At 71.2% G+C, this 56,291-nt stretch carries 49 protein-coding genes and 8 pseudogenes (1 of these 57 running past the window's edge); 33 read left to right on the top strand and 24 right to left on the bottom strand.

What is annotated here, in order from left to right:
* Both ACLB9X_RS08575 and ACLB9X_RS08570 read left to right on the top strand, forming a co-directional pair.
* Positions 1–3,445, top strand: the 3' portion of a protein-coding gene (locus tag ACLB9X_RS08575; protein ID WP_410359655.1) for an HAD-IC family P-type ATPase. The gene continues 1,133 nt to the left of window position 1, outside the view; 3,445 of the gene's 4,578 nt are visible here — the last part of the coding sequence; the start codon falls outside the window, past its left edge; its stop codon occupies positions 3,443–3,445.
* Positions 3,446–3,525: 80 nt separating this feature from the next.
* The gene (locus tag ACLB9X_RS08570) at positions 3,526–3,837 is read left to right on the top strand and encodes a DUF4873 domain-containing protein (protein WP_410359654.1); all 312 of its coding nucleotides are present in this window, start codon (positions 3,526–3,528) and stop codon (positions 3,835–3,837) included.
* Positions 3,838–3,909: 72 nt separating this feature from the next.
* Here ACLB9X_RS08570 and ACLB9X_RS08565 read toward each other — a convergent pair whose 3' ends face one another.
* Positions 3,910–5,091 carry a hypothetical protein gene (locus ACLB9X_RS08565; protein ID WP_410359653.1) on the bottom strand — a complete coding sequence of 394 codons (1,182 nt, stop codon included), beginning with the start codon at positions 5,089–5,091 and terminating at the stop codon, positions 3,910–3,912.
* A 478-nt stretch (positions 5,092–5,569) separates the two neighbouring features.
* Between ACLB9X_RS08565 and ACLB9X_RS08560 the strand changes: the two genes are divergently transcribed.
* Complete coding sequence (locus tag ACLB9X_RS08560) at positions 5,570–5,863, top strand: CU044_2847 family protein (protein ID WP_410359652.1); 294 nt, start codon at positions 5,570–5,572, stop codon at positions 5,861–5,863.
* 84 nt (positions 5,864–5,947) lie between these two features.
* Complete coding sequence (locus ACLB9X_RS08555) at positions 5,948–7,063, top strand: AI-2E family transporter (RefSeq protein WP_410359651.1); 1,116 nt, start codon at positions 5,948–5,950, stop codon at positions 7,061–7,063.
* Between the two features lie 71 nt (positions 7,064–7,134).
* On the opposite strand, the gene ACLB9X_RS08550 is transcribed toward ACLB9X_RS08555, so the two are convergent.
* Complete coding sequence (locus ACLB9X_RS08550) at positions 7,135–7,740, bottom strand: Hsp20/alpha crystallin family protein (protein WP_410359650.1); 606 nt, start codon at positions 7,738–7,740, stop codon at positions 7,135–7,137.
* Between the two features lie 292 nt (positions 7,741–8,032).
* Between ACLB9X_RS08550 and ACLB9X_RS08545 the strand changes: the two genes are divergently transcribed.
* Positions 8,033–9,205 (top strand): polysaccharide pyruvyl transferase family protein, encoded by a 1,173-nt coding sequence (locus ACLB9X_RS08545; RefSeq protein WP_410359649.1) that lies wholly within the window; start codon positions 8,033–8,035, stop codon positions 9,203–9,205.
* 35 nt (positions 9,206–9,240) lie between these two features.
* Positions 9,241–10,650 (top strand): FAD-dependent oxidoreductase, encoded by a 1,410-nt coding sequence (locus tag ACLB9X_RS08540; protein ID WP_410359648.1) that lies wholly within the window; start codon positions 9,241–9,243, stop codon positions 10,648–10,650.
* Between the two features lie 31 nt (positions 10,651–10,681).
* Here ACLB9X_RS08540 and ACLB9X_RS08535 read toward each other — a convergent pair whose 3' ends face one another.
* Both ACLB9X_RS08535 and ACLB9X_RS08530 read right to left on the bottom strand, forming a co-directional pair.
* Positions 10,682–11,572: a DMT family transporter gene (locus ACLB9X_RS08535; RefSeq protein ID WP_410359647.1), complete on the bottom strand. Its 891-nt coding sequence runs from the start codon at positions 11,570–11,572 to the stop codon at positions 10,682–10,684.
* Positions 11,573–11,881: 309 nt separating this feature from the next.
* A complete protein-coding gene (locus ACLB9X_RS08530) occupies positions 11,882–12,688 on the bottom strand; it encodes an alpha/beta fold hydrolase (RefSeq protein ID WP_410359646.1) in 807 nt (268 codons plus the stop codon).
* A gap of 596 nt (positions 12,689–13,284) precedes the next feature.
* Here ACLB9X_RS08530 and ACLB9X_RS08525 point away from each other — a divergent pair.
* The 9 genes and pseudogenes from ACLB9X_RS08525 to ACLB9X_RS08485 all read left to right on the top strand — a co-directional run bounded on the left by ACLB9X_RS08525 (position 13,285) and on the right by ACLB9X_RS08485 (position 21,628).
* Positions 13,285–14,973, top strand: coding sequence for a multicopper oxidase family protein (locus tag ACLB9X_RS08525; RefSeq protein WP_410359645.1), 1,689 nt, complete (start codon positions 13,285–13,287; stop codon positions 14,971–14,973).
* A gap of 83 nt (positions 14,974–15,056) precedes the next feature.
* Positions 15,057–16,247: an MFS transporter gene (locus ACLB9X_RS08520; protein WP_410359644.1), complete on the top strand. Its 1,191-nt coding sequence runs from the start codon at positions 15,057–15,059 to the stop codon at positions 16,245–16,247.
* A 184-nt stretch (positions 16,248–16,431) separates the two neighbouring features.
* A pseudogene (locus ACLB9X_RS08515) lies at positions 16,432–16,974 on the top strand (acyl-CoA dehydrogenase family protein); the annotation flags it as partial.
* 74 nt (positions 16,975–17,048) lie between these two features.
* Positions 17,049–17,588: an acyl-CoA dehydrogenase family protein gene (locus ACLB9X_RS08510; protein WP_410359643.1), complete on the top strand. Its 540-nt coding sequence runs from the start codon at positions 17,049–17,051 to the stop codon at positions 17,586–17,588.
* Positions 17,588–17,854 (top strand): annotated as a pseudogene (locus ACLB9X_RS08505) (thiamine pyrophosphate-binding protein); the annotation flags it as partial. The gene ACLB9X_RS08510 and the pseudogene ACLB9X_RS08505, both read left to right, overlap by 1 nt.
* A gap of 223 nt (positions 17,855–18,077) precedes the next feature.
* Positions 18,078–19,190: a thiamine pyrophosphate-binding protein gene (locus ACLB9X_RS08500; protein ID WP_410359642.1), complete on the top strand. Its 1,113-nt coding sequence runs from the start codon at positions 18,078–18,080 to the stop codon at positions 19,188–19,190.
* Positions 19,187–20,368, top strand: a complete 1,182-nt coding sequence (locus tag ACLB9X_RS08495) for a Glu/Leu/Phe/Val dehydrogenase dimerization domain-containing protein (protein WP_410360074.1) — start codon at positions 19,187–19,189, stop codon at positions 20,366–20,368. Before ACLB9X_RS08500 ends, ACLB9X_RS08495 begins: the two co-directional genes overlap by 4 nt.
* Positions 20,369–20,525: 157 nt before the next feature.
* Positions 20,526–21,065 carry a hypothetical protein gene (locus tag ACLB9X_RS08490; RefSeq protein ID WP_410360073.1) on the top strand — a complete coding sequence of 180 codons (540 nt, stop codon included), beginning with the start codon at positions 20,526–20,528 and terminating at the stop codon, positions 21,063–21,065.
* On the top strand, positions 21,050–21,628 hold the full coding sequence (locus ACLB9X_RS08485) for an SDR family oxidoreductase (RefSeq protein WP_410359641.1): 579 nt from the start codon (positions 21,050–21,052) through the stop codon (positions 21,626–21,628). Before ACLB9X_RS08490 ends, ACLB9X_RS08485 begins: the two co-directional genes overlap by 16 nt.
* Positions 21,629–21,703: 75 nt before the next feature.
* Here ACLB9X_RS08485 and ACLB9X_RS08480 read toward each other — a convergent pair whose 3' ends face one another.
* The gene (locus tag ACLB9X_RS08480; RefSeq protein WP_410360072.1) at positions 21,704–22,756 is read right to left on the bottom strand and encodes an APC family permease; all 1,053 of its coding nucleotides are present in this window, start codon (positions 22,754–22,756) and stop codon (positions 21,704–21,706) included.
* Entirely contained in the window at positions 22,638–23,135 is a 498-nt protein-coding gene (locus ACLB9X_RS08475; RefSeq protein WP_410360071.1) for an amino acid permease, read from the bottom strand. The genes ACLB9X_RS08480 and ACLB9X_RS08475 overlap by 119 nt, the downstream gene beginning before the upstream one ends.
* Between ACLB9X_RS08475 and ACLB9X_RS08470 the strand changes: the two are divergent.
* The 5 genes and pseudogenes from ACLB9X_RS08470 to ACLB9X_RS08450 form a co-directional block, all read left to right on the top strand.
* Positions 23,035–23,760: pseudogene (locus tag ACLB9X_RS08470) on the top strand (FAD-dependent oxidoreductase); the annotation flags it as partial. The gene ACLB9X_RS08475 and the pseudogene ACLB9X_RS08470 overlap by 101 nt on opposite strands.
* A gap of 89 nt (positions 23,761–23,849) precedes the next feature.
* Entirely contained in the window at positions 23,850–24,827 is a 978-nt protein-coding gene (locus ACLB9X_RS08465; protein WP_410359640.1) for a flavin monoamine oxidase family protein, read from the top strand.
* Positions 24,828–24,867: 40 nt separating this feature from the next.
* Positions 24,868–25,740, top strand: a complete 873-nt coding sequence (locus ACLB9X_RS08460; RefSeq protein ID WP_410359639.1) for a TetR family transcriptional regulator C-terminal domain-containing protein — start codon at positions 24,868–24,870, stop codon at positions 25,738–25,740.
* A 305-nt stretch (positions 25,741–26,045) separates the two neighbouring features.
* Positions 26,046–26,444, top strand: a complete 399-nt coding sequence (locus ACLB9X_RS08455; RefSeq protein ID WP_410359638.1) for an STAS domain-containing protein — start codon at positions 26,046–26,048, stop codon at positions 26,442–26,444.
* A gap of 369 nt (positions 26,445–26,813) precedes the next feature.
* Entirely contained in the window at positions 26,814–27,710 is an 897-nt protein-coding gene (locus ACLB9X_RS08450; protein ID WP_410359637.1) for an esterase/lipase family protein, read from the top strand.
* Positions 27,711–27,869: 159 nt separating this feature from the next.
* On the opposite strand, the gene ACLB9X_RS08445 is transcribed toward ACLB9X_RS08450, so the two are convergent.
* Both ACLB9X_RS08445 and ACLB9X_RS08440 read right to left on the bottom strand, forming a co-directional pair.
* Positions 27,870–28,805, bottom strand: a complete 936-nt coding sequence (locus ACLB9X_RS08445) for a Ku protein (RefSeq protein ID WP_410359636.1) — start codon at positions 28,803–28,805, stop codon at positions 27,870–27,872.
* 313 nt (positions 28,806–29,118) lie between these two features.
* On the bottom strand, positions 29,119–29,700 hold the full coding sequence (locus tag ACLB9X_RS08440; protein WP_410359635.1) for a TetR/AcrR family transcriptional regulator: 582 nt from the start codon (positions 29,698–29,700) through the stop codon (positions 29,119–29,121).
* Between the two features lie 251 nt (positions 29,701–29,951).
* On the opposite strand from ACLB9X_RS08440, the gene ACLB9X_RS08435 reads away from it, so the two are divergent.
* On the top strand, positions 29,952–30,320 hold the full coding sequence (locus ACLB9X_RS08435; protein WP_410359634.1) for an NAD(P)-dependent oxidoreductase: 369 nt from the start codon (positions 29,952–29,954) through the stop codon (positions 30,318–30,320).
* On the top strand, positions 30,320–30,577 hold the full coding sequence (locus ACLB9X_RS08430; RefSeq protein ID WP_410359633.1) for an NAD(P)-dependent oxidoreductase: 258 nt from the start codon (positions 30,320–30,322) through the stop codon (positions 30,575–30,577). The genes ACLB9X_RS08435 and ACLB9X_RS08430 overlap by 1 nt, the downstream gene beginning before the upstream one ends.
* A 203-nt stretch (positions 30,578–30,780) precedes the next feature.
* Here the strand turns inward: ACLB9X_RS08430 and katG are convergent, their stop codons facing one another.
* The 3 genes and pseudogenes from katG to ACLB9X_RS08415 form a co-directional block, all read right to left on the bottom strand.
* Positions 30,781–32,970: a catalase/peroxidase HPI gene (gene katG / locus ACLB9X_RS08425; RefSeq protein WP_410359632.1), complete on the bottom strand. Its 2,190-nt coding sequence runs from the start codon at positions 32,968–32,970 to the stop codon at positions 30,781–30,783.
* 696 nt (positions 32,971–33,666) lie between these two features.
* Complete coding sequence (locus ACLB9X_RS08420) at positions 33,667–33,846, bottom strand: hypothetical protein (RefSeq protein ID WP_410359631.1); 180 nt, start codon at positions 33,844–33,846, stop codon at positions 33,667–33,669.
* Positions 33,847–34,026: 180 nt separating this feature from the next.
* Positions 34,027–34,326, bottom strand: a pseudogene (locus tag ACLB9X_RS08415) (Rrf2 family transcriptional regulator); the annotation flags it as partial.
* Between ACLB9X_RS08415 and ACLB9X_RS08410 the strand changes: the two are divergent.
* The 3 genes and pseudogenes from ACLB9X_RS08410 to ptsP all read left to right on the top strand — a co-directional run bounded on the left by ACLB9X_RS08410 (position 34,301) and on the right by ptsP (position 37,219).
* Positions 34,301–34,812 (top strand): annotated as a pseudogene (locus tag ACLB9X_RS08410) (hypothetical protein). The pseudogenes ACLB9X_RS08415 and ACLB9X_RS08410 sit on opposite strands and share 26 nt — an antisense overlap.
* A gap of 425 nt (positions 34,813–35,237) precedes the next feature.
* Entirely contained in the window at positions 35,238–35,516 is a 279-nt protein-coding gene (locus ACLB9X_RS08405; protein WP_410359630.1) for an HPr family phosphocarrier protein, read from the top strand.
* A 29-nt stretch (positions 35,517–35,545) separates the two neighbouring features.
* Positions 35,546–37,219, top strand: coding sequence for a phosphoenolpyruvate--protein phosphotransferase (gene ptsP, locus ACLB9X_RS08400; protein WP_410360070.1), 1,674 nt, complete (start codon positions 35,546–35,548; stop codon positions 37,217–37,219).
* A 78-nt stretch (positions 37,220–37,297) separates the two neighbouring features.
* Here ptsP and ACLB9X_RS08395 read toward each other — a convergent pair whose 3' ends face one another.
* Both ACLB9X_RS08395 and ACLB9X_RS08390 read right to left on the bottom strand, forming a co-directional pair.
* Positions 37,298–38,419, bottom strand: coding sequence for an amidinotransferase (locus ACLB9X_RS08395; protein WP_410359629.1), 1,122 nt, complete (start codon positions 38,417–38,419; stop codon positions 37,298–37,300).
* A 249-nt stretch (positions 38,420–38,668) separates the two neighbouring features.
* Positions 38,669–39,625, bottom strand: coding sequence for a phosphotransferase family protein (locus ACLB9X_RS08390; protein WP_410359628.1), 957 nt, complete (start codon positions 39,623–39,625; stop codon positions 38,669–38,671).
* A gap of 136 nt (positions 39,626–39,761) precedes the next feature.
* Here ACLB9X_RS08390 and ACLB9X_RS08385 point away from each other — a divergent pair, with 136 nt between their 5' ends.
* Both ACLB9X_RS08385 and ACLB9X_RS08380 read left to right on the top strand, forming a co-directional pair.
* A complete protein-coding gene (locus ACLB9X_RS08385) occupies positions 39,762–40,163 on the top strand; it encodes an ACT domain-containing protein (RefSeq protein ID WP_410359627.1) in 402 nt (133 codons plus the stop codon).
* Between the two features lie 94 nt (positions 40,164–40,257).
* Positions 40,258–40,911: a TOPRIM nucleotidyl transferase/hydrolase domain-containing protein gene (locus ACLB9X_RS08380; RefSeq protein WP_410359626.1), complete on the top strand. Its 654-nt coding sequence runs from the start codon at positions 40,258–40,260 to the stop codon at positions 40,909–40,911.
* 99 nt (positions 40,912–41,010) lie between these two features.
* Here the strand turns inward: ACLB9X_RS08380 and ACLB9X_RS08375 are convergent.
* From ACLB9X_RS08375 to ACLB9X_RS08350, 6 genes and pseudogenes are all read right to left on the bottom strand, one after another.
* A pseudogene (locus ACLB9X_RS08375) lies at positions 41,011–41,595 on the bottom strand (MFS transporter); the annotation flags it as partial.
* A gap of 307 nt (positions 41,596–41,902) precedes the next feature.
* Entirely contained in the window at positions 41,903–43,576 is a 1,674-nt protein-coding gene (locus ACLB9X_RS08370; protein ID WP_410359625.1) for a hypothetical protein, read from the bottom strand.
* Between the two features lie 210 nt (positions 43,577–43,786).
* A pseudogene (locus ACLB9X_RS08365) lies at positions 43,787–44,558 on the bottom strand (SDR family NAD(P)-dependent oxidoreductase).
* Positions 44,559–44,623: 65 nt separating this feature from the next.
* A complete protein-coding gene (locus ACLB9X_RS08360; protein WP_410359624.1) occupies positions 44,624–45,157 on the bottom strand; it encodes a DinB family protein in 534 nt (177 codons plus the stop codon).
* 158 nt (positions 45,158–45,315) lie between these two features.
* Entirely contained in the window at positions 45,316–45,660 is a 345-nt protein-coding gene (locus ACLB9X_RS08355) for a hypothetical protein (RefSeq protein WP_410359622.1), read from the bottom strand.
* A gap of 66 nt (positions 45,661–45,726) precedes the next feature.
* Positions 45,727–46,617, bottom strand: a complete 891-nt coding sequence (locus ACLB9X_RS08350) for a LysR family transcriptional regulator (protein ID WP_410359621.1) — start codon at positions 46,615–46,617, stop codon at positions 45,727–45,729.
* Positions 46,618–47,115: 498 nt separating this feature from the next.
* Here ACLB9X_RS08350 and ACLB9X_RS08345 point away from each other — a divergent pair, with 498 nt between their 5' ends.
* Positions 47,116–47,316: an NAD(P)-binding protein gene (locus tag ACLB9X_RS08345; RefSeq protein WP_410359620.1), complete on the top strand. Its 201-nt coding sequence runs from the start codon at positions 47,116–47,118 to the stop codon at positions 47,314–47,316.
* 78 nt (positions 47,317–47,394) lie between these two features.
* Positions 47,395–48,264 (top strand): flavin monoamine oxidase family protein, encoded by an 870-nt coding sequence (locus tag ACLB9X_RS08340; protein ID WP_410359619.1) that lies wholly within the window; start codon positions 47,395–47,397, stop codon positions 48,262–48,264.
* 127 nt (positions 48,265–48,391) lie between these two features.
* Here ACLB9X_RS08340 and ACLB9X_RS08335 read toward each other — a convergent pair whose 3' ends face one another.
* From ACLB9X_RS08335 to ACLB9X_RS08325, 3 genes are all read right to left on the bottom strand, one after another.
* Positions 48,392–49,108, bottom strand: a complete 717-nt coding sequence (locus ACLB9X_RS08335) for a peptidoglycan recognition protein (RefSeq protein ID WP_410359618.1) — start codon at positions 49,106–49,108, stop codon at positions 48,392–48,394.
* A gap of 66 nt (positions 49,109–49,174) precedes the next feature.
* The gene (glpK, locus tag ACLB9X_RS08330) at positions 49,175–50,689 is read right to left on the bottom strand and encodes a glycerol kinase GlpK (RefSeq protein WP_410359617.1); all 1,515 of its coding nucleotides are present in this window, start codon (positions 50,687–50,689) and stop codon (positions 49,175–49,177) included.
* 40 nt (positions 50,690–50,729) lie between these two features.
* Positions 50,730–51,497, bottom strand: a complete 768-nt coding sequence (locus ACLB9X_RS08325) for an IclR family transcriptional regulator (protein WP_410359616.1) — start codon at positions 51,495–51,497, stop codon at positions 50,730–50,732.
* 143 nt (positions 51,498–51,640) lie between these two features.
* Between ACLB9X_RS08325 and ACLB9X_RS08320 the strand changes: the two genes are divergently transcribed.
* Complete coding sequence (locus ACLB9X_RS08320; protein WP_410359615.1) at positions 51,641–52,069, top strand: ATP-binding protein; 429 nt, start codon at positions 51,641–51,643, stop codon at positions 52,067–52,069.
* Positions 52,070–52,186: 117 nt separating this feature from the next.
* Here the strand turns inward: ACLB9X_RS08320 and ACLB9X_RS08315 are convergent, their stop codons facing one another.
* Together ACLB9X_RS08315 and ACLB9X_RS08310 are read right to left on the bottom strand one after the other, a co-directional pair.
* Positions 52,187–52,699, bottom strand: a complete 513-nt coding sequence (locus ACLB9X_RS08315; RefSeq protein ID WP_410359614.1) for an N-acetyltransferase family protein — start codon at positions 52,697–52,699, stop codon at positions 52,187–52,189.
* A gap of 243 nt (positions 52,700–52,942) precedes the next feature.
* Entirely contained in the window at positions 52,943–53,602 is a 660-nt protein-coding gene (locus ACLB9X_RS08310; protein WP_410359613.1) for an NADPH-dependent FMN reductase, read from the bottom strand.
* A gap of 315 nt (positions 53,603–53,917) precedes the next feature.
* Here ACLB9X_RS08310 and ACLB9X_RS08305 point away from each other — a divergent pair, with 315 nt between their 5' ends.
* The 3 genes and pseudogenes from ACLB9X_RS08305 to ACLB9X_RS08295 all read left to right on the top strand — a co-directional run bounded on the left by ACLB9X_RS08305 (position 53,918) and on the right by ACLB9X_RS08295 (position 56,165).
* Complete coding sequence (locus ACLB9X_RS08305; RefSeq protein ID WP_410359612.1) at positions 53,918–54,301, top strand: hypothetical protein; 384 nt, start codon at positions 53,918–53,920, stop codon at positions 54,299–54,301.
* 53 nt (positions 54,302–54,354) lie between these two features.
* Positions 54,355–55,484: pseudogene (locus ACLB9X_RS08300) on the top strand (IS630 family transposase).
* Positions 55,485–55,505: 21 nt separating this feature from the next.
* Complete coding sequence (locus tag ACLB9X_RS08295; RefSeq protein ID WP_410359611.1) at positions 55,506–56,165, top strand: class I SAM-dependent methyltransferase; 660 nt, start codon at positions 55,506–55,508, stop codon at positions 56,163–56,165.
* Positions 56,166–56,291: the final 126 nt, after the last annotated feature.

Genomic DNA, 56,291 nt, shown 5'->3' with positions numbered 1-56,291 from the left:
ACAGGTGTGCGAGCGGCTGTTCGCGCTGTTCGACCCGGAGCAGCCCCTGCGCGTGACCGAAACGGAAGGATGGGTGCTGGGCCCGCTGCCCGAACTGGACCTGGCCGGCCCCGGCGGGCAGCAGGCCGAGGACCGGCTGCGCAGCCGCGACAGCGAGAAGGTGCTCGGCCTGGCCAAGAGCAGGCGCCTGTTCGCGGTCGCGGGCCTGGCCACCCCGTCCGCCCCGGGGGCCGAGGCGGTCGCGGCGGCCGCCCGTCGCGCGGGCGCCCGTGTGGTCGTGGCCTCCGACCGTGCCCGCCCCGGGTACCCGTTCGCCGACACCGTCGTACCGACGGGCAGCCGCCTGCCCGCGTCCGTACGCACCCTGCAGGCCGACGGGGCCGTGGTACTGCTCATCTCCGGCAACCGGCGGGCGCTCGGCGCGGCCGACTGCGCGGTCGGCGTCCACGGCGAAGACGAGCACACACCGTGGGGAGCCCACTTCCTGGTCGGGACGGACCTCGAAGCGGCAGGCCTGATCGTGGACGCGGTCGGCACGGCAGCCGTGGTGGACCGCGACAGCCACCATCTGGCCGCCGGCGCCAGCGGCGTCGGCGCGGTGGCCGCGCTGCAGTCCGCCGGCCCGCCGGCCACCGCACGGACGATGGCCGTGAGCAACACCGCGGGAAGCGTGGCCTTCTTCCTCGGCGTCTGGCGCGCCCGGCAGCTGCTCGCCCGCCCCATGACCCCGCCCGTGACCACCGTCCCCTGGCACCTGATGCCGGCCGACCGCGTACTGGAACGTCTGCGCACCCGCCCCGAGGGGCTGTCCGCGGACGAGGCCGGCGCACGCCGCGTCGACTCCCCGACGGGCGAGCCGCCGAAGCTGACCCTGCCGCACGCCTTCGTCGAAGAACTGGCCAACCCGCTGACCCCCGTCCTCGCGGCCGGGGCCGCATTGGCCACGGCGGTGGGCTCGCGCACCGACGCCGCGCTGGTCGCCGCGATCACCGGTACGTCCGCGCTGGTGGGCGGCGTCCAGCGGGTGCACACGGAGCGCGCTCTCGCGGAACTCTTCGCCCGTTCCGCCATCGGCGCCCGGGTACGCCGAGGCGGCCGCGAACGGCTGGTCACCGCCGGAGACCTGGTGCCCGGCGACATCGTCGTGCTGCTGCCCGAGGACGTCGTGCCCGCCGACTGCCGGCTCCTGGAAGCCGAAGGCCTCGAAGTCGACGAGTCCTCGCTCACCGGCGAGTCCCTCGCCGTGGGCAAGGACCCCGCACCCGTGGTGTCCGCCCGCCTCACCGGCCGCCGCTCCATGCTGTACGAGGGCACCACGATCTCGGCCGGCCGGGCGGTCGCCGTCGTGGTCGCCGTCGGATCCGCCACCGAGGTCGGCCGCAGCCTGGCCACGGCCCGGCAGGCCGCACCCGAGACGGGCGTGGAGGCCCGGCTGACATCGCTCACCCGGTCCAGCGTGCCCATCGCCCTGGGCTCCGCCGCGGCGGTGGCCCTGTCGGGCCTCCTGCACGGACGACCGCTGACCGAGAACCTCGCATCGGCGGTCAACCTCGCCGTCGCCTCCGTCCCCGAAGGCCTGCCCTTCCTCGTCAACGCCGCCCAACTGGCGGCCGCCCGGCGCCTCGCCGACGCCGGTGCCCTGGTCCGCAACCCCCGCACCATCGAGGCGCTCGGCCGCGCCCAGGTGCTCTGCTTCGACAAGACGGGCACCCTCACCGAGGGAAAGCTGCAGCTCGCCGACGTCAGCGACGGCGACGGCGCCCTGTCCGTCGACGCGCTGGACACCCGCCGCAAGGAAGTCCTCGCCGCCGCGCTGCGCGCCACGCCGCCCGCCCGTCAGGCCGAACCGATGGCCCACCAGACCGACCGGGCCGTGACCGCCGGAGCCGGCCGGGCGAAGGTCCCGGCCCACCTCGGCGCCCCCCGCTGGCGGCGCAGCGACACGCTGCCCTTCGAGCCCGCCCGTGCTTACCACGCGACGACCGGGCACACGGCACACGGCACGCTGCTGAGCGTGAAGGGCGCACCGGAGAACGTCCTGACCCGCTGCGCCGGCCGCCGGCAGCCCGATGGCGACGTCACCCCCCTCGACGACGCGGCCGCCCGGGAGCTGACCGCCGCCGCCGAGCGGCTCGCCGGTGCGGGCCGCCGCGTCCTCGCGGTGGCCGAACGCCGCATGGAGTCCGGTGAGGACCTCACCGACGAGACCGTACGCGACCTGGTCTTCCTCGGATTCGTCACCCTCGCCGACCCCGTGCGCACCAGCGCGGCCCCCGCCACGGCCCGCCTGCACGGGGCCGGCGTGCAGACCGTCATGCTGACCGGCGACCACCCCGCCACCGCCGACGCCATCGCCTCCGCCATCAGCGACGTCACGGAACCCAAGGTCTGTACGGGCCCGGACATCGACGAACTCGACGACGACGCCCTGGACGAGCTCCTGCCCCATGTGGACGTCATCGCCCGCTGCAGCCCCCACCACAAGGTCCGCATCGTCCAGGCGTACCAGCGCCTCGGCCGCGTCGTCGCCATGACCGGCGACGGGGCCAACGACGCCCCCGCCATCCGCCTCGCCGACATCGGTATCGCTCTCGGGCGCCGTGGCACACCCGCCGCGACCGCCGCCGCCGACCTCGTCGTCAGCGACGACCGCCTCGAGACCATCGTCGCCGCCCTCATGGAGGGCCGGGCGATGTGGGCCTCGGTCCGCGCCGCGCTCGGCATCCTCATCGGCGGTAACCTCGGGGAGGTCACCTTCAGCGTCCTCATCTCCGCCCTCACCGGCACCACCCCCCTCAACGCCCGCCAGATCATGCTGGTCAACCTCCTCACCGACCTCGCCCCCTCCCTCGCCATCGCCGTACGCGAACCAGCCGGCCAGACCGCCGAACGGCTCCTCAAAGAGGGCCCGCACCGCTCCCTCGGCACGGCGCTCACCCACGAGATGCTGCTGCGCGGCGCCATCACCGCGACGGGCGCGGCCCTGGCCTGGGGCGCGGCGCGCCTGACCGGCCGCGCACGGCGGGCCGGCACCGTGGCTCTCGCCGCCGTCGTCGGCACCCAGCTCGCCCAGACCCTCCTCACCGGCGGCACGGACCGCAACGTCCTGGCGGCCGGGCTCGGTTCCGCGGCCGTCCTCGTCGGCATCATCCAGACTCCCGGCATCAGCCAGTTCTTCGGCTGCACCCCGCTCGGCCCCGTCGCCTGGGGCATCACCCTCGCGGCGATCACCGCGGCATCTCTCCTGGGCAGCGTCCTGTCCCCGCTCATCTCGTCGATGACCGCGCAGGCCGCGGCCGACCGGCGGACCGAGAGCGACGGGCCTGCCTCCGCCGCCACGGAGCCGGCGAGTGGCCCCGAGACCCGACCGGACCCGCGGCGGACAGCCGACGGGCGGCCACGCGTCCGCCCCCCGAAGCCGGCGCCGCGACCGGGCACCGGCTGACACCGAGGGAGCACTCCGGCCCACGCCAACACGTTCCGCAGCGTGAGGCGGGGCGGCGCGCGCGGGCGCACACTGGGCGTATGGACGTCTACCGAGGCGACGTCACGGTGATCGCGGACGGCACGGAGTATCCGGCGCAAGCCGACCTGCGTTCGTGGGTGGAGCAGCGCCACGTGGCGGCGTTCGGCCCGACCGAGGCGTGGATCGAGGGCGCACACGACTGGAACGGCAGACTCGAGGTCGGCGACGAAGAGGTCGCCGACCTGGTGACGCACGCGGCCGCGCGCCGGCTGCGGATGCCGGACGGCCGCGTCGGCGACTTCGACGTGAGCCGCCGCGCCTTCGACGCCGGGCTCCTGGTCATCGAGGGCAACGGGGATCCGCCGTTCTGACCGTGCGGCACACCGGACTTGCGGACCGCGCGGCACGCTGTCGCGGCGTGCGCCACGGCCGCGACGGGCCCGTCACTTCTGAGGCTGCTGCCTCGACGCGTCCTTGAAGCGTCCCAGCGCCTTGGTCAGTGCGCTCCGCGCGGAGTTCTCGGGCTTGCGGGGCGCGGCCGGGCGCGGAAGCGGCAGACTGTCGGATCCGGTCGCCTCGGCCAGCGCGGCCTGGGCGAGTTCGGCGGCTTCCCGGTACAGGTCGCGGGACGCGGTCATGGCGTCGAGCGCCTCGGCGTACTTGGTGACGAGTTGGCGGGTGTAGGCCAGCTCCTCCTCCAGGGTGAGCAGATGCCATCGGCGGCGCAGACCGTCGAGGGCCTGTTCCGCGTCGGCGGTCAGGGTCCGCGGCAGACCGGCGAAGGCCGTGATCTTCTCGACGAGTTCCGTCGGCTCGGAGCCGTTCAGGAAGACACTGCGGACGGCGAAGCGTTCGGCGTCGAACTCCGGGCTCGCCGATGCCGTGGGCAGGATCGCCGCCCCGCCCCGGGGCACCCGTACCCGCAGGTCCTTCACCGCGTAGTTGACGATGTGGAACTGCTCCGGCGCGGCACGGTGCTCCACGACCCGATGGCGCAGGCTCGGCGGCAGGAAGGGCGTCAGCGGCAGGCGGCCGCGCGCGTCGGGGGTCATCGCCTCGTGGACGACGACATGGATGTTCCAGCTGGTGCGGGCGCAGTCCTTGAGGAGGTGGCGCATCTCCTTGTCGTCGGCCGGCAGCGGAGTGGTCGTCCGCAGGCGTGGGCCGGGTACGGCGTCGTGGTCCCAGGCGATGCGGTCGTCGTCGGGCCAGAACATGGTGGCGGGGGAGGGCCACCGCTGGTCCCAGCTCCCTTCCGCCTCGGCGGCCAGCGTCCAGGCGACCGCCTGTCCGTCACGCTGTCGCCCCGGCACGTCGTAGGTCGTCAGCTGGGCACGCACGGTGATGTCGCCGGCCACGCGCCAGCGGGCCTCGAAGAGGCGGCGCGCGGCGGAATCGGGTGCTGTCGCGCCGTCGGCGGTGTCGAGCGCGGGGGGCAGGCCGCCCGGCCCGCCCGCCATGGCGGCGGAGGGGTCGAGGTCGAGGAAGTCGTCGATGACCCCGGCGGCCTTGAGCGCGATCAGGTTGCGCCGGACGTCCTGTTCGGGCGAGGGCCCGAGGTGACGTCCGTGTCCCAGCCACGTCGTGTCGGGGGCGATGGTCACGGAGCTACTGGTCTTTGGCATGGAGGCGTTCTCTGGGGCGGTCGAGGACGGGCTCCAGTATGGTCCCGCATGCCCGGCGAAGGACACGACGAGGCCGACAACAGCCGGAAATGTCCTGAGTGGCGCGGTGCGGGCGGGCGCGTGAGGGTCACGGCGCGGACCCGTCCGAGAGGCGCCGGCCGGTGCGTACGGCGGGACCTGATCTCGTCAACTCGCCGGAATTACGGGCGCGTTCGCCTCTATGATCTTCCCCGAGCCTCCGCCTCGTTCCTGCCCAGACCCGCGGAGCTCGCCACCCGAGTGAGGGAGGAGCTCCATGGTGAGCACCACTGTCGTTCCGGCCCGCGTTCCGCGCCGCCGGCCGGACCGCGGCACCGCGCACGTCCCCTGCGCCGCCACCGCCGGCACGGCGCTGCGATGAGCGAACGGAACGTGCGCACCGTCGAGGTCCCACTGGGCGACGGCAGCGAGGACAGTCGTACGGGTCCAGATCCGCGAGGTGGACGAGTCGCTCGTGCGCGTCGGGCGTGGCGGCCGGGCCGTCGCGCGGGCCGAGCAGACCCTCGGGCAGATGCTGGACGCGGTGCGTCCCGTGGCGGACAGCTTCGTGGGGCGGTTCCGCGGCCTCGCGCACGCGCCGGACGAGATCGCCCTGGAGTTCGAGGTCTCCCTGTCGGCGGAGGCGGGCGTCGTCATCGCGTCCACCGCGACCGCGGCCAACTTCTCCGTGCGGCTCACCTGGAACAGGAGCGACCAGCCGGGCCCGACGGGCGACCGGGACGGCAGAACCTAGGCCGTACCGCCTCGGGTGGGGGATTGCTGCTCGCTGCGGTCACGGGCGCCGGTATGTGACGGGAGTACCCATAAGGTGACCTTCATGTCTGCCAGGTTGAGTTCGACGAGAACCCGCGCTGCGCTCCGGACTTCGGCGCGTGTCTCCGGTGAGTTGCTGATGATCCTCGTGACGGCCGCGGCGGTCCTGTGGCTGCTGGGCCGGATGTGGCCGGTCGTCTGGCCGCTCGTCGTGGGCCTGTTCCTCACCACGCTGACGTGGCCCTTGGCTCGTTTCCTGCGCCGGTGCGGGTGGCACCCCGCCCTCGCGGCGTCGGCGGTGACCGTGCTGTTCCTGCTCTTCGCCGCGGGCATCGTGGCGCTGATCGCGGTGCCGGTGGCGTCCCAGTCCGGGGAGTTGACTGACGGCGTGGTCGAAGGCATCCAGAGGCTGCGCGAGTGGGCCGCGGGGCCGCCGTTGAACGTCGGCGACGACCAGATCAGCCGTGGCCTCGACACCGCGGTCGCCCGCATACAGGACAGTGTCGGGAGCATGGTCACCGCTGTCGCCACCGGAGTCGGCACCGTGTTCAACGGTGTGGTCACCGCCGTCCTCGCGCTCTTCCTGATGTTCTTCTTCCTCAAGGACGGACCGCGGTTCCTGCCGTGGCTGACCCGTCAGCTTCCGGGCCGGCTCGCCACCGACATCCCGACCGTGGCCGAGCGCGGCTGGGAGACCCTCGGCGCGTTCGTGCGTTCGCAGGCATTCGTCGGCCTGCTCGACGCCGTCCTCATCGGCATCGGCCTGTGGATTCTGGGAGTTCCCCTGGTCCTCCCACTGGCGGTGCTGACCTTCGTATCGGCGTTCGTGCCGATCGTGGGCGCCCTGTTCGCCGGCCTGGTCGCGGTGCTCATCGCGCTGGTCTCGAACGGCCTGACGGACGCACTGCTCGTGCTGGCCGTCATCGTCGTGGTGCAGCAGCTCGAGGGCAACGTGTTCCAGCCCATGATCCAGAGCCGCGGGCTCGGCCTGCACGCGGCCGTGATCCTGCTGGCGGTGACGCTGGGAGGCAGTCTGGCCGGAGTCGTGGGCAGCCTGCTCGCGGTCCCGGTCGCCGCGCTGCTCGCGATGGTCTGGAACTACGTCCGCGAGCAGCTCAGCGACCCGCCCCAGGAGCCGGAGACGGACGAACCGGCCGCGGGCGCCGCCGTCCTGACGTAGCCGCCCCGGCCGAGACCCGGGGAGGCGTCACTCCCTGCCGTACGCCGCATCCGGCCCAGGGACGGAGGTGCTCACTCCGGGATTCCTCCCATCTCGTCGGTGACGAAACCCTCCCGGCCGGGCAGCCCCGTCGGCGGTGGCGGTGTCTGGTCGGGCTGCTCCGCGGTCTGGCTCGGCTGCCGGCCGAGCTGCGTGGGCCCGCCCGTCCGGGCAGTGTCGCGTCCGCCGCCGATCTCGATCCGCCGGCGTTTCTCGTGTTCCCTCTCCGCCTTCGGGATCCGGACGGTGAGCACGCCGTCCGTCAGGTCGGCCTCGATCCTGTCGCTGTCCGTCCCCGCCGGCAGACTCGTGCGGTAGGCGAACCTCCCGGTCCGCCGGCTCAGCACCTTGCCGCGCCGCTCCTCGCTGAGCTCGCCGGTGATCGAGAGCTCGTCGCCTTCGACCTCGATGTCGATGCTCTCCGCGGGGACGCCGGGCAGCTCCGCCCGCACGACGTACGCGTTCTCTGCTTCCTCCTCCTCGGCCGTCGGCATCCACACACCGCTCGCCGCGGTCGGAGCCGCGGCCTGTTCCAGGAGCCGTCCCATCCGGCTCCACATGTCCTCGAACTCGCTGAACGGGTCCCATGCCCGGCGCAGCTCCGCGGAGCCGCCTCCATGTCGTATCGGCAGGGCCATGACCGCCTCCCACGTGCGATGCGATCTCGTGCGACAAGCGGGTAACCGGCACCCAGAGGGCTAAACGACGGCCGGGCGGCCGCACGCGGACCGCGTCCGCCCCGGCCGCGGGCTCGATCCCCACGCGCGCCGAGCGAACTGGTGCAGGACCATGCAAATGGGTACAGGATGGCAAAGGCTCGGGAAGCATCGGCTCGGTTCCAGGTCAGCACCCCGGTGGGGCGGGACAGGACGCCGGCTTCCACCGCCTGAGCCGCGGAACATCTCTGGTGAGACTCGCGAGGGGCCGATCATGGGAGACCTGGGCAGCGTGACCGTAGGGGTGCTGGGATCCTACGGCGGACGGAACGTGGGCGACGAGGCGATCCTCACCGCCATGCTGGACCGCATCCGGGCGGGCCGTCCGGACGCTCACCTCGTCGTGTTCTCCCGCAATCCGGACCAGAGCCGCAGCACCTACCCGGACGTCGAGGTGGTGGGCTGGGAAGGCGTGTGCCGGGAGCGCATCTCCGAGCACCTGCGCCGGCTCAGTGTGCTCGTGCTCGGCGGCGGCGGAATCCTGTACAACACCGAGGCGCGCCGCTATCTGCGGCTGGTCCGCACCGCGCAGGACCTCGGCGTTCCCGTCTTCACCTATGCCGTCGGAGCCGGTCCGCTCACCGACGATTCCGACTGCGCCTGGGTCCGGGCGACACTCGCCGACGCGGCCGAGGTGACCGTCCGCGACGAGGAGTCGAAGCTGGTACTGGAGGAGGCGGGGCTGACCCGGCCCATCTCCGTCACCGCCGACCCGGCACTGCTGCTGGAACCCGGTGACGGCGGCGACGAACTGCTCCGCGCGGAGGCGGTGCCCCGCGGGCGGCACCTGGTCGGGATGAGTGTGCGCGAGCCCGGCCGCGCGGCCGAGCACCTCGACGAGGAGGGCTATCACCAGCTCCTCGGGAACGTGGCCGACTTCCTCGTCCACCGCCTGGACGCCCACGTCGTCTTCGTCCCGATGGAACGCGACGACATCCGGCACGCGCACGGCGTCGTCTCCCACATGACCCATGCCGAACGCTGCCAGGTGCTGCACGGGAGCTACCGGCCTCAGCAGGTCCTCGACATGGTGGGGCAGCTGGACCTCGCCATCGGCATGAGACTGCACTTCCTGATCTTCGCGGCGCTCTCCGGGATCCCCCTGCTGCCCCTTCCCTACGCCGGGAAGGTGTTCGACTTCGCCCAGCAGATCGGCGCGCCCGCCCTGCGCGGGGTGGTCAGGGAGGCCGCGGGGCCGCTGCTCGCGGAAGTGGACCGGCTGTGGGACGAGCGGCCCGCGCGCGTCGCACACATCGCCAACCGAACGGCATTGATGAAGCTGCGGGCGGCCGAGACCGCCGACCGGCTCCTCGCCTATCTCGACCACATCGCACCCCGGCCGCTCGCCCACCAGGCCGAACCGGCAGCCGCGGTCGGCGCCGGCTGACCCGCACCACGAGCCCCTGATCCCCAGGAGGAACCGTGACGTACCTGATGCCGCCCCGCGTCCCCCGGCACGTGGAGCTGCCCCCGCGTCAGGCCCTGCACGCCGGCTCCACCCAGGTCCTGGTGATCGGCGGCGGACCCGCCGGGATCGGCGCAGCTCTCGGTGCCTCCAACGCAGGGGCCCAGGTCATCCTCGTCGAGCGGTACGGATTCCTCGGCGGGAACGCCACCGCGGCCCTGGTGATGCCGCTGATGAGCTTCCACAACGAGGTCAAGCAGGCGGTCACCGGCGACTCGGCGCGTCTGCTGCCGCCGGACCACGGCGAAGGCGAGCCGGTCGTCGGCGGGGCGCTGTGGGTGCTGTTGGAGCAGTTGGTGCGCGCGCAGGCGGCGATCCGCCCCTCCCTCGAGACCGGCTACACCGTGCCCTTCGACGCGGAACTGTTCAAGCTCGTGGCGTACGACCTTCTGGAGCAGCACGAGGTCCGCACCCTGCTCCACGCGTTCGCCTCCGGTGTCGTGGCCATGCCGGACCGCGCGCGGGCGGTGTTCGAGACCAAGTCGGGGCCGGTCGTCATCGACGCGGACGTGATCGTCGACTGCACGGGCGACGGCGACATCGCCGCGTCGGCAGGCGCCTCGTACGACATCGGCCGGCCCGAGGACGGCTGGACACAGCCGATGACGCTGATGTTCCGCATGGTCCGCTTCGACCACGAGGAATTCGCCGCGTACGCCCGCGCCCATCCGGATCAGTGGAAGGGCGTGCACGGGCTCTGGGACCTGGTCCGCGAAGCCACCGATGCCGGGGAACTCGACCTGCCGCGCGAGGACGTGCTGTTCTTCGCCACACCGAACACCGGCGAGGTGGCGGTCAACTCGACCCGCGTGACCGAAGTGCTCGGCACGAGCGTCTGGGACCTGACCCGCGCCGAGTTCGCCGCCCACCGGCAGATGGCGCAGATCTCCCGCTTCCTGCGCAGCCGCGTGCCCGGCTTCGCCGACTCGTACGTCGTGCAGAGCGGCGTCCAGGTCGGTGTCCGCGAGACGCGCCGGATCCACGGCGAATACCAGCTGACGGGCGAAGACGTGCTGAAGGCGCGGAAGTTCGACGACGTCGTCGCCCGCGGGGCGTACCCGGTCGACATCCACAACCCGAGCGGCCGCGGCACCACGCTCAGGCGGCTCCCGCGCGGCCAGTCCTACGACATCCCCCTGCGCTGCCTCTTCCCGCAGGACGTCGACCGGGTCCTCGTCGCGGGCCGCTGCATCTCCGGCGACCACGTGGCCCACTCCTCCTACCGCGTCATGCCGATCTCCGTGGCCACCGGGCAGGCCGCGGGCGTCTGCGCGGCCCTCGCGGCGGTCCAGGGAAAGCGCCCCCGCGACGTCCCGGCGGACGCGGTCCAGGCGGAACTCCACTCACAAGGCGCCAGCCTGTCGTGACGCCCGCGGGCACCGGCGGGAGCCGACAGATTCAGGGCACCGCGGCGCCCGGCTTGTCGGAGGTGGCCAGCGTCCTGGCCAGGGGCATCCTCGCCAGGGCCAGGACACCGAAGACCACCAGCGCCACCCCTGCCGCCTGCGGGAGCAGCCACCAGCCGGTGCGGACGTGTTCCTCGAACAGGAGGATGCCGAGACACAGGCTCACGGAGGCGTCGCCGAGGGTGAACGCGGGCTGGGAGGCGACCAGCGGGCCCGCCTGCATGGCGTGCTCCAGCAGGAGGAGCGCGGCCACGCCGGCGGCCGCGAAGGCGTAGGTCTGCCAGGCCGTGAGGAACGCGCCGAGGCCGTGGTCGTCCAGGATGTGCACCGCCTCCTTCATCAGGGCCGCGGTGACCGCGTAACAGATCGCGGTTGCCGTGCCGAGGCACGCCGCGCGGGTCCGGCCCTCCGGGCGGCGCAGCGCGGCGGCGGTGAGCGCGAGGACCACCGCGGCGCACACCGGGAGTGCGACGAGCCAGCGGTCCACCGGCACGTCGGTGCGGTTGCCCGACGGCGCCGCGGCCCACAGAGCGACCCCGAGACCCACGACGACAGCCCCCGACGCGACCCAGCCTGCGCGGGGGAGGCTCCCGTGCAGCAGCCGGGTCGCCAGCATCAGGGCGAGCGGCAGTTCGAGGACGAACAGCGGCTGAACGATCGTCAGCGGCCCGGTGCCCAGCGCCACCGCCTGGCAGGCGCCGGCGACGATCACCGCGGCCATGCCCGCCAGCCAGACGGGCCGGCGCAGCAGATCGAGCACGAGACCGGCACGGAAGCCCTGCGAGCGCGGGACGACGAGAGCGGCCTTGCGCTGCAGCACGGTGGCGAACGCGTTGCTGAGCGCCGCGCCGAGCGCGAAGAGCACCGGCAACAGGATGGGCACGTGGTTCGGCCTCCGACAGTCGACGGGGAGAGGGCCGGCCGCGGTGTCCCGGCGGCCTCGCGGGCCCGGCCCGCTTCCTGTCATGGTGCCCACCGACAGGCCGCCCCGCGATCCGAACCGGGCCACGCCGCGCCCCCGCACGGCCGCGGCCGTCCGGCCTCTCGCTCGCCGAGCGCGCCGGCGTCGCACGCGCCGTGATGGCCCTGGGCAGGCTCGACCCGCCGACCCCGCGCTCGACGGACTTCCCCGACGGGGACCCTGATGCCTCGGCCGCCGGAACCGCGCAGGCCGCTGCACGTTCCCGGCCGGCTACGGCCGGGGCCGGCTCAGGTACGCGGCGATGCGGCTACCCCACGTGCGGATGTCGGAGCCGGTCCGGGACACGTGGAGTTCGGCGCACGGCAAAACCTGCGCCAGCGTTTCCGCCGTCGACAGGGGGTGCCCCGGGTCACCCGGCCAGCCGAGGACCAGCGTCGGCTGACGCAGGGCGGCGACGTCGCCAGGGGAGGGCAGGTCGGACGCGGCCAGGCCACGCAGGATGGCGGGCAGCAGCCGCTCGGCGGGCGTCGGGGGCAGATCCGGAACGTCGGCCACGACGGCCGGGCGGGGTTGCTGTGCCCTGGTGGCGAGTAAGGCGTCCACCCCCTCCCGTTCGACGGTGTCCGCGGACTCCCGGTTGGCCCGCGCATGAGCGCCGCGTGTCGTCCAGGCAGTCGGCGGGATGAGCAGGACGAGCCGGGAGAACCGGTCGGGCGCGCGCACGGCGGCGTGCAGCACGGTGCCGCATCCCATCGACGCGCCCATGGCGACGGCGGGCTCCGAGGCGCGCAGGTGATCGAGCAGGGCGAGCAGATCGTCGGCGAGCGACGGGTAGGTGTAGTCGCAGTCCACGGGATCGCCGGTCGACCGGCCGTGCCCCCGTGCGTCGTAGCGGACCAGACGATGCCCCGCGTCCACGACCGGTGCCCAGTCGAAGAGGCCCATCCGGTCGTCGGCCGCCTGGCTCACGAAACCGCCGTGCGCGTACACGGCGAGAGGGCCTTCACCGGCATCGTCGTAGACGAGTTCGGCCCGGCGGTGCCCGAAGCGGCCCTCCCTGATCGTGTGCCCGCCCATGCCACCAGCCTGACCCGAGGCCCGTGCGTCCGCCACTGAGCCGCCGCACCGGACCACGGGCGTGCGGGGCAGTCCGGCGAAGTCGGCCGCCGTCCCCGTCGCGCAGGCACAATCCGGAGGTCGGTCGCAGGCACAATCCGGAGGTCGGTCGGGGCGGTTCAGGACTCCGGCCGTGCCGAGACGCCGGCGCCGCCGCCGGTGACCGGGACGAGCTGACGGGCGGCGGACCCTGGGCCCTCGACGAGGGCAAGGGCGACACCGCCACCGACACAGGCCCCAACGACAAGCCCCTGCGGCTCACCGAGGGCACCGCCTGCCCAGGAGCAGCCCTAGCCCTGCTCGGCAGGGGAATCCCCGGCGCGCGGACAGCGGTCCGCACGCCGACGATGCCGCGCGGAGCGGGGGACGTCCGCGCGCGCGTACACCCCGGACGGACACCGGCATGCGCCCCGTGTCGACATACGCGACATAGGCTACCTACGGCAACTTTCCGGTCATGTGCTCCATGCTGGTTCCTGCCGCGTCAGGCCCCGCCGGCGGCGCGCCCCCCTCCTCGGGGGCGGGATGTGCCCAGGCTGCAGACCGACCGGAGGACCATGTCTAGGCAGGATCACCCCCGTCCCACCCCTCGCACGCGGCGGGCCGTTCTCGGCGCGGGGATCGCGGCAGCCGGATCCGCACTGCTCGCCGCCTGCTCGGGCAGCGACGCCGACCCGGCAGGCGGCACCGGAAAGGAAGCCCCCGGCCCCCATGCCGGCGCTCCCGGCTCCGGGGATGGCAAGAAGGTCCGGCCCACCTGGACGCCGAGCCCCGAAGGGAAGCTCCGCCACCGCACCTTCACGGCCACACCGGCCACGGTCGAGATCGGCGGGGGACGCACCGTCAGGACGTGCGTGTACAACGGTGAACTGCCCGGCAAGGAGGTGCGGATCACCGCCGGTGACATGCTCGAGCTGACGCTCGCCAACCATCTGCCCGAACCCACCACGGTGCACTGGCACGGCATCGCCCTGCAAAACGACATGGACGGCGTGCCCGACGTGACACAGCGGCCCATCAGATCGGGCGGTGAGTTCACCTACCGCTTCCGGACGCCGCACCCCGGCACGTACTGGTTCCATCCGCACCTGGGCCTGCAGATCGACCGGGGGATGTACGCGCCACTGATCGTGGACGATCCCAACGAGCCCCTCGACTACGACGCGGAATGGATCGTCCTGCTGGACGACTGGATCGACGGCGTCGACGGCTCCAGCCCCGAGGACGTCTTCGACCAACTCCGCAAAGGCAAGCCCGCGATGAGCCACGGCTCGGCATACCGCGGGCACGACGGCGATGACGTGCGGCCGAAGCCCTCCGGAGGAGTCGCGGCCGGGTACGGGCCGCCCGGGGCCCACGCGCCGGAGCCACACGAGGCGTCGCCCTCATCGCGGGCGGACAAGCGCCCCAACCGGCTGATGACGGGCGCCCGCAGCCGCCTGCTCGGCGGCCACGCGGGCGACATCGCCTACCCGCACTACCTGATCAACGGACGCACCCCCGACGACCCGGCCCAGTTCAGGGCCAAACCCGGCGACCGGATCCGGCTGCGCCTGATCAACGCGGGCGCGGAGACACCGTTCCGCGTGGCACTCGGCGGCCACCGGATGACGATCACCCACAGCGACGGCTTCCCCGTACGTCACCACCGGACCGACGCCCTGCTCATCGGCATGGGCGAACGGTACGACGCGCTGATCACCGCGAAGGACGGCGTGTTCCCGCTCACCGCGCTCGCCGAGGGCAAGCGCGGCGCCACCATGGCCGTCCTGCGCACAGCGAGCGGCGCGCTCCCCGGCCCCGGCGCCCGCCCCGCCGAACTGAGGCGTGCCGTCCTTCCCTCGGCCCGCGGGCTCAGGCCCCACGAATCCGTCGAACTCGACCGGCGCCGACCCGACCGCATCGTCCGAGTCACCTTCACCGGCGACATGAAGGACTACGACTGGGGGACCGACCACCGCCCTTACACACCGGACCGCGTCCACCGCGTCGAACACGGCGAACGCGTACGCCTCGTCGTCATCAACGCCACCGACATGTGGCACCCCGTCCACCTCCACGGCCACACCTACGCCCTCGCCGGCATCGACTCCCACGGCGCCCGCAAAGACACGGCCACCGTCCTGCCCCACAACAAGCTCGTCCTCGACTTCGACGCCGACAACCCCGGCGAGTGGATGCTCCACTGCCACAACCTCTACCACTCCGAATCCGGGATGATGACCACCATCGCCTACCACGCCTGACCGGCTGACCGGCTGACCGACGGCGGCGGCGCGCCGGGCACGCCGCGCCGGCGCCCGACGGCCCGCGGGCTACCGTCGGCGGCATGGACGGTGTTCGCGGTGGGTGGGTCCCCTGTCTGCTCGGCGGAGCGGTGTTCGCGGTGTGCATGACCGGCACCACGTTGCCGACCCCGCTCTACGGCCTCTACCAGGGGAAGTTCGGGTTCGACGAGCTGACCGTGACCGTCGTGTACGCCGTGTACGCCTTCGGCGTCATCGGGGCGCTGCTGCTGGCGGGCAACGCCTCGGACGCCGTGGGCAGGCGGCCGGTGCTGCTGGCGGGCCTGGGATTCGCGGCGGCGAGCGCCGTCTGCTTCCTGTGCGCCACCGGGCTGGGCTGGCTGTACACGGGGCGGTTGCTGTCGGGTCTGTCCGCCGGCCTGTTCACCGGTGCCGCCACGGTGTACGTGATGGAGCTGGCACCGTACGGCGGCGCCTCCCGGGCCACGTTCGTGGCGACCGCCGCCAACATGGGTGGGCTGGGCTGCGGTCCGTTGCTCGCCGGAGCGCTCGCGCAGTACGCCGCGTGGCCGCTGTACTTGCCGTTCGCCGTACACCTCGCCCTGGTGGCCGGCTCGGCCGCCGTCCTGATGCGGCTGCCGGAGACCGTACGCGAGCGGCGGCCGGCGGCGACTGTGCGGCCGCAGCGGCCCGGTTTGCCCCCGCAGGTCCGGGCGGTGTTCGGGCCCGCGGCGACCGCCTCGTTCGTGGGGTTCGCGCTGTTCGGGGTGTTCACGTCGGTCAGCCCGGCGTTCCTCTCCCACTCCCTGCACGTGGACGACCACGCCGTCAGCGGGCTGGTCGTCGCCCTCGCCTTCTTCTCCTCGACCGCGGGCCAAGTGGCGGTCGGCCGGGTCGCGGTGGAACGGTCGCTGCCGCTCGGCTGCGCCGGGCTCTTCGCGGGCCTGGCGCTGCTCGCGGGTGCGTTGTGGTGGGACCTGCTGCTGTTGGTGGTGCTCAGCGCGCTCGTCGGTGGCGGTGGCCAGGGACTGGCCTTCCGCGGGGCGCTGTCCGCGGTGGCCGGGGCGTCTCCCGCGGACTGCCGCGCGTCAGTGGTCTCGACGCTGTTCGTGGTGGCCTACACGGGCATCTCGGTACCGGTGATCGGTGTCGGCTTGCTGGTCGGTCCGATCGGCCTGGAGGGTGCGGGGCTCGTCTTCATCGCGTGCATGGCCGTCCTGGTGACGACGGCAGCCGGCTACCTGCTCCGGCGTCCGGCGCGGGCGCGAACGTGAGCCCGCCGGGCGGGGCGCCGGTCCCGGCCCATGTCGCCCCCTGGGAGACCTCGCCGCTCGGCGTCCTCACGGTGCCGAGGAAGTTCCCGAAGGCGTGGACCAGTGCGTTGACAGCGCCGCTCCGGCGTCCAGATACTGACTGAAGATTCAGTCAGTATATGCCGTTGTCGCACCTGGAGGCACCATGTCCGACCTCCCCACCGAGCTGGTTCCGTGCACCCCCGAGCAGCGTGGCATCGTCGAGCTCACCCGTGCCTTCGCCCGCGAGGAGACCCGCCCGCGGGCGCGCGCCGTGGACGAGGCCGACATCGAGACGCCGTGGGACCTGTGGCGCACGGCCGCGAAGGTCGGCATCACCGGCTTCATGCTCCCCGAGGAGTACGGCAGCGGCGGTTTCACCGACGTCTTCACCCAGTGCCTGGTGCAGGAGGAGCTGTGCGTCGGCGACCTCGGTATCGGCAATCTGCTCTGCTCCAACGGCTTCTTCGCCGACCCCGTGCTCGCGCTCGGCACCGAGGAGCAGAAGCGGACCTGGCTCACCCCGCTGACCGGCCCCGACACCCCGATGACCGCCCTGGCCACCACGGAGCCGGGCGCGGGCTCCGATGCCGCGTCCATCGCGACGACCGCGACCCGCACGGACCGGGGCTACCTGCTGAGCGGCCAGAAGGCCTGGATCTCCAACGCGGGGGAGGCCGAGCAGTACGTCGTCTTCGCCAAGACGGATCCGGCACAGCGCTCCCGGGGCGTGACCGCCTTCCTCCTCCGCAAGGACACCCCGGGGTCACCTTCGGCGAGCCCATGCGGAAGATGGGCCAGCGCGCCATCGTCTGCCGGGAGATCTTCCTCGCCGACGCCTTCGTACCCGAGGAGAACCGCCTCGGCGACGAGGGGCAGGGCTTCCGCGGGCTCATGCGGACCTTCGACATCTCGCGCACCGTCTTGGGCGCGGCGGCGACCGGCGTGGCGAGGGCCGCGTACGAGTACGCCCGCGACTACGCCCGTACCCGGCAGCAGTTCGGCAAACCGGTCATCGAGCACCAGGCGGTGGCGTTCCGGCTCGCCGACATGCGGACACGCGTCGAGCAGGCACGGCTGATGACCTGGCGCGCGGCCAAGCGCCTCGACGCGGGCGTCACCGCCACGACCGAGGCCGCCATGGCGAAGCTGACCGCCTCGGAGACGGCCGCGTACTGCACCTGGGCGGCCGTGCAGACGCTCGGGGGCTGGGGCTACTCGCGCGAGTACCCGGTGGAGCAGTGGATGCGGGACGCCAAGCTGGAGGAGATCGAGGAGGGCACCTCGGACATCACGCGGCTCGTGATCTCGCGGGGCCTGTGATGACCCAGGCCCTCACCGGCGGGGAGGCGCTCGCCCGCGCCCTGGCCGCACACGGCGTCGGCCATGCCTTCGGCATCCCCGGCACCCACAACCTGGAGCTCTACCGGCATCTCCAGCCGTACGGCATCACTCCTGTGACGCCCCGTCACGAACAGGGCGCGGGATGCGCGGCCGACGCGTACGCCCGGGTGACCGGCCGCCCGGGGACCGCCATCACCACCACCGGGCCCGCACTGCTGAACATCGCAGCGGCGGTGGGCCAGGCACACTCCGACAGCGTGCCGCTGCTCGTCGTCTCGTCCGGCATGCCGCTGCGGCACCCACAGCAGTCGACCGGCCTCCTGCACGAAATGCGCAGCCAGACCCGGGCGTTGCGCGGTGTCGCGGCCGTCAGCCACCGGGTCGCGTCGGTCGACGAGATCGGCGCGGCGGTGGCACGGGCCTACACCCTCTTCCGCTCGGAGCGGCCACGGCCGGTGCACATCGAAGGTGCCGCTGGACCTGCTGGAGACCGCGGAGCCCGTGGGCCCGGTACGCCTCGCGCCGCCCGTCGGGCCCCCGACGCCGGACGAGGCGGCGGTACGGGAGGCCGCGGACGCCCTGTGCGGAGCGCGCCGCCCGGTGCTGGTCCTCGGTGGAGGAGCACGGGCGGCGGCCGCCGCCTGCCTGGCGCTCGCCGAGGAACTGGGGACGCCGGTCGTCACCACCGCCAACGGCAAGGGCGTGGTGGACGAGCGCCACCCCCTGTCGCTGGGCGTGTCGCTGCACAGCCCGGCCGTGCAGAAGTGGCTGGCGGAGCAGGACGTGGTCCTCGCCGTCGGCACGGAACTGGCCGAGTCCGACGTCTGGGGTCCGCTGCCGGCCCCGACGGGCACCCTGATCCGCGTCGACCTGGACCCCGCCCAGATGTACGCGGGGCTCCCGGCGGACGTGGCCCGCGTGGGCGACGCACGCCCCCTGCTGGACGCGCTGCTCACCGCGTACCGCGAGCGAGGACCGCGGCGGGCCGCCGAACCCGCCGGCGTCACCGCTCTGCGCGCCGCGCGCGACGACGAGATCCGCACCCGGGACGCGCGCTGGGTGCCGTCCCTCATCGCCATGCGCCGCGTCCTCGCCGAGGACGCCGTCATCACCTCCGACAGCGCCCAGTGCTGCTACTACGGGGCCCTTCCCCACCTGCCCCTCGGCCCCGAGGGCCGCTATCTGCACCCCACCGGGTTCGGCACCCTCGGCTATGCCCTGCCCGCCGCGATCGGCGCGAAGACCGCATGCCCCGAGCGGCAGGTCGTCGCGCTCAGCGGCGACGGCGGTCTGCAGTTCTCCGTGCAGGAGCTCGCCACCGCCGCCCAGCTCGGACTGCCACTGCCCGTCGTGGTCTTCGACAACGGCGGATACGGCGAGATCCGCGAGGAGATGGCGGCCCGCGGGGACAGCCCCACGGCCGTCGACCTGCCGCCCGTCGACCTGCCCGCGCTCGCCCGCGCCTACGGCGGCCACGGCACGGCGGTCCGCTCGCCGCAGGAGCTCGCCGGCGCCCTGGCCGACGCGCTGGACACCGCAGGACCCACCATCGTCACCGTTCCCGAGGAGGATCCCCGATGACGACCACCCCTCTCGTCTCCCTCACCTGGACGGACCATGTCACCGGCCGCCAGGGCCATCTGGTGATCGACCGGCTCGTGCGCGGCGTGTCCAGCGGCGGGCTGCGCATGCGCGAGGGCTGCACCCTCGACGAGGTCACCGGGCTGGCCCGCGGCATGACGATGAAGGAGGCCCTCCACTACGACCCCCGGAACCGGTACATCCCGCTCGGCGGGGCCAAGGGCGGCATCGACTGCGACCCGCGCGACCCCGAGACGTACGGGGTGCTGGTGCGCTACCTCCGCGCGATGCGCCCGTACATCGAGCGCTTCTGGACCACCGGCGAGGATCTCGGTCTCACCCAGGACGTCGTCGACAGGGCGGCGGCCGAGGCCGGTCTCGTCTCCTCCATCCAGGCCGTGTACCCGCTGCTCGACGACGAGGCCGCGGCACGGCGCCGGCTCGCGGACGCGTTCGCCGTGGAGGTGGACGGCATCGGCCTCGACGAACTGGCGGGCGGCTGCGGGGTGGCCGAGTCGGTGCTGACGGCGCTGGACCGGGCCGGTGTCCCCCACGAGGGGACCCGCGTCTCCGTCCAGGGCTTCGGGACGATGGGCGGGGCGACCGCCCGATTCCTGGCACGGGCAGGGCTCAGGGTGGTCGCTGTGGCGGACGTCAAGGGAACGATTGCCAACCCGGAGGGCCTGGACGTCGAGGCGCTGCTGGCCGCGCGCGACCCCTACGGGACGGTGGACCGCACCGCCCTGCGAGCGGGCGACACCGAACTGCCCGGCGGCGCCTGGCTGTCCGCGGACGCCGAGGTGCTGGTCCCGGCCGCCGTCTCGTACGCCGTCGACGCGGCCGACCAGGAGCGGATCACGGCCCGCTGGATCGTCGAGGCCGCCAACATGCCGGTGGTGCCGGACGCCGAGGCCCTGCTGTCCGAGCGCGGGATCACCGTCCTGCCCGACGTGGTCGTCAACTCCGCGACCAACGCCTGGTGGTGGTGGACGCTCTTCGGCGACATCGGCGCCGACCCGGACGAGGCGTTCACCCATATCCGGCGCTCCATGCGCGCCCTGGTCGAGCAGGTGCTGACGCGGGCCGAGCGGGACGGGACCAGCCCGCGCGTCGCGGCGCACGAGGTCGTGGCGGACCGGCTGCCGGTCATCGCCGAACGCTTCGACTGGTACGCATGAGTCTGGACGCCCTCTTCGACCCGCGCTCCGTCGCCGTCGTCGGAGCTTCCGCCAACCCCGCCCCGACACGGGTCCTCGCCGCGTACGTGGAGGACTTCCGCGACGGGCGCCGCCTGGCCCGCACCCTGGCCGCCGCCCACGCGGCGGGCAAACCGTCCTGCTGCTGTCACTGGGGCGCAGCGAGGCATCCGGCCGTGCGGCGGCCTCCCACACAGGAGCGCTCGTCAGCGCCCGGGCGGTGGTGGAGGCGGTGTGCCGCGACACGGGAGCGCTGCTGCTGGAGTCGGCGGGCGAACTCGTGGACACGGCCGTGCTCCTGACCGCCGCGGGTCACCGCATCGCCCGCGCCCGGACCGGCGCCGCCCGTGACGCCGGGGCCGGTTGCGGTGATGCCGAGGCCGGTTGCCGTGACGCCGGGCCCGGTTGCCGTGACGCCGGGGCGGCTGTCCCGGACGCCGGGGCCGCCATCCGTGACGCCGGGGCGGTCGCCCCGGACGCCGATCCCGGTGCCCCTTTGTCACCGGCCCCGGCCGACGCAGCCCCCTCGAGGACCCGTACCCCAAGACCCCTGCACGTCGCCGTCGTCGGCGACAGCGGGGGACAGGGCGCGCTCGCCGCCGACGCGCTCGTCACCCGCGGGCGCCGCGGCGGCCGATTTGGGGCGGGCGCGCCCCGGCGGCCGTGGACACGCTGGTGACCGCGGCGGCGGAGCGCTTCGGCCGGCTGGGCGGCCTGGTCCACAACGCGGCGGGCAACTTCGTCGTGCCGGGCATCGACCTGTCCCCGGGTGGCTGGCGCGCGGTCGTGGACATCGTCCTCAACGGCTCGTACTACTGCACCCGGGCCGTCGCCCGCAGGCTGCGCGATCAGGGCACGGGCGGCTCGATCCTGTCGGTGATCGCCACCTACGCGTGGCACGGGCATCCGGGGACCGTCCAATCGGCCGCCGCCAAGGCCGGTGTCCTGGCCATGACCCGGACACTGGCGGTGGAACTCGCCCCGCTGGGCATCCGGCTGAACTGCATAGCCCCGGGCCCGACCCAGACGGCGGGCGCCGGAGCGGCCCTGTGGGCCACCCCGGAGGCACGCGAGGAGGTCCTGGCAACAATCCCTGCGGGCCGGTTCGCCGACCCCGCGGAGATCGCGGACGCGTCGCTGTTCCTGCTCGGCGACGGGGCGTCGTACCTGACGGGCGAGTGCCTGACGGTGGACGGCGGCCAGTGGCTGGGCAAGCAGGTGTACGGACGCGCGGGCGCGTAACGGCCGGAGCGCACGCACGGCGGAGGGGGCGGTTCCCGGGCCGCCCCCTCTGCCGTACATGCGGGAGAAACGCGCTCACCTCTTGGTGCGACGCGTCTTCGCCCCCAGGGCGTAGAAGACGAGGCCGATCCCCGCGATGACCAGCAGCGGCACGACCTGGCTCAGCGTGTACGCGAGGCGCTGGCCGGCGAAGGCCTCGGGCAGCGAGTCGGCCGCCGAACCCTCCGTGCCGAACCAGCCCACCCCGAAGCCCGGCCAGATCAGCACGACCACGGTGAAGGCGACCAGGCCGGTCGCGAGCACGGTGACCGTCCAGGCCCCGGCCCTGCCGCCCGGCACGGAGTACGGGCGCGGCGTGTCGGGGTACTTGCGGCGCAGGACCACCAGGCTGGGGAAGGTGATGACGTACGAGATGAAGGTCGTGCAGATCGTCAGGCCGAGCCCCGCGGCGAAGTACTTCTCGCCGTCGCCTTCGGTGAGGTTGAGGGCCACCACGAGAAGGACGGACGCCAGGACCGCGGAGAGCAGGTTCACCCGTACCGGTGTGCCGTGCTTCTTGGCGATGGTGCCGAGCCAGGCAGGTCCCGCGCCGTCCGCGCAGGCGACGGCCCGGGCGCGGTGGGCGCCCATCGCCCAGGTGACACCGGAGGTGAGCAGGCCGATGATCAGGCCCGCGGCGGCGATGCCGCCGAAGACCGTGCCGGCGCCGGTGAGGGTGACCGTGCCGTCGGCGGCGATGGTGCCTCCGTAGACGGTGAAGACGGCCTTGCAGGCGTCGATGAAGCCGCCGAGGCTGCCGATCCTGTCGCTGGGCAGGACGAAGAGGATGCCGAGGATCGGGCCGCCGTAGAGCAGCAGCGCGGCGAAACCGGAGCGGAGGATGGCGAGCGGAATGTCGCGGCGCGGGTTGCGCATCTCCTCGGCGGCGGAGCTGGGCAGTTCGAAGCCGACGTAGTTGAAGATCAGGACGGGGACGAGCGCCACGAAGCCCACGTACGTCGGTGTGAACTCACCCGCGGGCAGGGCGTGCACACCGTTCTGGACGGCGAAGACGACGACCGAGACGAGGAAGAAGCCGAGCAGCACGATGCGCGCGACGGCTCCGGCGGTCGGCACCCACTTGCCGATCCGGACGGACTGGACGACGGCGAGCGCACCACCCCAGATGAAGACCAGCCCGGCGGCGTACTTCCACAGCCCCGGAGTTGAGGCCTGCGGTGAGCCGCCCGAAGGCGAGCCGGGTCCAGACGTACGGTCCGCCCTGGACGAGGAAGGCGGAGCCGAGCTCGGCGACGAGGAGCCCGTAGGGGAGGAAGAAGAACACCGCGAGGATGGCCATCCAGGTCAGTCCCTGCGGGCCCTGCGCCGCGACCGACCCGATCGTGTCGAGGCCGACGAGGGTGCATATGAGGAACAGGAGGACGTCGAAGCGGCGCAGTTCCTTGCGCAGCCTGCTGCGTTGTTCGCCCCAGCCCTCGGAGAGGTCGGGGGTTTCGGGGGCGGGCACATCGGCCCTGTTGGAGGTGGCGGGTGCTTGGGTCACGGGGCGGACTCCTGCGGCGGCACGGTGTCTCGTACAGGAGCGGCGACATCTACTGACTGAACAGCCAGTCAGTAGCCTGGACTGTGAGCCCGGCCACACGGGACTGTCAAGAGTCGTGCAGGGCGAAGCCGTGACTCAACTCCCGACGCCGGTGCACGCAGACCGGCCCGTCACGGGGAGGCGGCCGCGCTGTGTGAACCCGCGCCGAGAGGCGCGGCCGGCATCCCCGACCGCAACCATTGACGGGCCCGTCAGCGTTGCCCCATCCTCTCGGGCCATGGAGAGACGGAGCGCACAGCATCTGATCGAATCCGAGGTCGTCGTGGTGGGCGCGGGGTACGCGGGACTGGCCGCCGGACTCCGACTCCACGACGCCGACGCCGACTTCACCCTGGTCGAGGCGGCCGACCGGGTCGGCGGGCGGGTGCTGACCGAGACCCGCGCGGACGGCGTCCCACTGGACCACGGTGGCCAGTGGGTGGGCCCCACGCAGACGCGCCTGCTCGAACTGGCCGCACGCTTCGGGTGCCGCACGTTCCCGACCTGGGAGAAGGGCAGCCACACCGAGGTGTGGCACGACGGCCGCACGGTCCCCTACACCGGTGCCGCACCCGCCGACGGGCCGGCATCGCCGAATAGGTCCGCATCACGGGAATCCTGGACGAACTCGCCCGTACGGTGGACACCGACCGGCCGTGGCGCACGGCCCGCTTCGCGGAGTGGGACACCCGGACCGCACACTCCTTCTTCCGCTCCGAGACCGACGACACCGACACCTGGCGCCGGCTGGACCTCGCCGTTCACGGACTGTGGTGCGCGGAGCCGCACGAGATCTCGCTCTTCCACGTGCTGTTCTGCATCGCAGCGGCCGGCGGCTTCGAGCAGCTGATGGAGACCCGCGGCTGCGCCCAGGACAGCCGCTTCAGCACGGGCGCGGCCGGCCCGGCCCACGCCGTCGCCGCCCTGCTGGGGGAGCGCGTCCGCCTCGTCGAGCAGGTGCGTGCCGTCGAGCACGGCACAGGAGGCGTCCGCGTCCACACCGACTCAACCGTGCTCCGCGCACGCCGCGCCGTCGTGGCACTGCCCCCGCACGCGGTACGCGCCATCCGCTTCACCCCACCGCTCCCCGACAGCCGGCAGGGCTGGCTGTCCCACAGCCCGATGGGACGGGTCGCCAAGATCCACGCCGTCTACGACACCCCGTTCTGGCGGAGTTCCGGGCTCTCCGGCGTGGCGACCCTGTACGACGCAGGCCCGGTCGGCGTCGTGTTCGACAACTCCCCGGCCGACGGCTCCTGCGGGATCCTCGTCGGATTCGTGTACGGCGAGCGACTGGACCGCTTCAGCGCCCTGGACGAGCGCCGCCGCCGGGCCGCCGTCCTGGAGAGCTTCGCCGCCGTCGCCGGAACGCGGGCGCGGCACCCGCGCGACTGCGTCGAGAAGATCTGGACGCAGGACCCCTTCGCCCGGGGCGGCTACCAGGCGTACGCGACGCCCGGCGGCTGGAGCGGCTACGGCGAACACGGCTGGCGGGAGCCGACCGGGACCCTGCACTGGGCGGGAACGGAGACCGCGACGCAGTGGAACGGCTATATCGACGGCGCCGTGTCGTCCGGCTACCGGGGCGCCGACGAGATTTTCGCCTCCCTTCAATGACGCCGCTCCCCACGGACAACGACAGGACGGACCGGACACGATGACACCCTCGGAACAGGCGGACGACGCCCGGACAGTGGCCGAACGGGCGCGCCTGGTGGTGCGGTCGGCACCGGTCAGCCAGCGCGAGTTCGCGGCCCGCATCGGCATGGACCCCACCGCGCTGTCCAAGGCCCTGCGCGGCAACCGCCGACTCGGGGACCGCGAACTCGCCGCCCTCGCACGCGTCGGGAAGGTGTCACTGCGGTATCTGCGGACCGGCCGGGGACGGCCGCCCACCCCGCCGGAGAACACGGCGGAACCCGACACCCGCCGCCGCGCGGACGCCGTGGACGCGGAGGTCCGCAGGGGCCAGATCCTCGAGGCGACCGCACGGCTCATCGCCCGGCGCGGATTCCACCGGGTGCGGGTCGTCGACATCGCCCGCGCGTGCGGCACCAGTACCGGCACGGTGCACTACCACTTCCCGACGAAGGGCGACGCCCTGCGAGCCGCTCTGCTCCACTACGCCGAACGTCTCCACCAACGCCTCGAAGCCGAATTCCGGGACGCCGGCAGCCCGACCGAGAAGCTGCGCCGGCTGATCGAGGTCCAGCTGATCACCGGCGAGGAGGACCGGGACGAATGGTCGGTGTGGGTGCAGTCCTGGAACGAGGCGATCGTCGACCCCGCCCTGCGTGAAGGACAGCGCGCCGTCTACGCCCGCTGGCAGCAGACGGTGCTCGACCTGGTGCACGCCTGCCAGGACGCGGGCATGGGCACGGACGCCGACGCCGAGGCCCTCACGAGCCGGTTCACCGGCACGGTCGACGGCCTGGCCCTCCAAGTGCTGGCGGGAACGGGGGAGATGTCCCGGACACGGATGCGCGAGCTGCTGCTGGACGCGTTCGAACCGCACATCACCCTCTGCTGACCGCCGCCGTTCCCCGCGTACGCCGCCTGCTTCCTGCGCGCCCGCGGCTTCGGAAAGGACGTGCCGTAGTACGTGCGCGCGCCGCCATGCCGGCGCAGGCCGTCCGCGCCGGATCGAGATCGTTCCGCAGGTGGGGCTCCACGGCGAGGTCTTGACGGTGGCGTCCGGGGAGGTCCGGGGACGCTCTCCGGAGGAGCTCTGGGGACGTCCGGCCGGGCAGGGCATAGACAAGCCGGGCAGTTCGGGAGTTTCCTGGTAAGACACCCGGTTTCTGCAAGCGGGCGCCGGCCGGTGAGGAGGCGCTGGTGTACGACGTCACGATGCAGGTCGAACTGACGGCCACCGGACCTGACAGCTGCCGGATGACGATGGCCGGGGAACTCGACGTGGTCACCGCGCCGGGCGTCAGGCAAGCCCTCCGCGCCGCCGTCGCCGAGTACCAGCACATCGTCGTGGACCTGGGCAAGGTGCACTTCTGCGACTGCTCGGGAGTGAGCGCGCTCCTGGCGGGCGCCCGTGCCGCCCGCGCCCGCGACGTGGACCTGTGCCTGCGGGCCGTGCCGTGCTCCGTGGCCCGCATCCTGCGGCTGTCCGGCAGCGGCCGGGCGTTCACCATCGAACCCGAGCAGGCGGTCCGAAGGCCGGCTTCCGACGCCGGCGGCGACCGCCGGGGGCCGGACGACGGTACTGATCAAGGGCGGTGACGGCGTCGACCGGTGCTCCGGCGGCATGTCACGCCTGCCCGCTCGCAGAGCACATCGCGTCGGCCATGTGAAGGGGTCATGACGAGGATCCCGGTCCTGAGGGACCGGGATCTTCCACACCCGTCCCGTCCGGCTCCCGCCGGTGCAGGCAGACACGTCCACGATCCGACCGCCCGGCAGGCCGATTCCCGGACAACTCCCCGACCATCATGGATAGTTCGGCCCTGTCCGGGACAGCCGTCATGTCTTGCCCCGCCCCCTCCCTCTCCCCGAGCTCCGGGGTGTCACGTCACATCCGGGACTTCACCGACGGAGGGGGAAGAGACCGTGCTTACCGGAACGAGGTCCGGCGCACAGGGGGGCGGCCGCATGACGGCGCTGCTGGTCGCGCTGGTGCTGGGCCTGACCGCCGCGGCCGCCTGGGGTGCCCCGGCGGCACAGGCGGCGACCGCCGCGCCCGCGCCCGCGCCCATGCCCATGCCGAGCAACGGTGCGGGTGACACCGTCTACTTCATCAAGGGCTACACGCCCGACGGCATCAGCTGCCGCAGCAAGTGGAAGGCCGCGACCAGGGCGATGCGGGCGTGGGGCTGGACGGGCAGGTTCGAACGCGTGGGGCTGTACGCCGCGGACACGCGCCGCCAGGGGTGCACCGTCAACCTGCGCGACCCGAAGCCCGAGCGGGGCACCGTCGACATCCCCATCAAGGATCTCGGCAAGGCCCTGGCCTGGAACATCTACAACAAGTACTCCTCGAAGGGAAAGAGCGTCGACATCGTCGGCCACTCCATGGGAGGGCTGATCGCCCGCGCGGCGATCGCCGGCTACCAGCGCCACGAGCAGGGCTGGCCCCCGCTCCTGTACGTGGAGGACGTCGTCACGCTGGGGACGCCGCACAAGGGAGCCCTGGCGGTCACGGCGAACGACCGCCAGGCCCAGGACATGCGTCCGTGGTCCGCCTTCATGAGCTGGCTCGGCAGGACCCCGAACCCGCAGGCCGAAGGGGGCACCGACTGGACGGCGATCGGTTCCCACGCCGACGCGGCGGTCCCCACGGAGTCGACCACGCCGGTCTGGGACGGCTTCGCCCACTTGGTGAGGTACGACATGTTCGAGTGGCTCTCCCACAAGGACCTGCGGATCACCACGCGCGGCACGTACTCGATGAGCTACTTCAACCGCGGTGCCGGATGGCGGGACACGGCAAGGGGCGCGGCTCCGATCCGGGCCGCCATGCACGCCCTCTACTGGGCGCGCAGATGGTGAAGACCGACTGACGCTCCCATGCCCGACCCGATCCGGCGGGGTGGATCCCCCGCCGGATCGGCCATGGACGATCCTCTGCCGCGTGATCGCCCTTTGCTGCGTCACCCCCATGGCCCAGCAGACGACGATGCGTTCGCCGCCGATCGCGGGACCCCCCGGCTAGGACGCCCTGGGCTTGCGCCCGGTGGTCTTCTTCGTGGCCGTCTTCTTGGCCGCGGCCTTCTTCGCCGTCGCCTTCTTCGCCGTCGCCTTCTTGGCGGGCGCCTTCTTCCCCGCGGCCTTCTTCTTCGGCATCTCGTGCACCGTCGCGGGCTCCTCGCCGCGGGACTCCTTCGCGGCCTTCACGGAGGCGTTGAGCGCCGCCATGAGGTCGACGACCTGTCCGGCGGGCTGCGGCTCCTCCGGAGCCGGCGGTGCCTTGCCTTCCGCCTTCGCGGCGATGACCTCTTCGAGCGCCTCGCGGTAGTGGTCGGTCAGGTCGGGCATGTGGTCCTCGGTCAGGGCGTCCATGAGCTCCACGGCTCCGTCGATCTCCGAGTCGCCCAGCTCCACGGGCGGCGGCGCAAGGGACTCGGGGGAGCGGATCTCATCGGGCCAGTGCATCGAGTGGAGGACGATCGCCTCGCCCTTCACCCGCAGGAGCCCGAGCCGCTCGCGACCGCGCAGGGCGAAGTGCGCGACCGCGACCTTGCTGGAGCGTTCGAGGGCCTGGCGGAGCAGCTTGTAGGGCTTGGCAGCGACCTGCCCGGCCGGCTCGAGGTAGTAGCTGTCGCCGATACGGACGGGGTCGATGGACTGCGCCGGGACGAACGCGGCGATCTCGATCGACCTCGCGGTGGGCAGTGGCATGTCCGCCAGGTCCTCGTCGGTGACGGCGACGATGGTGTCCCTGTCGACCTCGTACCCCTTGATGATCTCGGCGTCGCTGACCTGCTTGTCCTCGATCTCGCAGATCTTGCGGTACCGGATCCGGCCGCCGTCCTCCAGATGGATCTGCCGGAGGGCGATGTTGTGGCTCTCGGTGGCGGGCACCACCTTGATCGGGATGGTCACGAGCCCGAAGCTCACGGCGCCGGACCAGATGGGACGGGGCATGACGGAAACCTCCGTGACATCCCCGAGCGACGTGTAGGGTCCAGGATTTCGCGGCACAGTCTCAGCCGCGATGGCACATCAGTGGCACTTATGCCGCCATTGTGAAACTCCCTGGTCGGGCCTTCCACCCTTTCGGACGATGGCGGTTCCAGCCGGTGCCCGTGGTTCTCGTCGATCTTTGGAGTCGGCTGCTCCGTGACGCGCTGCGCGGCATCAGTGTCGAACCGGCGGTGCGCCAGGCGCTGCCGGGCGAAGCTCATCGAGCGCCCTGGTCTGCGGGTCCCCCCGCGCCGCAGCACGGTCCGGTGGTTGCTCAGCCTCGTCCGGGCGCTCCCGTGCGCATCCCGTCCATGACAAGGTCCAGAAGCCGAGCGCTCTGGGCCTGCCAGTCCCCGCGGGAATCGATCTGCCAGATACCGGCGATGGCCAGGACGAAGTCGTCGACGGTCACCCCCGGACGAATGGTGCCCGCCTCGTGATTGGCGGCAAGGAGAGCCTCGATCGCCTCGACCACCAGCGCGTATCCCGGCTGAGCCGGGCCGTCCGCCGTCCCGACGATCTGACGCATCGCGTCCGACAGACCGGCCTTGGCGACGGCGAAGCGGGCGAGCTGGTCCATCCATTCACGCAAGGCCTGGTCGGGCGTCCGGGTCTTGAGCAGTTCCGCCGCGGCGTCGGTGAGCTGGTGCACCTCATGGCGGTAGACCTCGAGGATGAGCGCTTCACGGTTGGGGAAGTTGCGATAGAACGTGCCCTGTCCCACCCCCGCCTTCTTGGCGATCGAGCTCAGCGGGACATCCACGGCACGGGCCAACTCGGCCAGCGCCACCTCCAGGATCCGCTCCCGGTTGCGCTGCGCGTCCGGGCGCTGAGGCCCGTCGTTCCTGGAGCTCACTCCCCCTCCTTCCGGGCTCGCGCCCGCATTCCCTGTCCGGTCCGTTCGGCAGCGGCGGACACCAGTCCGGTTACGTACACCGTAGCGCCCGGCGTCGGCCGGCCCCGCAACCCCGCACGCGCCTGCTCAGCCGGACCGCACTTGCTGACCGGACAACTGTCCGGTACTTTTTCATGGCAGCGGACAGCTGTCCGCTTAGGTCTCGTGCTGCGCCCTGTACGTGGTCGGCGGCAGCGGAAAGGTTCTCTGTCATGAAACTGCTCATCCTCGGTGCGACCGGCCCCACCGGTCGTCACGTGGTCGATCTGGCCCTCGAGGCCGGCGACACGGTCACCGTCATGGCCCGCAGGCCGGAGGCGATGGCGGACCTGGCGGATCGAGTCAAGGTGGTCGCCGGTGACGCCACCTCGCACACCGATGTCGCGCAGGCCATGGCCGGACAGGACGTCGTCATCTCGGCTCTCGGCAGGAGCACGTCCGTGCGCGCCGACGACCTGTTCAGGCGCGCCGCGGCGGCCGTGATCGGCGCGGCCGAGGACGGGGGCGTTTCCCGCCTGGTATGGCTGTCGTCGTTCGGCGTGGGTGACACCTACCGGTCGGCGAGCGCCGTGCAGTGGTGATGTACCGCACGTTCCTGCGGAACATCTACGCGAACAAGGAGATCTCCGAGAAGGCGATCCGCTCCAGCGGCCTCGACTGGACGCTGGTCTACCCGACCATGCTGACCAAGGGCCCCGCCAAGGGCACCTACCTCGCCGGTGAGCGTCTCCCGATGAGGGGCATCCCGACGATCAGCCGTGCGGACGTCGCCGACTTCCTGTACAAGGCGGCCCGCAGCCCCGAGTGGATCCACCGCGACGCCGTCATCACGGACTGACGGACCGGATTCCCACACGTCTCACGTGAGTCCGGTTTCCCCCACCTCTCACCACTTCTGGTCATTGATGCCGGCCATGGCTGCGCTCTCGCGCCACAACTGGTCCCTGGCGTCTCGGCTTTGTGCCAGTTGCGAGGGATCGGGGAACGTCGGCTGCCCGATGTCCCGGTCGGCCGATGGGGCGGCCGACCGGGACGAGCGACTCAGGCGAGGTCGAACCGGTCGAGGTTCATCACCTTGTCCCATGCAGCCACGAAGTCACGCACGAACTTCTCGCCCGCGTCCTGGGACGCGTAGACCTCCGAGACGGCGCGGAGCTGGGAGTTCCAGCCGAAGACGAGGTCGACGGCGGTGGCAGTCCACTTCACCTCGCCCGTCACGCGGTCCCGGCCTTCGAACACGTTCTCGTCCGAGGTCGACGCCTTCCACTCCGTGCCCATGTCGAGCAGGTTGACGAAGAAGTCGTTCGTCAACGTGTCTGTCCGGTGGGTGAGGACGCCGTGTGGGGTTCCCCCGAAGCCGGTGTTCAGGGCCCGCATGCCGCCGATCAGAACCGTCATCTCGGGAGCGGTCAGCGTCAGCAGGTTGGCGCGGTCCAGCAGCAGGGTCTCCGGCGACAACTTCTCTCCCGCCCGGAGGTAGTTGCGGAACCCGTCGCCCCTGGGTTCGAGCACGGCGAACGACTCCACGTCGGTCTGCTCCTGCGAGGCGTCCGTGCGCCCCGGTGCGAACGGGACCGTGATGTCGTACCCGGCGTTCTTCGCGGCTTGCTCGACGGCCGCACATCCGCCCAGGACGATCAGGTCGGCCAGCGAGATCTTCGTCGCGCCGGCCTGTGAGCCGTTGAAGTCCTGCTGGATCCGCTCAAGGGTCTGCAACGTCTCGGCCACCTCCGGCAGGTTGTTGACCTCCCAGTCCTTTTGCGGTGCGAGTCGGATACGTGCTCCGTTGGCCCCGCCGCGCTTGTCGGTGCCGCGGAAGCTCGCCGCCGACGCCCAGGCGGTGGTGACGAGCTGGGAGACGGACAGTCCCGAAGCGAGGATCCTGCTCTTGAGGGCGGCGATGTCCGCGTCCCCGACCAGCTCGTGATCGACCGCGGGGACGGGGTCCTGCCACAGCTGCGGCTCGGGAATCCACGGGCCGAGGTACCGCGAGACGGGTCCCATGTCGCGGTGCAACAGCTTGTACCACGCCTTGGCGAACGCGTCGGCGAGCTTGTCCGGGTTCTCGTGGAAACTCTTCGCGATCGGCGCGTAGACCGGATCCAGCTTCAGCGCGAGGTCCGTCGTCAGCATCATGGGAGCGTGGCTCTTCGACGGATCGTGGGCATCGGGCACAGTGCCCTTCGCCGACGCATCCGTGGGCGTCCACTGCTTCGCACCGGCGGGGCTCGTCGTCAGCTCCCAGTCGTACCGGAACAGGTTGTCCAGGTACCCGTTGTCCCACTGCGTCGGTGCGGTGGTCCATGCGCCCTCGAGCCCACTGGTGAGCGCGTCGCCGCCCTTGCCGGTGCCGTACGTGTTCCGCCAGCCGATGCCCTGCTGCTCGATGGGCGCGGCCTCGGGCTCCGGGCCGATGTACTGGGGATCGACCGCACCATGGCATTTGCCGAAGGTGTGGCCGCCGACGATGAGCGCGACCGTCTCCTCGTCATTCATGGCCATACGCCCGAACGTCTCGCGAATGTCCCTCGCGGCAGCGATCGGATCGGGGGTGCCGTTGGGCCCCTCCGGATTGACGTAGATCAGTCCCATCTGTACGGCACCGAAAGGACCGGCGAGTTCCCTGTCGCCGCTGTAGCGCTCATCTCCGAGCCATGTGTCCTCGGGGCCCCAGAAGATTTCCTCGGGTTCCCAGATGTCCTCTCGCCCGAAACCGAACCCGAACGTCTTGAATCCCATCGATTCCATGCCGCAGTTTCCGGCGAAGACCAGAAGATCGGCCCAGGAGATTTTCCGGCCGTACTTCTGCTTGACCGGCCAGAGCAGACGGCGCGCTTTGTCGAGGCTCGCGTTGTCCGGCCAGCTGTTGAGGGGGGCGAAACGCTGAGCGCCGCTGCCGCCACCGCCTCGGCCGTCAGCGATGCGGTACGTCCCCGCGGCATGCCAGCTCATCCGGATGAAGAGCGGCCCGTAGTGGCCGTAGTCGGCAGGCCACCAGTCCTGCGACGTCGTCATCACCTCGAAGACGTCCCGCTTCAGCGCGTCGAGGTCGAGGGTCGCGAACTCTTCCGCGTAGTTGAAGTCCTCGCCCATCGGATTGGACTGGGGCGAGTGCTGGTGGAGAACCTGAAGGTCCAGCTGATTCGGCCACCAGTCCCGGTTCGTCCTGGGACGAGTCGGCGTAGGGGTCGGGGAGGGGATTACCGGGTTCTCGCTTTCGCTGCCGGACACGTCCGTCCTTCTTCCTGTCTCGGTGTTCCTTCTGGTGGCTGCTCGCTCTTGCGCGTCCTTTCGCACGTGTGACGCCGATGACGAGCCTGGGGCGGCGTCCGTATGGTCGCGCACCGCAGACCGGACGGCTACGAGAACACGCAGAGCAACTCCGCGTAACAAGTGCTCGAGTCAATAGTCGTTCGAGGTCCGGCCCATTGGCCGACGACTCTCCTGGCATCTGAGGCACAGGAGAAAGGCAGAATTGTTTCTGATCATCAGATCGCTCCGCCGATATGGGAAGCGGAGACGCAGGAATTATATGACTGGCCTGGCGCGTATGGGGTGGCGAGCCCACGGCCGGGATCGCCTTTCCAGAATTCCAGCGATCCGCTCGGCCGACCCACCGGCGGGGGAGCGGTTCAGCCGCACCGCTCGACGTCGCGATCACCTACCGCGGTTCTGCCCGTCAGTCGGTCATGGGCAGTCGGAACTCAACCGCGGTGCTTGGCGAGGCTGTAGACGAGGACGAGCACCGCCACCGCCATCACGGTCATGTGCAGCCAGGCGGGAGCGGCCGAGGCGTCCGCGGCGCCGGTCATGGGCGCGTTCATGTGTTCCTCCTGATCGGTCGGCCGCGGGCGCGGCACCCTCGGGGCGGGCCGTGGCCGGTGGGCGCCGACCCGCCGGTACGGGGGCGGTGAGGCGTTCCGGCTGTCACCGTCGGCGCATCCAGCCCGACCGGAAGGACGCGCCGATGCCCGCCACATGCAACGCCATGAGCGCGAGGCCCAGCAGCATCAGGTTCGTCGAGGAGAAGACGTCGATCGTCTCCACCTCGGCCGCGTTGAACAGAAAGGCGATGAAGAACAACACCGCGGCGGCTATGCCCAGCATCGGAGAACCTCCGTTTCGGCCGTGCCGGCTTCTACGGCTCGTGTGCCCCAGGAACCGGTCTCCAGACCCGCGGCAGGTCGACGCCGGTCAGTGGACGGGCGGCTGGTCCGGTCTCGGCGGGTGGTTCCTCAGCGGCCGGGCCGGGCCGGACCGTCCGACGCACGCCGTACGGTGCGCCCCTCAGCCGTCGGAGCCGTTCACCGAGTTGAGCCACGCGCCGATGCCGGGCAGAGCCTGCGGCCCGCTGTCCTGCTCCACGGAGCCGACAGAATCGGCTATGGAGACACCCTGCAGCGACGCCCGCCACGCGGCGTCGGCGGCGGCCATCGCGCGGGCGATGGGGCAAGGCTTGGTGCAGTCCTGGGGCGGAGTCCCGAGCGGACCGCGCTGGCGGATCTCGGTGCACACGAACGCCGGGCTCGCCCCGTCGACCGCCTGCACCACGTCCAGGACCGTGATCTCGGCGGCAGCTCTGGTCAGGCTCCGGGAGGCCGGACACGAGGTGGTCGCCTCGTCCCTGTCGACGGGAGTCGACCTGCTCACGGGCGCGGGGCTGGACCAGGCGCTCGAAGGTGCGGACACGGTCGTCAACGTGACGAACTCGCCCACGTTCGACGAAGCCTCCCTGGACTTCTTCCGCACCACCATGGGCCACCTGCTGGCCGGGTGCCCGCCACGCGTATCCAGCCCATCGCGTCGGCCGACGTCGTCGACGCCCTCGCCGACGTTGCCACCGCCTCGCCGCTGAACGGCAGGCTCGAGGTCGCCGGCCCCGATGTCTTCACCCTGGACGAACTCGGCCGCCTCACGCTGTCGACTCGGCAGGACCACCGCACCGTCGTCACCGACGAGCAGGCGGGCATGTTCGCTGCCGTCGAGGGTGACGTTCTCATCGCGGGGCCCGACGCGCGCTTGGCTCGCACCCACTACAAGGACTGGCTCGGCACGTCTCGCCGGCCGGCCTGATCTGCCGCCATCACCCGAGGGACCCGGTGCGAGCGGTCCCAGTGGCCACTGAGCGCCTGAGTCAACGAAAGACGCCGACTCGGGCGCTCAGTCGCGTGTACACCCGGGGCGGCGGTGGCAGCGGTCCCACGTGCGCGGGCTCGTCGAACGCCTCCAGCAGTGTGCCCGGATGTGCCCGGCTGCTGCCCGACCATGATGCCTTCCCCGAGGGTCAGGCATGTTTCATGCCCGTATCTCTTTACTTCGCCGTGCTGCACTGCGTAGCATCCATGAAAACAACAGGTTCGGTCATCGAAACGGATCCAAAACAACATGTCGCTGGGCAGCGCACCAGGCCGTCCCGGGTACAACGCAGTGCCCTCCCGCTGACCGATACGCACCCCACCGGACACCCCGTCCCCGCAACCCCTTGTAGGAGGGCCCCCATGCCTCAGCGCACAGTCGCCATCGGTTCGCGCTCCGGACTGCATGCCCGCCCCGCGTCCCTCTTCGTCCAGGCCGCGTCCCGGCAGCCGGTCAAGGTGACCGTGGCCCGGGACGGACAGCCCCCGGTCGACGCACGGAGCCTGCTGTCCGTGCTGGCCCTCGGGGCCGAGCACGGTGACCTTCTCGTCCTGGCCGCCGAAGGCGACGGCGCCGACGCCGCGATCGACGAGCTGGCCGCGCTCGTCGGCTCCGACCTCGACGCGAAGGAGCGGCAGTGACCCGAGCGGCCGGCGTGACGCCCGTGCTGATGCGCGGCATCCGTGTCGGCGGCGGAACCGCCTCGGGACCGGTCGCCCGCATGGCGCCCCCGCCCGCCCTGCCCGCACCGCGCCGGGTCGAGTCGGCCCACGCGCCCGCAGAGGCCGCGGCGGCCCGCGCCGCCCTGGCTGATGTCGCGGCCGAGCTGGAAGGGCGCGCCGCCGCCGTGGCCGGTGAGGCGGCCGGCGTCCTGTCCGCGCAGGCGATGATGGCTTCCGACCCGTCCCTCGCCGACCGGGTGGAGGCGCTGGTCTGTGAAGGCAGCGACGCGGCGCATGCGCTGGACGCCGCGTTCGAGGAGTTCCGCGCTTCGCTGCTGACGGCCGGCGGCTATTTCGCCGAACGCGCCGCCGATCTCGACGACCTGCGCAACCGTGCGGTGGCACGCGTCCTCGGGCTGCCCATGCCGGGACTGCCCGATCCCGGCCACCCTCACGTCCTGGTCGCCGACGACCTCGCGCCTGCTGATACGGCTCTCCTCGACCCGGCGCAGGTTCTCGCCCTCGTCACCGAGCAGGGCGGGCCGACCAGCCACACCGCCATCCTGGCGAAGATCCTCGGGCTGCCGGCCGTCGTCGGCTGCGCAGATGCCGCCGCGCTCGCGGACGGACGGCTGGTGCTGGTGGACGGCGCTGCCGGGACAGTGGTGGCCGACCCGGACCCGGACGCGGTTGCCGAGGCGACCGCGCGAGACGAACGCCGCCGGCGCAGCGCGGCACTGGTCAGCGGGCCGGGCCGGACGGCGGACGGGCACGCCGTGAAACTGCTGGTCAACCTGGGCGCCCTCGCCGAACTCCCGGCGGCCGCGGAGGCCGACAGCGAGGGCGTGGGCCTCTTCCGTACGGAATTCCTCTACCTCGACCGCGCGCAGGCGCCCACGGCGGAGGAACAGACCCTTGCCTACCGCAAGGTCTTCGAAGCGTTCGCCGGGCGCCGTGTCGTCGTACGCACTCTGGACGCCGGAGCCGACAAGCCACTGCCGTTCGTCACTGCTCCCGACGAGCCCAACCCGGCGCTGGGCGTCCGCGGACTGCGCACCGCGCGCCGCGACCCGCAGCTGCTGGCGGACCAACTCGCTGCCATCGCCGCGGCCGCCGAGAGCAGCACGGCCGACGTATGGGTCATGGCGCCCATGGTGTCCCTGCCGGCCGAAGCGGCGGAGTTCACCGCCCTGGCCAGGTCGCATGGACTGCGCACGGCCGGCGCGATGGTGGAGGTGCCCGCGGCTGCCCTGCGCGCCGGGACCCTTGCGCGGAGCTGCGACTTCCTCAGCATCGGCACCAACGACCTGGCCCAGTACGCATTCGCCGCCGACCGCATGCTGGGCGCTCTGGCCGACTTCCTCGACCCGTGGCAGCCCGCCCTGCTCGACCTGGTGCGCAGTACTGCCGACGCGGGTGCCGCACACGGCCGTCCGGTCGGGGTCTGCGGGGAGGCGGCATCCGATCCGCTGCTGGCCCTGGTCCTGGTCGGACTGGGCGTCACCAGCCTGTCGGCTGCCCCCGGCTGTCTGGCCGACGTCCGCGCGGCGCTGGCGCTCCACACCCTCGACGACTGCCGGCGGCTGGCCGCGATCGCCCTGGAGGCGGCAGATGCACAGGCGGCATGTGCGGCGGTACGGGCGTCCGTCTCCGCCACGCACGGGGTGAATGCGCTGCCGTAGCGATGCGTTGGGCGTGAAAGGGGTCGCCGGGCCCGGCTTGTCCGGGCCCGGGACCGGCGCGGGCGGTCGGTGGTGCGATCAGTCGACATACGATTCGAGCGTGCCGCGACGCCGGATGTCGAGCGTCGCGCAGTGGAACGAGCCGCCGAACGGCGCGTAGTGCAGCAGGTCGCACGGGATCGGCTCGAAGCCCCACTTCTCGAGCGCGCGCAGCATGTTGGTGTGGTGTCGCTCCGCGATCACCCGTTTGTCGTCGATCATGAGAATGTTCATGCTGAGCCATTTGCCGCACATTGACGTGACCTGGAGCATGCGCTCGCGGATCGGGTCCGGCTCCGGGGCGATCAGGATGTCCCACGACCTCAGGACGTCGGGCAGGCGGTCGACGTCGACGTACTCCGGATTGACGAGCAGTTTTCCGGGCGCGAGCAGCGCGAGTGTCGTGTCGATGTGCATGGGTGTGCGGCAGCGGCTCTCGATCTCGTGGACGCGATAGCCGGATCCGAGATGCCTGCGCAGCCAGTCGATGCCCATGCGGTTGGTGACGTTGCTCCGCGTGACGAACAGGTCGCGTCCCGCGCGCACGAAATCCGCGGCGTCGAACACCGGCTCGAACTCGGTGAGGATGTAGCGCATGGGCTCGCCGGCCTCGGGGATACGGAAATCCGCCTCGAACAGTGCGTCGGTGAGCTGCGGCCTCGGTGCCGCCGTCCAGCGCGCGCCGCGTCGGAAGTAGTCCTTGAGGACCGCGCGATACGAGTGGGTCTCGAAGTACCGGCACGGCCATGCCATCGGGGTCTCGATGATCTCGTCACCGATCACGAGCATGCTGTCGCGCGGACAGGTGTTGCAAAAACCGCGCGATGTCCAGTCGGGGGTGCCGAACCGCTGTCTGTGGTCGACCGCGTCCGGCCGCCTGACGATGATGCCGAGCGACTGAAGGAGGCTGACGAACTGATCGAGCTCCTCCTGCGCCCGGTCGATCAGCACGCGTGGATACTTGAACCCGGCGGCAAGCCCCTGCAACCGCGCCGCCCATGGAGGGATGTTGCAGCCCACGACGGGATGGTTGGAGGGAATCGTCGCGCCGTCGAGACGCCCGACGATGATCTCCTCGAGCGGATCCCACTCGTTGTGCGAATTGACCGGCGAGGCGAGAGGTTCGCCAAGGGCGGATGCCGTGGCTGCCGGCGCCGCCATCAGGTGCGATCCAGGGGCGGGGTACGGGCATCGTCGTCTGCCGCTGTCGGAATTCCGGGCCTGCGGGCTACCGTCATGCTCAACCGCCTTCGTTCGCGGAAGTCGGTGGCTCACTATATCGGGGTCGCCTTGGTCAGGAGCGTGAATCGGCGGCTGATGGTCCGACCGGGCGATCCCCGCGACGAGCACGCCGGGGAGTGCCGGGCCTCGGCTCGGCAGCGGGTCATCCCGGCCACTGTGGGCCGGTTCTCAGCCGTACTGGGTGAAGAGCGCCTGAAGAAGGTCCTCCAGGCGTTGGGTGAGAACGGCCGGTGTCAGATCCACGCGGCCGAGTTCCCGCCACGGCGTGGCGACCTTCTCGGCGTCCGGCGCGAAGGCGAGGGCGTCCAGCAGCCGCCAGTACAGGTGGTCGGCCGGGGCGGCGCTGAGCGTGCCGCCGGCGGCGAGGTAATGGTCCACCAGCCGCATGCCGGCGGGCACACCGTGCAGCAGGGCCATGGCGGTGGAACAGTGGGCCACGTCCAGGTCGGCGGGGCCCCAGGAGGTCTCGACCCAGTCGACGACCCCCGTGATCGTCAGGTCGGCACCGTGGCCGGTGAACAGCACATTGCCGGGATGGAAGTCACGGTGCAGGAAACAAGGCCGGTGGACGGGAGGCTCGCGGCGGATGACGTCCACGGCACGCCGCCACAGCTCCGGGCGCGCGGTGGCGTCAGGAATCCGCACCCGCTCCGGACTCGTCCACGCCTGATACGTACGCGGCCGGGCCCGTTCGGGAACGGTGAGCCCGTGGACGGCGACCAACTGCCGGGCCAGGAGCCGACTTCTGCGCTCGACGTCGTCCTCGTCCAACCGCACGCTTCCCGGCAGCAGAGACATCAGCAGCGAAGGATGGTCACAGTGCTCCGCCGCGGCGTCCACCCGGTGAAGGCGCGCCACCGGCACCTCGGTGTCGGCGAGCAGATCCAGCATCGCGGCCTCACGGGTGAGCAGCCCCACCGCGTGCTTCACGTAGAAGGTCTGGACGAAGGAACGCAGCACCAATGAGTACGGCTCTGCCGGTCCTTCGATGTCCAGGCGGCGCATCTGCGATGTCCAGCCACCCCGCAATGCGGCGACAGCGGTGATCCGGGTCCCAGGAGGGAGGACTTGCTCCACCCATACGCGCGTGTTGGACCAACTGCGGCTGTTCACACCGGCGTTCATGCCCACCGTCCCTCGCCCTTGGTCATGCGAGCACTCTATCGATCTTGGAGTGGAACAGAGCGGCACCGCTGGAAGAACCTGGCTGCGGGGGCCCGGGTCACCCTTGTTGCCGCGGGTGGCGCGTAGGGTGCTGATCGTGGCTGGTGAGAGTGATCTGCGGAAACTGCTGGCGGGGATGAACCCCGAGCTGAACGAGGGCCGTTACGTGTTCGCCACCGTCGACGACGGTGTCGTCCCGCCCGGCGTGACCCCGGTCGTCACCGTGGCTGAACGGGAGGGCCTGACGCTCGTCCTGCCCCAGCAGGAGGCTGACGCGGCGGGGGTGGCGTATGAGTACGTGGCCGGCTGGATCACGCTGCGGGTCCACTCGGCGCTCGAGGCGGTCGGTCTGACCGCCGCCGTGGCGCGAGAACTCGCGGATGCCGGCCTGAGCTGCAACGTGATCGCCGGTTTCCACCACGACCATCTGTTCGTGCCGTACGAGCGGGCCTCTCAGGCAGTCGCGGTGCTGAAGGACCTCGCGCGACGGTCGGTCTGAGACGGCGGGTCAACCGCCGATGCGTCAGTCACCCCCGGAAACCTGGGTGCGTGCCGGATCTCTGCCGTGCCAGCATGGCGTAGGGACGCGAGGGGTGGACGAGTTGAGGGACTTTCGCCTGGCGCTGGCGGCGTGGGCGGCCGGTGGAACGGGAGCCGGTGCGGCCGCGGCGGTGGCGCGGGACCTGGCCGGCGGTGTGCGGACGATCGTGCTCGTCGAGGGGAGCAGCGATCAGGTCGCCCTCGAAGCGCTGGCCACGCGCCACGGCCGCGACCTCGGCGCGGAGGACGTCGCGGTGGTACCGCTCGGAGGTGCGACGAGCATCGGGCGTTTCCTGGACGTGTGCGGTCCTGCGGGGCTCGGCCTCCCGTTGGCCGGCCTCTGCGACATCGGCGAGGAGCGGCATTTCCGGCGTCATCTGGAGCGAGTGGGGCTCGGGTCCGGTCTCACGCACGCCGGACTGGAGACACTCGGGTTCCACGTGTGCGTCGCCGACCTGGAGGACGAGCTGATCCGCGCTCTCGGGTCCGAGGGCGTGCAGCAGGTGATCGAGGCCCAGGGGGAGATGCGCCCCTTCCGCACCTTCCAGGGCCAGCCGGCGCAGCGGGAACGGCCCGTGGAGCACCAGCTCCGGCGCTTCATGGGCACCCACAGCGGCCGCAAGGCGCTCTACGCACAGGCGCTTGTCGCACACCTGGACCTCGAGCGCGTTCCCCGGCCGCTGGAGCGCCTCCTGGCGCACGTCTGACGCGACCGGAAGCCATGGCCGCCGCCGTGCCCGGGCCTGCGACCCCCTTCGCCCGCGTCAGGGCGAAGGGGGCCGCATGCCGGGCAGGACGGCGGACGGTCAGGGGAGCGGGGACGCGACGGGCGCAGCGCTCTCGTCCTGGTCGGAGACGGAAGTCTCGTCGTCCAGGGAGACGTGCTGGGTCTCCTTGCCGAGGACGACCGCGACCAGGGTCAGCAGTCCCATCACGGAGAGGTAGACGCCGACCAGCCACGGCGAGCCGTCACCCGCCTCCCACAGCGCCACCGCGATGAACGGGGCAACGGCCGCGCCGAGGATCGAGCTGACGTTGTACGAGATACCGGAGCCGGTGTACCGCACGCTCGTGGGAAACAGCTCGGGCAGGAGCGCGCCCATCGGGCCGAAGGTCATGCCCATCAGGGTGAAGCCGAGCACCAGCCACAGCACCACGCCGAGCGTGCCCAGACCGAGCAGCGGCACCCATACGAGCCCGAAGACCACGATCGCGGCGGTGACCCAGATCAGCGTCGTGCGCCGGCCGTACTTGTCGGCGAGGGGACCCGAGACCAGGGTGAACACGGCGAAGAACAGCACCCCGAAGATCATCATCAGGACGAACGTGGTGTAGCTGTACCCCAGACCGGGCACGGCGGCGTCCTTCGCGGTGCGTCCGTAGCTCAGCGAGTCGCCGGCGACAGGCGCCGACGGCCCGGGCAGCGGCGAGCGTCCCCCTCGCGGCAAGGACACCCGTACCGTTCGGGCAGCGCAACAATCTCACTCATCTCAGGGACCGGTAGATCCATATCGAGATGTGAGACGCAGGATGCTGCGATGAACGCGCTCGTGCTGCCGGCCGGGGAGCACTGTGATGCGCTCCTGGCGCGCCTGATCTCCCCGGCGTCTTCGCAGTCGACGAACTGGCCGTGCGTTGTTACCGCTTGGCGCGTCGAGCAGCAGCGCCGTCTCGGGACGGCCACCGCCGGCAGCGGCCTCAGCAGCAGCCGTCTTCCGCCGTGCCCGCGACGGCTTCGAGGCGGCAGAAGCAGGACGCCTTGATCGGCATGTCCGCCATGGCGGCCGCGAGCTTCAGTTGCTGGGCCACGATCTGCGCCTCGCCCGATCTGCCCAGCCGCACGAGACACTCGTGGAACCCGTGCAGCGACCATACGTTGCCGGGGTGTTGCAAGGCACGCGGCAGCGTGTCGTCGAGGCCCAGGTCGGCCCGGTAGACGGCCTCCGCCTCCGCTACGCGGCCCTGTTCGAGGAGCAGGGCGCCGTACGCGTGCCGGGTGGGTTGCATCCATCCCCACGGCTCGTCGTAGGGAAGGCCGTCGTCGAGTGCGATCGCCCGCTCCAGCGCGGCGAAGGCGGCGTCGTGGTTCCCTTTGCGGTACTCCAGTTCGCCGTCGAGCATCGCGGACGCGACCGCGAGGATGTCGGCACAGGTGTTGTTGAACAGCATGCGTGTCCCGGGCACCCGGGCGACGGCCTGACGGAACAGCTCACGTTCGGTTTCCGCCTCCGGGATCCGGCCCGTGACGGCGTAGGCGACGCCGCGGGCGTAGCGGAGCATCGCGGTGGTCACGCAGTAAAGCTGCGGGTCCGCGGGCAAGCGCAGTTCGAGGATGTCGGACCAGCGGCCGAAGCGGATGAATACGTGCACCCGCATGGCGAGGAAGCCCTCCAGCCAGTCGGCCATGGGGGGACTCTCCACCCTCAGCAGTTGCTCGGGGATGGAGGCCTCGAGTTGTGCGGCGGTCTCCAGGGCGGTCGCCGACCGGCCGAGGAACATCGCGCCGTAGATCTTGAAGTGGTGGTTGTGGGATCGGTACAGGGTGTAGAAGTTCATCGCGCCGGCTCGTGCGTGGTACTTCTCGTCGGCGGCGATCGCGCTGGTGTTGTCCGCCACCACCCGCCGGTAGTCGCCGCAGAGCACATCCAGGTGGGTGGGCATGTGCTGAAGGTGACCGGCATCGGGCACGAGACCGCGGAGCCGGTCCGCGACAGGCATGGCGGCCTCGGGAGTCGAGGACATCTCCATGAGGTGGATGTACATGTGCAGAAGACCGGGGTGCTTCGCGCCGGCCCCGGTGCTGATCGCCCGCTCGAGGACCGCCTTGGCCTCCAGAGTGCGGGAGCCCTCCGCGGGCAGACCCGTCCGCAGGTCCCACAACTGCCAGGGCGTGAGGTTCATCTGCGCGTCGGCATGGAGCATGGCGACATCGAGGTCGTCGGGTGCGAGGGCGTGGACAGCGCGCATGCTGTCGGCGTACGCCTCGTTCCACACCGACAGGTCCTCCACCGCTTCCGCCTGCGGATACCGGTCCCGCAGCGCCCGGATCAGGGCCCGTTCCACGGGAGTGGCGCCGTCGGCCTTTGCGTGGGCGCGTTCGACGGCCGCGTGGGCACGCTCCACCGTCCGGGCCAGCTCCTCGCCTTCGAAGAACTCCCAGGGCTTGTTGTAGTTCGGTCCGAGGGCGTAGGCGATGCCCCAGTAGGCCATCGCGCAGTCCGGATCCGCCGCGGCGGCGGCTTCGAAGCAGGAGATGGCTTCCTCGTGATGGAAGGCGTACGCCCAGACCAGCCCGCGGTCGAACCATGTCTGGGCGGACGGGGAGGACGTCGTCACGGGTCGGGTGTGGGTGCCGAGGTCGTAGTAGTCCATCCGTCTCTCCTGACGGTACGGTCGGTCGGCCACAGGTCCGGACGAGCCGCTCGCCCGACCGGACATGTGGACGCGCCGCGATCGGCACGCACTCTCCCAACGCGATGAGGCTTTCCGGGACACTTGCAGCGGTGCCCACGGGTGGGTGAGGCCGGGGGTGCCCCGGGTGCCGCTGCCGGGGGACTGTGGGCGAGGCGCGGTGAGGGAAGGTCAGTTGCGGCCGGCCATGACGCCGCCGTCGACGTCCCAGACGGCGCCGGTGACCCAGTCGGTCTGGTGCGACAGCAGGAAGACGACGGTGGCGGCCACGTCGTCGGGCGTGCCGGTCCGGCCGATCGGGTGGAAGTCGTTGAAGCCGTCGAGCGCGGAGTCGACGTCCGCCTTGAGGATGAACTCCTCGTAGATCGGGGTGCGTACGACGGCGGGGGCGACCGCGTTGACGCGGATGCCGTGCGAGGCGAGTTCCATCGCCAGGTGCTGGGTGAGCGAGTGCAGTCCCGCCTTGGCCATCGAGTACGCCGAGGACGGGGTGGCGGCGATGGCCTGGTGGGCCCACATGGAGCCGATGTTGACGACGGAACCCTTCGCCCCGCGGTCGATCATGTTGGCGACGACGGTCTGGGTGAGGAAGAAGAACGCGCGGTTGATGGCCTGGTAGCGGTCGTAGTCCTCGGCCGTGTGCTCCAGGAAGGTCTTCGGGGCGAACACGCCCGCTGCGTTGACCAGCAGGGTGGCGTCGGCGTGCTCCTCGGTGAGACTGACGCGCAGGCGGTCGACGGCCGCGGGGTCGGCCATCGGCCGCCAGGCCGACGGCCTTGCCATGGGTGGACAGGGCGGCCGCCGCCTCGTCGGCGCCCGCCTGGGTACGGCCGGTGACGACGGCCGTGCCGCCGGCGTCGAGGACGTGACGGGTGACGGCGTAACCCATGCCGCTGGTGCCGCCGATGACGACGACCTTCCGGCCGGTGAAGTCGAGGGTGATGCTGGACACGTGGTGCTCCTGTGGTGGGGTGGTTCCCCGGACGGGAGGAGGGGGCGGTCTGGCGGTCAGGCGTAGGGATTGCAGACGAGGTAGCCGTCGACGCGGCTGAGCCAGTCCGAGGCGGGGTCGTCGGGCAGGGCATGGCCGAGGTTGTCGGCACGGACCTCGCTGATCCACTGGTCGTGCTGGTACTCGTGGTTGATGAGCGCGACCAGCAGGTGGTTCGCGACGACGGTCATCTGGGCGGGGGCGCCGACCTTGCCGGCGGCGATGTCGCCGATCCGCGCGTGGACGCGCTCGGCGACGGTGTCGCGGAACGCGGCGAGCCGTTCGACGGTCGGCAGCGCGCCGCGGAACTTCTCCGGATTCGCCGAGTCCATGAGCCCGTCCAGCTCCGGGTCGGGGCTGGGCTCGGCCGCGGTGAGGTTACGGATCATGAAGTGGGCGACATGGGCCTGGTGTCCGAGGTGCCAGCCGATGGCGCTGGAGTTCTCGTGCGGGCGCCAGGTCACCTCGTCGGGGCTGAGGTCTTTCCACAGCTCGTCGGTGTAGGCGCGGGCCCGGTCGTACTCGCGAAGCAGGGCCTGTACTTTGTGCATGACTCCACCTGTAGGTTTGCGGGGAGGACGATAAGCGCGGCGAAGCCGCAGCACGGTCGTAGCCGCTCTCAGGTCTGACGCCGGCTCAATGCCGGCCCTGACCGCTTGCGGTGCGGGCGGCTCCAAGGCGAGAGGCTGCCCGGCTGAAGTGCTGGGCGTCAGACGGTGTCGTAGACCCGCACGTCAGGCGCCGCCTTCAGCATCGGGGCCAGGCCAGCGACCACATCGCGGGTGAACAGGTCGCCGGCCAGGTACGCCTTCGCGTCGGCCACCGTCCGGAAGCCGTGGAGGACCTGGACGTCCTCGTCGCGGACGAGGAACTCCTTGCTCGTGGCGCCCGGGACGGTGTCCAGGAACGGCTGCTTGTACTTCTCGTAGACGCCGGCGGCCGCGACGCGGTTGGTCGGCTCCACCTCCAGCGTGATCTCAAGATACGCCATGGTTATGCCTCGCTTGATCGGCAGGGATGGGTCGTTGCGGTAGGGCCGCAGCGTGCCTGCCAAGTTAGGCTCTCCGTAGGGGATCCGGTAGAGGATCTCGCTGAATCAGGCTATAAGCAATGCGTATGGCTAAGGGCGGGCGGCCGCCAGGCTGTCGGCGAGGCGGAGCAGGTCCGCGGCGAGCGGGGAGTCGGCGCTCCAGACCGCTTCGAAGGAGATCTGCACCTCCCGGCCCTCGTCCATCAGCGGCCGGTGGGGCACGTCGGGCGAGGTGAGCTTGGAGCGGGGGACCATGGCCGAGCCCAGGCCCAGCCTGGTCCAGTCCTCCAGGACCTGATAACCGGCGGCTTCGCCCGGATAGGTGTTCAGGGGCATTTCGCGGGCCTGGAAGAGCTGCGTGGTGAACGTGGTCAGGCCGCAGGTGTCAGGGACGAGGATGAAGCACTCCTTGCCGGCCTCTTCGAGTTCCAGGGGAGCGTTCCCTTCGGCTTCGGGGCTGACGACGACGATCGGCTCCACGTCGATGACGCGGTGCTCGAAGCGCGGCATCGCGGCGACGGCCGGGATCAGGATCATGTCGAGCTGCCCGGCCGGCAGGCATTCGCGCAGGTCCTGCATGTTCGCCTCGCGCAGCACCAGGTCGCGCGGCACGGGCAGGTCACGGACCATGCTGAACGCCCGGGCGACCAGGTGCGAGCCGATCAGGGGCGAGACGCCCATGCGGATCTTCTGCTCACCGGGTTCGGTCAGCCGCCTGGCCTCCGCCGCGACGGCGTCGAGCGCGACCAGGGCACGATCGATCAACGGCAGGATCCGGGCACCGAAGGCAGTCTGGGTCACCCCACGCGGCGACCGGTCGAACAGCCTGTCGCCGAGGCGCTCCTCCAGCTTGGCGATGCCGTTGGACAGAGCGGGCTGCGTCACCCCGTAGGCGCGTGCGGCGGCGCTGAACGACTTGGTCTCGGCGACGGCCTGCGCGTACCGGAGTCCTTCGGGATTCAGGCGATCGATCATAGCCATGGCTTATCGCTCCATTTGCTGATGTCCCCTACGGGCGCGATGGCCGCTGTCTACGGTGGGACGCCTGCTGATTCAGCATAACCAGCAGCTATGAGCACCGTCTGTCCCCAGAGGAAGGCCACCATGTCGGAGAGCGCCGTGACCGTCGTCGTCACCGAGCCGCGGGGCCCACTGCGCCCGTCCGTGGCCGAGACGACGCCGCCGACGGGCCGGTGGTCCGTGTGTCCGTGGTGGCGAGTGGCGTGTGCAACGCCGACATCGGCACGGCCGCGGCCACCGCACCGGTCGACGAACTCCTGACCGGGCTGAACGTGCAGGGACAGCTGACCCTCGTCGGCGTCGACGCCGGATCCCTGACAGTGCCGGCGGCCCAGCTCGTCATGAACGCCCACAAGGGGCGACCCCGCATCGCCACGATGCCACCGGCTCGGCACCTCTCGGACCGGACGCGCCCCGGGAGCCGGATGCCCGAACACCACGTGAGAAGGGAAGCCACACATGTCCCACCGGGACAGCCACGACGTGATCGTGATCGTGATCGGCGCCGGCGCTTCCGGACTGGCCGCGGCCACCGCCCTGCACGCCGCCGGCCGCGACACGCTCTGCCTGGAAGCCCGCGACCGCATCGGCGGACGCCTGCTCTCCGTCCCCGCACCGAGCCCGGAGCGGGCCCTGGACCTGGGAGCCACCTGGTTCTGAGACGGAGAGGAGCGCGTCCGGGAGCTCGCGGCAGGAAGCGGCATCGAGACGTTCGCCCAGCACCTCGCCGGGGACACCATGCTCCAGGACGCCACCGGGACACGCCGCCTCACCGGCAACCTGATCGACGCGCCCTCGCGTCGTTTCGCCGCCGGAGCGCAAAGCCTCACCTCCGCCCTCGCGGCCACGCTGCCGGAGGATGCCCTGCGCCTGCGCACTCCCGTCACCGCTGTCCACCCGCATGGCCAGGGCGGCCTGGTGCTGCACACGCCCACCGGAACGCTGCGCGCCGAGCACGTGGTGCTGGCTCTCCCCCCTGCCCTGGCTCTGGAGCGCATCGACCTCGGTGACGTGCTCCCCACCGACCTCGTACGCCTGGCCCGCACCACACCGGTGTGGATGGGCGCCGTCGCCAAGGTCGTCGCCCGGTACCCCTCCGCCTTATGGCGGGACGCAGGCCTGGCCGGTGCGGCGTTCAGCAGGACCGGTCCGCTGCAGGAGATGCGCGACATGTCGGGGCCCGACGGCCGGCCCGCCGCGCTCTTCGGATTCGCGCACGCGCGCACCGTCCGCACGGGATTCCAGCAGGCGGTGACCGCCCAGCTCGCGCAGCTCTGCGGGCCTGCCGCGGCTTCCCCCGAGGCCCTGCATGTGCAGGACTGGAGCGCCGAGCGGTGGACCGCTCCGTCCACCGTCCAACACCTCGCCGACTATTCCCTCTTCGCACACCCCCTCTACCCGCGGCCGGCGCTCGACGGCCGACTGCACTGGGCGTCGACGGAGACGGCGACCGATCATGCCGGCCACATCGAAGGCGCCCGTTCCGCCGGTGAGCGAGCGGCACGGGCCGTGCTCGCGGCAAGCACCGGAGCGGACGTCTCCAGCAGCAGCGTCCGCACCGCGAGCCGGTCCACGCCTCGGACCACCGTGCCCGCCCGGCACCGCTGACGCAGAAGCCGCATCACGTCCCCGGCTTCCAGGCCGGCGCCCACCACGTGCGGCTCAGGAGGTACTACTCCGGCTCGCACCCCCGCACGATGGTTCACCCCGGCGACCAGTGCCGCCGGAGCAGACCTCAACGCTTCCGCAGCCGGAACACGGCCTCCCGGATCGCGGGCAACCGCTCGTACAGCACGTCGCCGGGGCAGTCCGTGCGGAAGCTGTCGCGATGTCCCGCGATGACGTGGAGTTCGGCCGACTCGCCCTTCCTGTACCTGCTCTCGTCGTTCGCCGAAAGGAGCCGCACGGTGCCACGGGGGTCGGCCCCCGGCCGGAGTCTCCAGGCGGCGACCTTCACGATCGACGCCTCGAGCGCGGGCGGGACCGTCGTGCCGGGCCCGAAGGTGCCGAGCGCCGCGACGCCGATGCTGTCGGCGTTGAAGCCCTTGGTGTGCGCTCCTTGGACGGGCCGTCCGACGCCGCCGGCCCGGCCTTCATAGATGGTTCCGCAGCGGTCGACCACGAAGTTGTAGCCGATGTCGTCCCAGCCCTCACTCTTGATGTGGTCCTCCTGCATCGCCCGCAGCATGCGTGGGGCGTCGGCACAGTCGTAACTGTTCAGGTGACCGGTGTGGTGGACGAAGACCGCGCTCACCGTACCGGTGTATGTCGCGCCCTCCCTGACCATGCCCTCATTCGCCCGCCACGCCTTGCGGCTGACGATCGGCGGCCGCGGGACTCCGGGAGCGACGGTGACGGGCTCGGGCCGGGCGGGGCGGTGCGGGGCGTCCCGCAGCACCAGCGAAGCCAGCAGCACGACTCCGGCGCTCAGGACGATCCGGCGGGACCACATGGGACCACACTGCGACTCGGCCAGGTACCTCTCGCAGGTGAGCAAGCCATTCGGGTGAAGCGGGTGTCATGACCGCCCCGGCGGCTGGATCCACCCCAGGGACCGCTCGACGGCTCGTTGCCAGCAGTCGTACTCGCGCTGCCGCCGCTCGGCATCCATGGCCGGCAGCCACTCGGCGGCCCGGTGCCAGTTGCGGCGCAGGACCTTCATGTCCGGCCAGTAGCCGGACGCGAGCCCGGCGGCGTAGGCGGCGCCGAGCGAGACGGTCTCGGCCACCAGGGGCCGTACCACGGGAACGTCCAGCACGTCGGCGAGGAACTGCATGAGCAGGTTGTCGGAGGTCATGCCCCCGTCCACCTTGAGCTGCTTCAGGGCGAGCGCGGAATCGGCGTTCATGGCGTCGACGACCTCCCGTGTCTGCCAGCCGGTGGCTTCCAGCACGGCTCGGGCCAGGTGGCCCTTCGTGATGTACGAGGTGAGGCCGACGATGACGCCGCGGGCGTCGCTTCTCCAATGGGGTGCGAACAGCCCGGAGAACGCGGGGACGATGTAGCAGCCGCCGTTGTCCTCCACGGTGCGTGCCAGGGTCTCGATCTCGGGTGCGCTGTTGATCAGACCCAGTCGGTCGCGGAACCACTGGACCAGCGAGCCGGTGACGGCGATCGGCCCCTCCAGGGCGTAGACCGCGGGCTGCTCCGCGATCTTGTATGCGACGGTGGTGAGCAGCCCGTGCCGGGACCGGACGACATCGGCGCCGGTGTTCATCAGCAGGAAACTGCCGGTCCCGTAGGTGCACTTCGCCTCGCCCGGCGAGAAGCAGGTCTGCCCGAACAAGGCCGCCTGCTGATCGCCGAGGGCTGCCGTGATCCGGATCCCCGGGAGCACGGCGCGTGCCTCGCCGTAGCACTCGGCCGAGGGACGGATCTCCGGCAGCATCTGGCGCGGGACTCCGAAGAACTCCATGAGCTCGCCGTCCCAGGTCAGCGTCCGCATGTCGATGAGCATGGTGCGGCTGGCGTTGGTGGCGTCGGTGATGTGCAGGCCGCCGGCCGTTCCGCCGGTGAGGTTCCAGATCAGCCAGCTCTCCATCGTGCCGAACAGCACCTCGCCGTCCCGGGCCCGCTGCTCCAGCCCGTCGACGTGATCGAACAACCAGCGGATCCGGGGCGCGGAGAAGTACGTCGAGGGAGGCAGACAGCAGCGTTCGAGGAAGAACTCGTCCCCCGGCCGGCTCCTCAGATCGTCGACGAGCGGAGCGGTACGGGTGTCCTGCCAGACGATCGCCCTCCCCAGCGGCACACCGGTCCGCCGGTCCCAGAGCACGGTCGTCTCCCGCTGGTTGGCGATCCCGATGGCGGCGATCTGCGCGGCGTCCACGCCCGCGTGGGACAGCGCCTCGGGCACCACGCGCTGCAGGTTGCGCCAGATCTCCACCGCGTCGTGCTCGACCCATCCCGGCTGCGGAAAGTACTGGCGATGCTCTCGCTGGGCGACCGACACCAGCCCCCCGCGTTGATCGAAAAGGATGCATCGAGTGGAGGTGGTGCCCTGGTCGATGGACATCACATACCGTGCAACCATGATCGGACCTGCCTTCCGATGCGTCGCTGGAGCCGCGTGCCTACCAGCGGGCCGCGCCCAGGTCTCTGGAGATCGCCCGTGCGGCCTCCCTGAGCAAGGTGATCAGGGCCGATCGGGGCCGGCCTCCCGTGTCGCAGATCCGCTCGACCGGGCCGGACACGCCGAGCGCGCCCACCACGAGGCCGCCGTGCCCCCGGATCGGCGTGGCGATTCCGGCGTCACCCATGCTCATTTCCTGCACCTCGGAGCCCCAGCCGAGCTCTCGAATCTCGCCGAGCGCCCGGTTGAGATCCTCCGGGAGCACGAGGGTGTGCCGGGTGTAGGCCTCCAGTTCCGTCTTCAGCAGCGGCTCGACGGGCGCGGCCCCGAAGGCGAGCAGGACCTTGCCGAGCGAGGAGGCGTGCAGCGGCAGCAGCGCCCCCACGTCCAGGGTCTGGAGGGTGTCGTCCGGCCGGAAGACGTGGTGGACGATGAGCACCTGCCCCTCCAGGGGCGTACCCAGGCGGACGGCTTCCCCGCTGCGGGCGGCCAGGGCGTCGGCCCAGTTGAGGGAGCGGGACCGCAACTCGTTGACGTCCAGGTAGCTGGTGCCGAGATGGAGCAGTGCCGCTCCGAGCTGGTACTTCCCGGTGGCCGCGTCCTGCTCCACGAAGTCCACGTGCTGCAGGGTGCGCAGAATGCCATGGGCGGTGCCTTTGGCCAGGCCCAGCGACGACGCCACCTCGCCCAGTCCGAGCCGGCGCGGACCGGCGGCGAGCAGTCGCAGGATCGCCGCCGCCCGTTCTATGGACTGGACCGGGCCGACCATAGAACGATCGTAATCCGGGCTTCGCCTCGGGACCTCCGTTCGACAATGCCGACCGTCGTTCATTGACCGACCGCTCCACCCTCCTTAGCGTTTCATCACGCCCGGCCGCCGGCCGGCAGCGCGCTTCCGGAGGAGGACGGGCCATGACAGTGGTGCAGCTCAGCGCAGAGCTTCCCGAAGACGTCACGTACGTCTTTCCACTGCCCCACGCCCCCGGGACCGCCTCGGTCATGCGCCGCCGCGTGTGCGCCGTCCTCACCGACTGGCGCGTGCCCGCGGAGGTCGCGGAGGACGTGCTTCTGCTCGCCTCGGAGCTGCTCACCAATGCGATCACCCACGCCCTGCCCCCGGCGACGCTGCGGATGTCGCAGGTCCTGGTGGACGGCCTCAAAGCCGTACGCATCGAGGTGACGGACTCGGGCCCTGCGGCTCCGGCCGACCCGGCGGCTGCCGGTCTCGACCCGGACGAGCACGGCCGAGGCATCGAAATCGTCATGGCACTGTCGGCCAGGCATGGCGTGCGCGAGCATGCCGAAGGGGCCGGTTGGTGGGCGGACGTGGTCGTGAGCTGAGACGACGAGATCGGTCTGGTTCTTGTACGCGCCGGCGCGGCCGGTGCCGCGACGACAAGGCTGCGGCGAAGCCCGGCGGCACATCTGCCTGCACGCCACGTGAGTCGACCATGCCCCCTACAGCGGGACGTGGATGTCGAGGACGGGCCCGACGGCGTGAGGGGGTGGTGCGTCCAGGCTCTCCAGGACATGGAGCATCGGTACGTTCTGCGCGGCGACCGCCGCCGTCAGGGTGTGGTGGCCCGCCCGGCGGGCCACTTCGGCCGCGTGTGCGGCCAGGGCGGTGCCCAGCCCCTTGGACTGCCAGGCGTCCTCGACCAGCACGGCGAGCTCGCCGACCCCTTGCCGGTCCGTGTGCATCACATTGGTCATGGCGATGATGTGGTCCGTCCGCTGGGCCGGGGTGGTCACCAACGTGGTGCCGCGCCTCGGGTCGGACAGCAGTCGCCATCCTGCGGGAGAGAGCTGGGGCTTGCCGGCGTGGTAGCGCAGGGCCCGGCTGCTCGGCGAGCAGCGGCGGTGCAGCGCCTGGATCGGTTCAAGATCCGCGGGGGTCACTTTGCGGGTCCGGGTGGCGGTACCGTCGGTCAACGTGATCGGGTGCGAGATGTCTCGGCCGACGTCGGGCATGCGATGGTCTCCTGACAATGGCATACGTGCATGCGGGCGGACCCCGCTGGGCGGATGTCCGCTTCGGCACACGAGCAGTCTTTTGCCACGCCCCGCCCGACTCAAGACGGGTTTACGCCAAAGCAATTACGCTTCGCAATTAGTACGTCACTAAACGGAGTCGGCGCGGCAGGCGAGATCAGAGCCGAATGTCACCGCTCGGCGCGCATTCATCGCCGCCATGCGCCGAAAGACAGTCCCCGGCTAGTCCTCCGCCCGTTGGGTGACGGGTGCCTCGGTGCGGTCGCCCGGGAACTCGTACCACCGGCGCTGCAGGCAGACGTACCGGGCATCGGCTTCGACCAGGCGGAGAAAGGCCGCGACGGTCTCGGCAAGGCGCCCCTGCAGGCCGGAGTCGGTGAGCGTGCCGTCCTCGGTGAAGCCCTGGTGAGCCTTGGCAAGGCTGAACATGTCCGGATAGACCCGGGTGCCGAGGTGTTCCAGGGGAACCCTCAGTGCCCACAGCCCGCGGTTGCCGCCGACCATGGACGGGGACGCGGAGACGAGCAGTGCGTGTTTGGTCTTGAACGGCTGGGGCTGGACGCGGGAGACCCAGTCGATCGTGTTCTTCAGGACCCCGGGCATGGAGGCGTTGTACTCGGGGGAGGAGATCACGAAAGCGTCGCATTGCTCGAGCCGGTCGCGCAGCGCGAGAGCTCCCTCGGGCAGCCCTTCGGAGGCCTCTACGTCGCCGTCGTACGGGGGCATCTCGAAGTCGCGCAGGGTGGCGAGGTCGGCGGTGACGCCGGCATCGGCGATCATGCGGGCCACGAGCGAGGCGAGACGGGCGTTGGTGGACTCAGCCCGCAGGGCGGCGCCGAAGACGAGCACACGCAGGGGACCGGGGTGGGCGTCCGTGGGCATGGGCGATGTCCTTCCGGCGTGAGGGTCCGCCCGGACAGGGCGCTGCAGACCAGTGTGGTCCGCACCGGGCTGTCGCACGACAGGGATGGGCCTTCCGGGCGTCACACGTCATGCCACGCGTGTCGCCGTCCCTACCCAGCTGACCATGTCCTGTCTCGGACCAAGAAAGTGATCACCTGTCCCGCGGACCCTCATCTAGTGCCGCATCAGGCAACGTTCGCCTCCTCCGGGGTCGACTGATAGTCGGCCAGAGGACCACATCCGGTGGCCGTGGGAACGGAACTGTGGTGGCCAGTACTCGCGTAGGGTGCTTGGGTGTTCAATCGGCTTGAGATCAGCGTGTTGCCACCAGGCCCCCGATGGGCTGCCCAATTGTCTTTCCGGATCGATGGCGAGGAAGTGGTGGCAGCCGCGATCGGAGAGGGAGGCCGCGGCCCGTTCGCCGAGGAGGCATTGCCGGCCGATGGCCAGGGTCCTCTCTGGGCGACCGACGAGGGGCAACGTGTAGTGCTGGGTGAGCCCGAGTGCACGGGCGGATGCTGTGGCTACCTGTCCGTGTTCGTGCAGCGTCACGGCAGGATCGTGGAGTGGTCCGACTGGCAGGGGCCGGTTGATGAGGCGCGCCCTGCGGCATTTCACTTCGACGCCGATCAGTACGACGCCGAACTCACCCGCGCGCTGACTACGTTTACCTCGTGACTGTCTGCCGCGTGGGTGGTTCCCTGCGCGGCGGTCCAGGCCAGACTGATCACGTGGCTGGACGTGTACAGGTTCTTGAGATCGATGACAACGAGGGCCGGCGGCTGCTGCGGATCATCCGCCGGGGCACCGGGTCGGTGGTGACCTGGCGGCGGGCCCAGATGGTGCTGCTGTCCGCGCAGGGCATGCCGGTGGCGAGAATCGCCGAGGTGTCGTTCACCAGTGACGATCGCGTCAGAGACGTGATCCACAACTTCAACACCGGCGGCTTCGACTCGCTGTATCCGAAATACTCCGGCGGCCGGCCGAAGACATTCACGCTGCCGGAACGACGTGAGATCAAGAAGATCGCCAAGTCCAAGCCGCCCGAGCACGACCTGCCGTTCTCGACCTGGAGCCTGACCAAGCTGGCCGACTTCCTGGTCGCCGAGGGGGTGGTCGACGACATCAGCCACGAGGGCCTGCGCATCCTGCTCCGCGAGGAAGGCGTCTCCTTTCAACGCCTGAAGACCTGGAAGACCTCTCGCGATCCGGACTATGCGGCCAAGAAGGCCCGCGTCGAACACCTCTATGCGATCGCCGACGGCGAGGTCATACCCGAGGACGGTGAACCCGAAGTCATCTTCATGGACGAGTTCGGACCCCTCAACCTGATGCCCCACCCGGGCCGGCAGTGGGCCGAACGCGGAGGCAAGCACAAGCACCCCGACCGCGAGCCCCGGCGACGGCGCCGGGCGACCTACACCGCTACGGCGGGGTCCGGCACCTGTTCGCTGCCCTGGACCTGACCAAGGACAAGCTCTACTGCCACATCAAGCCGGTCAAGAAGCGGACCCAGTTCCTGGAGTTCTGCCGCTACCTCCGCACGCTTCACCCACCAACGGTGCGGATCGCGATCGTCAGCGACAACTTCTCCCCGCACCTGACCACAAAGAAGTGCCAGCGCGTCGGCACCTGGGCAGCGGCGAACAACGTCGAGATGGCCTACACCCCGACCAACAGCTCCTGGCTCAACCGCATCGAGGCCCAGTTCACAGCCCTGCGCTACTTCACCCGCGACGGCACCGACCACGCCGACCACAAGGAACAGGGCAGCATGATCCGCCGCTACATCATCTGGCGAAACCGCCACGCCGACGACCGGCGCCTACGCGCCGTCGTCGACAGGGCGAACGTTGCCTGATGCGGCACTAGAGTCGTCCGCGTGCCTGATCTCTCCTATCTCACCGCCGTCCGGGAGTCGTACGACACGGTCGCCGCCGCCTACTTCGCACAGGTCAAGCCTCCAGCCCAGCTTGATCCGTTGTCACGAGCGATGCTGGACGTGTTCGCAGAGGTGGTGCGAACGGCCGGCCTCGGGCCCGTCGCCGACCTGGGATGCGGGCCCGGCAAAGTCACGGCGTACCTTGCTGAGCAGCACGTGCCTGCCTTCGGCATCGATCTGTCGCCCGCGATGGTCGAGCTCGCCCGCAAGACCTACCCGGAACTGCGTTTCGCTGTCGGCTCGATGACCTCGCTCCCCATCGAGGACGACAACCTCGGCGGTATCCTCGCGTACTACTCCACGCACCACACGCCACCGACGTTGTTGCCGCTGGTGTTCGGTGAGTTCCACCGCACTCTCGCTCCCGGCGGTTGTCTGATGCTGGCCGGCCACGTAGGGGCCGACCAGCACCTACGTCCCACACAGGCATATGGCGGTCATGAGGTGTCCTACGAGTCCTACCTGTTGCCGCCCGACCGGATTGTCGAACTCTTGAAACAGGCCGGGCTCGTCCTCACCGCGCGTCTGGTGGAGGAACCCCGCGAAGGAGCCACCAGGACCTTCGCCACCTTTCTCGCCCACAAACCCGAACGACCCTGAGTGGGCGGTTCGTGAGTATATGAGTTGTTCTGGTGTCGCCTGATGGTGTGGACGGAGGCGGAACGTGCCGGTCCGATGCCGGTGGCCTGCTGGAATCGGTGGGGTGAGTGAACGCAAGCCGTACCA

It is taken from the genome of Streptomyces sp. 5K101, from assembly GCF_046506645.1.
Lineage (GTDB): Bacteria > Actinomycetota > Actinomycetes > Streptomycetales > Streptomycetaceae > Streptomyces.
This window is presented reverse-complemented; position numbering and strand designations above follow the sequence as displayed.

What these genes read in the sequence shown, in the direction of transcription:
- ACLB9X_RS08310 (WP_410359613.1), bottom strand. Translation starts at nt 53,602, where the DNA reads ATGCCCACGGACGCCCACCCCGGTCCCCTGCGTGTGCTCGTCTTCGGC.
- ACLB9X_RS08555 (WP_410359651.1), top strand. Translation starts at nt 5,948, where the DNA reads ATGTCTGCCAGGTTGAGTTCGACGAGAACCCGCGCTGCGCTCCGGACT.
- ACLB9X_RS08370 (WP_410359625.1), bottom strand. Translation starts at nt 43,576, where the DNA reads ATGGACTACTACGACCTCGGCACCCACACCCGACCCGTGACGACGTCC.
- ACLB9X_RS08315 (WP_410359614.1), bottom strand. Translation starts at nt 52,699, where the DNA reads ATGCCCGACGTCGGCCGAGACATCTCGCACCCGATCACGTTGACCGAC.
- ACLB9X_RS08350 (WP_410359621.1), bottom strand. Translation starts at nt 46,617, where the DNA reads ATGGCTATGATCGATCGCCTGAATCCCGAAGGACTCCGGTACGCGCAG.
- ACLB9X_RS08460 (WP_410359639.1), top strand. Translation starts at nt 24,868, where the DNA reads ATGACACCCTCGGAACAGGCGGACGACGCCCGGACAGTGGCCGAACGG.
- ACLB9X_RS08525 (WP_410359645.1), top strand. Translation starts at nt 13,285, where the DNA reads ATGTCTAGGCAGGATCACCCCCGTCCCACCCCTCGCACGCGGCGGGCC.
- ACLB9X_RS08510 (WP_410359643.1), top strand. Translation starts at nt 17,049, where the DNA reads ATGCGGAAGATGGGCCAGCGCGCCATCGTCTGCCGGGAGATCTTCCTC.
- ACLB9X_RS08340 (WP_410359619.1), top strand. Translation starts at nt 47,395, where the DNA reads ATGCTCCAGGACGCCACCGGGACACGCCGCCTCACCGGCAACCTGATC.
- ACLB9X_RS08445 (WP_410359636.1), bottom strand. Translation starts at nt 28,805, where the DNA reads ATGCCCCGTCCCATCTGGTCCGGCGCCGTGAGCTTCGGGCTCGTGACC.
- ACLB9X_RS08550 (WP_410359650.1), bottom strand. Translation starts at nt 7,740, where the DNA reads ATGGCCCTGCCGATACGACATGGAGGCGGCTCCGCGGAGCTGCGCCGG.
- ACLB9X_RS08335 (WP_410359618.1), bottom strand. Translation starts at nt 49,108, where the DNA reads ATGTGGTCCCGCCGGATCGTCCTGAGCGCCGGAGTCGTGCTGCTGGCT.
- ACLB9X_RS08390 (WP_410359628.1), bottom strand. Translation starts at nt 39,625, where the DNA reads ATGAACGCCGGTGTGAACAGCCGCAGTTGGTCCAACACGCGCGTATGG.
- ACLB9X_RS08360 (WP_410359624.1), bottom strand. Translation starts at nt 45,157, where the DNA reads ATGCACAAAGTACAGGCCCTGCTTCGCGAGTACGACCGGGCCCGCGCC.
- ACLB9X_RS08545 (WP_410359649.1), top strand. Translation starts at nt 8,033, where the DNA reads ATGGGAGACCTGGGCAGCGTGACCGTAGGGGTGCTGGGATCCTACGGC.
- ACLB9X_RS08420 (WP_410359631.1), bottom strand. Translation starts at nt 33,846, where the DNA reads ATGCTGGGCATAGCCGCCGCGGTGTTGTTCTTCATCGCCTTTCTGTTC.
- ACLB9X_RS08435 (WP_410359634.1), top strand. Translation starts at nt 29,952, where the DNA reads ATGAAACTGCTCATCCTCGGTGCGACCGGCCCCACCGGTCGTCACGTG.
- ACLB9X_RS08570 (WP_410359654.1), top strand. Translation starts at nt 3,526, where the DNA reads ATGGACGTCTACCGAGGCGACGTCACGGTGATCGCGGACGGCACGGAG.
- ACLB9X_RS08430 (WP_410359633.1), top strand. Translation starts at nt 30,320, where the DNA reads ATGTACCGCACGTTCCTGCGGAACATCTACGCGAACAAGGAGATCTCC.
- ACLB9X_RS08495 (WP_410360074.1), top strand. Translation starts at nt 19,187, where the DNA reads ATGACGACCACCCCTCTCGTCTCCCTCACCTGGACGGACCATGTCACC.
- ACLB9X_RS08530 (WP_410359646.1), bottom strand. Translation starts at nt 12,688, where the DNA reads ATGGGCGGGCACACGATCAGGGAGGGCCGCTTCGGGCACCGCCGGGCC.
- ACLB9X_RS08405 (WP_410359630.1), top strand. Translation starts at nt 35,238, where the DNA reads ATGCCTCAGCGCACAGTCGCCATCGGTTCGCGCTCCGGACTGCATGCC.
- ACLB9X_RS08450 (WP_410359637.1), top strand. Translation starts at nt 26,814, where the DNA reads ATGACGGCGCTGCTGGTCGCGCTGGTGCTGGGCCTGACCGCCGCGGCC.
- ACLB9X_RS08565 (WP_410359653.1), bottom strand. Translation starts at nt 5,091, where the DNA reads ATGCCAAAGACCAGTAGCTCCGTGACCATCGCCCCCGACACGACGTGG.
- ptsP (WP_410360070.1), top strand. Translation starts at nt 35,546, where the DNA reads ATGCGCGGCATCCGTGTCGGCGGCGGAACCGCCTCGGGACCGGTCGCC.
- glpK (WP_410359617.1), bottom strand. Translation starts at nt 50,689, where the DNA reads ATGGTTGCACGGTATGTGATGTCCATCGACCAGGGCACCACCTCCACT.
- ACLB9X_RS08345 (WP_410359620.1), top strand. Translation starts at nt 47,116, where the DNA reads ATGTCCCACCGGGACAGCCACGACGTGATCGTGATCGTGATCGGCGCC.
- ACLB9X_RS08325 (WP_410359616.1), bottom strand. Translation starts at nt 51,497, where the DNA reads ATGGTCGGCCCGGTCCAGTCCATAGAACGGGCGGCGGCGATCCTGCGA.
- ACLB9X_RS08320 (WP_410359615.1), top strand. Translation starts at nt 51,641, where the DNA reads ATGACAGTGGTGCAGCTCAGCGCAGAGCTTCCCGAAGACGTCACGTAC.
- ACLB9X_RS08520 (WP_410359644.1), top strand. Translation starts at nt 15,057, where the DNA reads ATGGACGGTGTTCGCGGTGGGTGGGTCCCCTGTCTGCTCGGCGGAGCG.
- ACLB9X_RS08395 (WP_410359629.1), bottom strand. Translation starts at nt 38,419, where the DNA reads ATGGCGGCGCCGGCAGCCACGGCATCCGCCCTTGGCGAACCTCTCGCC.